Raw genomic sequence first — 57,671 nt, 5'->3', positions numbered from 1 at the left:
CGATCTCGTCGGCGTCCGGGTCGCAGGCGACGATCTCGGCTCTCTTCACCGGCCCGCCCCCGCCGGCATCGTCGCTATCGCGACGACCGAAGCCTGCCTGGCGCAGGGCCGCGGCCAGCGAGCCGCCGATCAGCCCCAGGCCGACGATCAGGATCCGCGCTTCATTGAGCTTCATGCCTGACGTCTGCCGCATGCCTAGAGAACGCCCACCGGGTAGGAGCCGAGCACCTTGAGCTCGGCGGCACGCAGCTGCACCTCCTCCAGCACCGCGGCGACCCGGGGCTCCTCGCAGTGGCCCTTGAAGTCGATGAAGAAGACGTAGTTCCACACGCCGCTGCGCGACGGCCGGGTCTCCAGGCGCGTCAGGTCGATCTGGTGGCGGTGGAAGGGTTCGAGCAGGTCGTGCAGGGCACCGGGCTGGTTGCGCATGGCGACGACGATGGAGGTCTTGTCCTCGCCGGACATGGGCACGTCCTGGTTGCCGATGATCAGGAAGCGGGTGGAGTTGTCCGGGCTGTCCTCGATCTTCTCGGCGAGCCGGGTCAGGCCGTAGAGCTTGGCGGCCATGTCGCCGGCGATGGCCGCACTGTGCCACTCGGTCTTGACCAGGCGCGCGGCCTCGGCATTGGAGGAGACCGGCACCCGCTCGGCATGGGGGAAGTGGGCATCGAGCCACTTGCGGCACTGGGCGAAGGACTGCGGGTGCGAGTAGATCCGCGAGACCTTGTCCCGGCGGGTGGTCTCGGCCACCAGCAGGTGGTGGTGGATGCGCAGCACCACCTCGCCGCAGATGCGCATCGAGGAGTCCATGAAGGAGTCGAGGGTGTGGTTGACCACCCCCTCGGTGGAGTTCTCCACCGGCACCACGCCGTAGTTGACCGCCCCGGCCTCGACCTCGCGGAACACCTCGTCGATGGCGGCCATGGGCATGCTCAGCGCGCTCTCGCCGAAGTGCTTGAGGGCGGCCTGCTGGGTGAAGGTGCCCTCGGGGCCGAGATAGGCCACCTTGATCGGCTGCTCCAGCGCCAGGCAGGCGGACATGATCTCGCGGAACAGCCGCGCCATCTCCTCGCTGTCGAGGGGGCCCTGGTTGAGCGCCATGATCCGGCGCAGCACCTGGGCCTCGCGTTCGGGGCGATAGAAGACCGCCTGGGGGTCCTCGACGGTCTTGATCTCGGCCACCCGCTGGGCGCAGGCCGCGCGCTCGCTGATCAGCCGCAGGATGTCGCCGTCCAGCTCGTCGATGCGCTGTCTCAGCTCATCGAGATCCTTGGGGGTGTCGGTCATGCGTGGTTCCCTTCTTCTCGGTGTCTCATGTTTCAGCGGCCGAACCAGGGCCCAAGTGACAAGCCACCCCTTCGTCTGTGTCGGCGACATGGCCCCTAGGGGGTCAGACCCCAGCCAACTCGCCCTGCCTGTCATGGTGCACCTTAACCAGCCGAACCAACCTCCGCCGGGGTCTGACCCCATAGGGACCGCCAGCGCTGGCTGGGCACTCGGCGCTTCTACCCCCGCCGCTGCTCGAAATCTGCCATGAACTCGATCAGGGCGTCCACGGCCTCCTCGGGCACGGCGTTGTAGAGGCTGGCGCGCATGCCGCCGACGCTGCGGTGGCCCTTGAGGTTGAGCAGGCCGGCCGCCTCGGCCTCGGCCAGGAACGGCTTGTCGAGGCGCTCGTCGGCGAGCACGAAGGGCACGTTCATCCGCGAGCGGTTGCGCAGCACGATCGGGTTGGCGTAGAGGCCGCTGCCGTCGATGGCCGCATAGAGCTTCTCGGCCTTGCGGGCGTTGATGGCGTCCATGGCGGCCAGGCCCCCGATGTCCTCCTTCAGCCACCGGAACACCAGGCCGGCCAGGTACCAGCTGTAGGTGGCCGGGGTGTTGATCATGGAACCGGCCTCGGCCAGGGCCTTGTAGCCGAACAGCGAAGGCATGTCGGGCCGGGCGCGCTCGAGCAGGTCCTCGCGCACAATCACCACCACCAGGCCGGCGGGGCCGATGTTCTTCTGGGCACCGGCGTAGATGACGCCGAACCTCGATACGTCCAGCGGGCCCGAGAGGATCGACGAGGACAGATCGCAGACCAGCGGCACCTCGCTGCCATCGGGCCGCACGGCCTCGGGGATGTAGTCGAACTCCAGCCCGCCGATGGTCTCGTTGGCGGTGTAGTGCAGGTAGGCGGCATCCGCCGAGAGGGCGATGTCCGACGGCCGCGGCACGGCGCTGTGGCCGTTCTCCTCGCTGCTGGCGGCGACATGGGCGGTGCCGAACAGGTGGCGCGCCTCGGCCATGGCCTTCTTGCCCCAGATACCGGTGTAGAGGAAGTTGGCACTGCCGCCGGCACCGAGCAGGTTGTAGGGCACCGCGGCGAACTGCAGGGTGGCCCCGCCCTGGGTGAACAGCACCCGGTAGTTGTCGGGGATGGCCAGCAGCTCGCGCAGGTCGGCCTCGGCCTGCTCGGCAATGGCGACGTACTCCGTGGCCCGGTGGCTCATCTCCATCACCGAGAGCCCGTGCCCCCGGTAGTCGAGCAGCTCCTCGCGGGCCCGCTCCAGCACCGGGGTGGGCAGCGCGGCCGGGCCGGCGCAGAAGTTGTAGTGGCGTGTCATCAGCGTCGTGTTCCTAAGCATCCTGTGGGGTCAGACCCCAAAGTATTCTGTGGGGTCTGACCCCGCGTCATTCTTCGGCATCCACCGCTTCCTCGATGTCCTCCGGCTCGTCGACGCGCACCGTCTTGACCAGCTTCTCGTCGTTGCCCAGGCGGATCAGCATCACGCCCTGGGTGTTGCGCGAGGTGATCGAGACCTCGTCGACCCGGGTGCGCACCAGGGTGCCGCGGTCGGTGATCAGCATCATCTCGTCGCTGGAGTAGACCTGCATGGCGGCGACGAGCGAGCCGTTGCGCTCGCTGGTCTGCATGGCGATGACGCCCTGGCCGCCACGGCCGCGCAGCGGGAACTCCTCGAGCCGGGTGCGCTTGCCGTAGCCGTTCTCGCTGGCGGTGAGGATATAGATCTGCCCGCCGTTGCCATTGCCGTTGCCGGCCGGGAGGGCAGTGCCCTCCTCGTCCTCGGCCTCGACATCGGCCTCGGCGTCGATCTGCTGGCTCTGGGGGATGATCAGGCTGATCACCTCGGCGCCACCCTGCAGGCGCATGCCGCGCACGCCGCGGGCGGTACGCCCCATGGCACGCACGTTGCCCTCCTCGAAGCGGATCGCCTTGCCGTTGGACGACAGCAGCATCACATGGTCGTTGCCCGAGGTGATGGCGGCGCCCACCAGTCGGTCGTCTTCTTCGATATCGATGGCGATCAGGCCGACGCTGCGCGGACGCGAGAACTGCTCGAGGCTGGTGCGCTTGACCGTGCCCTTGGCGGTGGCGAAGAAGATGTAGCTCTCGGGGTCGTAGTCGCGCACCGGCAGGATGGCGTTGATCGCCTCGCCCTCGTCGAGCGGCAGCAGGTTGACCAGCGGCTTGCCGCGGGAGCCGCGGCTGGCGTTGGGCATCTCGTAGACCTTGAGCCAGTAGACCTTGCCCTTGTTGGAGAACAGCAGCACGGTGTCGTGGGTCGAGGCCACCAGCAGGTGCTCGATGACGTCCTCGTCCTTCATCGCCGTGGCGGACTTGCCGCGGCCGCCGCGGCGCTGGGCATGGTAGTCGGAGAGCGGCTGGGTCTTGGCATAGCCCGAGCGCGACACCGTGACCACCATGTCCTCCTCGGCGATCAGGTCCTCGAGGCGCAGGTCGAGGTGGCTGGCCTGGATCTCGGTGCGGCGCGCATCGCCGTACTGGTCGCGCACGGCGATCAGCTCCCCGCGGATCACCTCGAGCAGGCGGTCGGCGGAGGCCAGGATGGCGGTGAGCTCGGCGATCTGCTCGAGGATCTTCAGGTACTCGTCGAGCAGCTTCTCGGTCTCGAGCCCGGTCAGGCGGTGCAGGCGCAGCTCGAGGATGGCCTGGGCCTGGGCCGGCGAGAGGCGGTACTGGCTGCCGGCCTGGTTGAGGCCGAAGCCCTCCTCGAGCTCCTCGGGCTTGCAGGAGGTGGCGCCGGCGCGCTCGAGCATGGCGGTGACCTGCCCCGGCTGCCAGGTCTGGGCGAGCAGCTTCTCCTTGGCCTCGCTGGCGTTCGGCGAGGCCTTGATCAGCTCGATCACCTCGTCGATGTTGGAGATCGCCACGGCCAGGCCTTCGAGGATATGGCCGCGTTCGCGGGCCTTCTTCAGCTCGAACAGGGTGCGGCGGGTGACCACCTCGCGGCGGTGCCGGATGAAGGCCTCGAGCACCTCCTTGAGGTTGAGGATCTTCGGCTGGCCGTCCTCGATGGCGACCATGTTGATGCCGAAGACGTTCTGCAGCTGGGTCTGGGCAAAGAGGTTGTTGACCACCACCTCGCCGCTCTCGCCGCGCTTGACCTCGATGACCACGCGCAGGCCATCCTTGTCGGACTCGTCGCGCAGCTCGGCGATGCCCTCGATCTTCTTGTCCTTGACCAGCTCGGCGATCTTCTCGATCAGCCGCGCCTTGTTCACCTGGTAGGGCAGCTCGCTGACGATGATGTGGTCGCGGCCGGTCTTGTCGTCGTGCTCGATGGTGTGGCAGGCACGCACATAGACCCGCCCCCGGCCGGTGCGGTAGGCCTCGAGGATGCCGGCACGGCCGTTGATGATGCCGCCGGTGGGGAAGTCGGGCCCGGTGATGTATGCCATCAGGTCGTCGACGGACAGGGTGTAGTCGTCGATCAGCGCCAGGCAGCCGTTGATCACCTCGACCATGTTGTGCGGCGGGATGTTGGTCGCCATGCCCACGGCGATGCCCGAGGAGCCGTTGATCAGCAGGTTGGGCACCTTGGTGGGCAGCACGTCGGGAATGCGTTCGGTGCCGTCGTAGTTGTCGACCCAGTCGACGGTATCCTTCTCGAGGTCGGCGAGCAGTTCGTGGGCGAGCCTGGCCATGCGTACCTCGGTGTAACGCATGGCGGCGGCGTTGTCGCCGTCGATGGAGCCGAAGTTGCCCTGGCCGTCGACCAGCACGTGGCGCATGGAGAAGTCCTGGGCCATGCGCACGATGGTGTCGTAGACGGCGCTGTCACCATGGGGGTGATACTTACCGATGACATCGCCCACCACACGGGCCGACTTCTTGTAGGCCTTGTTCCAATCGTTGCCGAGCTCGTGCATGGCGAACAGCACGCGCCGGTGGACCGGCTTGAGGCCATCGCGCACGTCGGGCAGCGCACGGCCGATGATCACGCTCATCGCGTAATCGAGGTACGACTGCTTGAGCTCGTCCTCGATGTTGACTGGCAGAATCTCTCTGGCGATGTCACCCATGGGTCGTCGAATCCTTTGCACTGCAACGGGTTGGCGCGCTCCCCCGCCGCGGCGGGGAGGCACCATAAACAGCGTCACATCATACCACCGTGGGCCGCGCAAAGGCAGCTCGGGTAACGCGGGCTTTCACTGGCACCCCCGCCTCCCTTTGTCCATAATGTGCCTCCTTTTCGCTCGAGAATGCGTCATGTGGTTCAAGCACTTGCACCTATACCGCCTGCACGGTGCGCCGGCGCTCGACGCCGCCACCCTGGAAGCCGCCCTGTCCGAGCAGGCCTTTCGCCCCCTGGGCGGCAGCGAGCCGCGCCGCCTGGGCTGGTGTGCCCCGGCCGGCCGCGCCGGCACCCAGCTGCTCCACGAGCTGCAGGGCCAGCGCCTGATCACCGCCCTGCGCCAGGAGCGCCTGCTGCCCGCCTCGGTGGTGCGCGAGGAGGTCGATGAACGCGCCGCCGAGCTCGAGGCCCGCGAGGGGCGCAAGCTGCGCCGCCAGGAGAAGCTCGGCATCAAGGAGCAGGTCTATGAGGAGTTGCTGCCGCGCGCCTTCGTGCGCACCCAGAAGGTCGACCTGTGGTGGGACGTCCGCCGCGGCCTGATCGGCGTGAACTCGAGTTCACGCAAGCGGGCCGAGGAGGTGCTCGACCTGCTGCGCGAGACCCTGGGCAGCCTCAAGGTCACCCCGCTGGCCAGCCAGACCCTGCCGATGCGGGCGATGACCGGCTGGCTGGTCGACCCGGGCGAGCGGCCGGCCGACCTGGTGCTCGGCGACCAGGTGGAACTCAAGGCCAAGGGCGATGACGGCGTGCTGCGCGCCCGCCAGGTCGACCTCGACAGCGACGAGATCCAGCGGCTGCTGGAGAGCGGCCGCCAGGCGAGCAAGCTGGCACTGGAGATCGAGGGCCGGTTAAGCTTCGTGCTGCATGACGACCTCGCCCTCAAGTCGCTGCGCTTCGGCGATGCCCTGATCGACGAGGCCAACAACAGCGACGACGGCGACGACGCCCTGGTGCGCCTGGAGACCGACTTCCTGCTGATGTCCCAGGCACTCGGCGAGAACCTCGACCGCCTGATCGACTGGCTGGGCGGCGAGGCCGGCACCGCGAGCGACCAGAGCGTCGCATGACCGCTTCCGGCAAGGCTTCCAACGACGGCACGCCCGACCATGTTTCCGACAACAACCATCACAAGCGCATGACCGAACTCCGAACCGACAACCAGCCGGCCGATCCGTGGGCCGACATTCGCCCCTACCACGACGACGAGGTCGCCGAGGTACTGGTGCGACTGGCCCACGACCCCGAGCTGCTGGACGCCCTGACCCGCTTCCGGCTGCCCCGGCTGTCGCGCTTCATGCCGCGGCTGTCACGCACCCTGGCGAGCATCGTGATCCGCCGCGAGGTGCGCGACGTAGCCAGCGTGCGCGACTTCCAGCAGCGCATCGCCGGCTACATGCAGCGCATGATCCGCACCACCACCGATGACTTCCGGGTCGACGGGCTGGAGGCGCTCGACCATGACACCGCCTACCTGTTCATCGGCAACCACCGCGACATCTCGCTCGACCCGGCCTTCGTCAACTACGCGCTCTACCTGGCCGGGCGCGACACGGTGCGCATCGCCATCGGCGACAACCTGCTCAAGAAGCCCTATGTCACCGACCTGATGCGGCTGAACAAGAGCTTCATCGTGCCACGCAGCGCCCGCGGCAAGCGCGCCATGCTGGCCGCCTACCACAACCTCTCGAGCTATATTCGCCACTCCATCCTCGAGGACAACCACTCGATCTGGATGGCCCAGCGGGAGGGCCGTGCCAAGGACGGCATCGATCGCACCGACCCGGCGATCATCAAGATGATGACCATGTCGCGGCGTTCGCTGGACCGCGACCTGGGGGTCGGCGAGGCGATCCGCGAGCTGCGCCTGGTGCCGGTGTCGATCAGCTACGAGTACGACCCCTGCGACGTGCAGAAGGCCCGCGAGTTGCATGCCGTGCACTCCAGCGGCAACTACGAGAAGGCCGAGTTCGAGGATATCATGTCGATCGTGGCCGGTATCACCGGCCACAAGGGCCGCGTTCACCTGCGCTTCGGTACGCCGCTGGCGGCGGACTTCGACAGCGCCGACGAGGTGGCCGCGGAGATCGATCGCCAGGTACTGGAGGGGTATCGCCTCTTCCCCAGCCACTACCTGGCCCTGGAAACGCTGGGCGACGCCCCGGAACTGCTCGACCTCTCCGGGGTCACCGACGCCGACAGGGCGCTCTTCCGGGCCCGCTTGCAGCAGGTGCCCGCCGAGCTGCGCGAGTGGTGGCTGGCCCAGTACGCCAACCCGGTGCGCAACCGGGCGGGCAGGATCGACGGGGCGGGATAGCTTGCCACCATGGGCCACTCCCACGCACCTCACCGCCCCCTGCCCCCGGATATCGGTGCCCAGACCCGCGAGGCCCACAAGGTCACCCTGATCGGGGCGCTGATCGACTTCGTGGTCGGGGTGGCGAAGATGGCCGCCGGCTTCATGGTCGGCTCGGCCGCCCTGGTGGCCGACGGCATCCACTCCTTCTCGGACATCGTCACCGACGTCTTCGTGATCGCGGCGACCCACTTCGGCCGCCAGGCGCCCGACAGCAACCATCCCTACGGTCACGGGCGCATCGAGACCCTGGCCACCCTGTGGCTCGGCAGCGTGCTGATCTTCGTCGCCGGCGGCATCGCCTGGGCCAGCCTGTCCCGGCTGGTCGGCGGCGAGCCGATTCCCGCGCCGGGCATCTGGGCCATCGGCATCGCGGTGATCGCGCTGGCCGCCAAGGAGTGGATCTTCCGCTACACCCTGCGCGTCGCCAGGCGGGTCAACTCGCGCCTGCTCGAGGCCAATGCCTGGCACTCCCGCTCGGATGCCCTCTCCACCGTGGTGGTGCTGATCGGCCTGGTGGCGGCCCAGTTCGGTGTCGGCTGGATGGACGCCGTGGCGGCGACCCTGGTCGGCATCATGGTCGGCCAGGTGGGCGGCCGCCTGCTGTGGGAGTCCAGCCAGGAGCTGATCGACACCGCCCTGCCCGTGGAGGAGCGCGACCGCATGCAGCAGGTCGCCGAGCGGGTCCCGGGGGTCAACGGCGTGCATGACCTGCGCACCCGCACCCTGGGCAGCCAGGCGCTCCTCGACCTGCATATCGTGGTGCCGCCGCGGGTCACGGTCTCCGAGGCCCACGAGATCGGCAACGCGGTCAGCCGCCGCCTGCGCGAGGCCTTCCCCAACCTCACCGACGTGACCTTCCACATCGACCCGGAGGACGACTCCGGCGAGACCGAACACAGCCGACGCCCCGGCATGCCCCTGCGCGGCGATGTCGAGGGGATGCTCGACGATATCTGGAGCGACATTCGGGTCTGGAACGCCCGGGTGGCGCTCGACCTGCACTACCTGGACAACCAGGTGGACGTGTCGATCTATGTCCACGAGCTGCCGAGCGGCCAGAGCCTCGACGAGGCGGCCGACGACCTGCGCCAGGCCGCCCGCGACCTCGAGTGGATCGGCCGACTGCGGATCTGGAAGGGCCCGGGCAAGGGCTGAGCTTCGTTGATGCCAGGCTTCTCATATCGCTCGCATTAGCAAGTTCATGCTCCTAGACTTGAGCAATCGCTCATCCAGTCTCGAGTCATGATGCCTAAGCCTCGCCACCGGACCCTCGCCTCGCCCGGGCGCCGCCGCTTCCTGGCGGGCCTGGGCAGCCTGGTGCTGGCCGCCGGCCTGGGGCTGCAGGCCTCCGCTGTCGGTGCCAGCCTGGATCCGCCGCGGCTGCGCGAGAACATGCAGCGCCTCTACGGCCAGAGCGGCCTCGCCGTGCTCGAGGAGTGGTTCTCGCTGCTCGACCGGCTCGCCGGGGCGGAGCTCCGCACCCAGCTGCGCGAGGTCAACGACTTCTTCAATCGTCGCGTGCTCTGGGTGGATGACGACCTGAACTGGGGCCCCGAGGACTACTGGGCCACGCCGCTGGAGACCATGGGCCAAGGAAAGGGCGACTGCGAGGACTACTCCATCGCCAAGTACGTGACACTCAAGCAACTGGGCGTGCCCGGCGAACGGTTGCGCATGATCTATGTCCGCGCACGCATCGGCCGCAGCCGGATCACCCAGGCCCACATGGTGCTGGGCTACTACGCCACACCCGGTGCCGAACCGCTGCTGCTCGACAACCTGGTGCCAACGATCACCCCGGCCTCGCAGCGCACCGACCTCGACCCCTTGTTCAGCTTCAACAGCAGCGGGCTCTGGGCCGGTGCCTCCACCGAGTCACGGGCCGACCCGCTGGCCCGGCTGTCGCGCTGGCGCCGCGTGATCGACCGCATGCATCGGCAGGGATTCATCTGATTCGGGTCTTGAACCCATGGGGGAAACACCGAGATGTCGCTCATCAAGCAGCTCTGGCTGACCATCGTGGTACTGCTGTTGCTGGCCTTCGTCGGCAGCCTGTTCATCGGCGTGAGCACCAGTCGGCACTACATCGAGCAGGAAGTGCGCATCAAGAACGCCGACAACGCCAATGCCCTGGCTCTGTCGATGAGCCAGCTCGACAAGGACCCGGTCACCACCGAGATGCTGTTGGCGGCCCAGTTCGACACCGGCCACTACCGGCGGGTCGAGTTGCGCGCCCCGGACGGCGAGCTTCTCGAACGCCGCGAAGGCAACGAACACATCGATGATGTGCCCGGCTGGTTCGTCGACCTGGTGCGCTTCGAGGTGCCGCCCGGCCAGGCGGTGGTGCAGGACGGCTGGCGCCAGTTCGGCACCCTGACCCTGCAGAGCCATCACAGCTTCGCCTACCGTTCGCTGTGGCAGAGCGCCCGGAACCTGGCGGGCTGGTTCGCCGTTGCCGGCGCGGTCAGCCTGCTGATGGCCTGGTGGATCGTGCGTACCATCCGGCTCCCGCTGCACTCGGTGGTCGCCCAGGCCCGCGACATCGGCGTGCGGCGCTTCACCACTTCCCGGGAGCCCCGCACCCGGGAGCTTCGCGAGGTGGTGCAGGCCATGAACCAGCTTTCCGGCACGGTGCGGGAGATGCTGGGCCAGGAGAGCGAGAAGCTCGACCTGCTGCGCCGCCGCCTGCAGCACGACCCGGTGACCGGTGTGCTCGACCGCGACGCCTTCCTCAACCAGTTGCGGGCCAGCCTGGGGAGCGATGGCCACCGTGCCAGCGGCAGCCTGGCCATGGTGCGCCTGGCGCGGCTCGCCGAGGTGAACCAGCAGTTGGGGCGCCCGCGCACCGACGCCCTGCTCAAGACCCTGGCCCACAGCCTCGATCAGCTGGGCAAGGTGCGCGGGGGTGGCCTGGTGGGGCGCCTGAACGGCAGCGACTTCGCCCTGCTGCTGCCGGGCAGCAGCGATCTCGAGGAGGTCGGTCACGAGCTCTCGCAGCGACTGTTGACCGTGCAGGAGGAGGAGACGTCGTTGCCCCTCGGCCTGCCCTCGGCGCTGATCGACTACGCCCAGGGGGACCACCGCAACGAACTGCTGGCGAGCCTGGATGGCGCCCTGGCCGGTGCCGAGGCCAAGGGCGACCGCGGCCAGACGATCGCCCAGGGCGCCGCGCGCGACACCCTCTACGCCAGCCATGCCGACTGGCGCTCCGCCCTGCACCAGGCCATGGCACAGGGCGTCTACCTGGGCCACTATCCGGTGCTCGATGCCCAGGGCAGGTTGCTGCACTACGAGTGCCCCTCGCGGCTGCGGCTGAAGGGCGAGTGGCGCCAGGCGGGGGTCTTCCTGCCCTGGATCTCGCGGCTGGAGCTCGACGCCGAACTGGACCTGGCGGTGGCCCGCGCGGCGCTCAAGGACATTGCCCAGCGCGGCAAGCCGGTCGGCATCAACCTGTCGCCGGCCTCGATCCGCGACTCGCGTTTCGTGCTGGACCTGCGCGCCCTGCTCCGCTCCCACGCCGAAGCCGCCGAGAAGCTCTGGCTGGAACTGCCCGAATCGATGGCGATCCATAACCTCGCCAGCTTCCGCAGCCTGTGCCGCGAACTCCAGCCGCTCGGCTGCCGGCTCGGCCTGGAGCACGTGGGCGCCGAATTCACCCGTATCGCCGACCTGCACGACCTGGGGCTCGCCTACCTCAAGATCGACGACTCCCTGGTCAAGGGGGTCGAGGCCAGCGCCGAGCAGCAGACCATCCTGCGCGGCATGGCCACGCTCTGCCATTCGCTGGGGATACTGGCCATCGCCGAGGGCGTCGACAGGCTAGCGGAGTCCAGGGTGCTGTTCGACCTGGGGATCGACGGCGTCACCGGCCCAGGCGTGCGCCAGAACGACAAGCCCGCCTAGCAGGCCTATCGCAGATAGCAGCATTGCTCGGGGCTGGCCCCCGCGCCCCTCGCTACAGTCAACTGCGATAGCCCTGGTGGAGCCTGACGCTGCATTTGAGGCCGGTTAGGAGAGATGGTATCTAGATCACGCCCTCATCATCCACCCCCGACACGAGATCCAGCCCCTGGAAGCGCCGGCGCAGCGACTGGCGCTCCATCACCTTTTGCTGGGCCGCCTCGGGCAGGTCGGTGAAACTGATCACCCCCTTGTCCATCAGCAGCTCGATCACGTCCTCCAGCACGCGGACGAAGGCCAGGTCCGAGGCCTGGAAATGCGCCTCGCCCTGCCGGGCCTCGCCTTCCATCAGGAAGGCCAGCAGATCCGGTGAATCCGACGCCAGGAACTCCTTGCAGTCCGGCGTCGCCTCACGGCTGACCAGCTCGATGTGGCCGTCGTCGTCGCGCTTGATGTACATGGGGTGTCTCCGCAGAAGCCTCTTACCTGCCATCATAGGGCAGACCACCGTGGGGCGCATGGGGCTGGCAGTAAGAAAAGCGCCCGGCCTTGCCGGGCGCTCGTTGCCGTACCATGTCGGCATCAGTCGACCTGAAGCTGACCGCCGTCCATGAGCTGCTGAAGGATATCCGAGCCGTACCCGACACCCTCCAGAACGATCACCTGATCGGCGCCGGAGATATCGGCGCCATCGACGGCAAGGTTGCCCTCCGAGCTGATGTGCAGGACGGTGTTACCGTCCTCCTCGCTGGCATGAAGGTAGCTAGCAATGTCTGCCCCCTCATCCATGCCCTGCAGCAGGTCGGCGATATCCAGGACATTGTGCCCTTCGCTGAAATCCTTGACGATGTCGGTGGCCGCGGCATCCTCCTCGCTCTGGTCACCGAAGTTCCATTTGAAGACGTCGTCGCCGAGTCCACCCGCCAGAATGTCACCGCCAGCACCACCGACAAGGATATCGCTTTCACTCGTTCCGACGATCACATCGTTCCCTTCCGCCCCCTCGAAAACATTATCGGGACTAAAGGTCAGATCGAAAGACCCATCAATGGAGTCACCATCGCCATCCTCGACATCGAACTCCAGCTTGATGTAGTAATCGAGTTCCTTGCTGCCGAATGTTCCGTCAAAGTCCCGAGCCCGATAACTGCCATCCCCCTCGGCGGTCAACCAGATTTCGTCAAAGCCAGAGGAAATTTCAATGACATTGCCTGACTGCCAGACCGGGTTTCCATCATCATCCACAGGTGATACGAGCTCACCGTCGAGGTATGCCTGCCAACGCACATCGTCGGGTTGGTTATTTCCCTCGCCAACCCCGATGGTCAGTTCGGTCATCACCTGTGAGAAAGTCCCGATCAGCACATCATCAGACGTGATCGCCTGCTTACTTCCACCACCGAGACCTTGAGCCGAATGATTAACTCCCTCATCAGGGTTCTGATTGGTAAACCTGATGCCAAGCTCGCTGGCTTCAAAGCTGCCTCCATTGAAAATCAATACGTCATCATCGTTACCACCGCCATCAACCGACAGGCTCTCATTCTCAAATTCGACAGCAATGGCATCAAGCTTCTCATGGAGCTCAATGGCATACTCACCACTATCAACATCTAGCGCTATAGAAAAAACCGGATCGCCATCGCCGTTATAAGCCGTAAAGGTTCCAGCTTCCACATCGAAAGACGAAGTGAGCGCCTGGCCATTCGACAAGAGGATCGACGATTCACCGTCACCATAATAGCCTATGATTTTCCCATCATCATTCGTATCGACTCGAAGATCCGATACAACCGCATCATCGATATCCGCCCCAATACGCAGTCCAGAATCCCCTGTCAGCACCGCACCTGCTTGCGTCGAGAGAATCGCATTCTGGCTTTCTTCCCGCACGGGAACATCGTCGATGATCGTGACATTGACTTGATCGGCAGCCGTGTTGCCATTGCTGTCCGTCACCTTGATATCAATCGGACCCTTGTCCGCTTCATTCCGGCCGTCACCCTCCGGGTGTTCGAAGGCCTCGCTCAACAGGTACTCATAGGTGACCTCATAGCGGCCATCGCCCAGGTCCTCGAAACCGGCCAGGGTCAACAGGCCGTGCTCGGTTTCGATGGCAATCGTCACCCCGTCGTCCGAGAGCCCCTCGAGCGCTGCAAAGGTGAACTCTTCGGCGCCCTCCTTCCCGTAAACCGTCAGGGAGGCAAAGCCACCGGCAGCGCTGATCGTGAAGGTACCGGAACCCCTGGGCTCACCTTGAGTGGCCTGTGTGCCACTCTCGAGGAAGCCCTCATTGACGGTAACGTCGCCGGCATCTAGAAGCCCCTCGATTTTCACCAGAGTAAAGCTGGAGGTATCGGTAGCCGTCGCGGTATTTCCATCGCTGGATGTTGCCGTGGCAGTCGCTTCGTACGTAACGCCCTCTTCGAAGGACAGACCGGAGACATCCACTTCCCAGCTGCCATCGGCATCGGGGGTAACCGTGAAGGTCTCTTCGAGCCCCCCACCGACGATCGAGATCGTGATCGAAACGGCGTCGGTCGAGGTCCCGGTCAGGGATGTCGTAACCGTATTTTCGAACGCGCCAACGTCAAGATCGACACTCACTGCTGGAATAATGGGCTCAGGCTCAACTTCCGGCTCGTCCTCTTCCTCCCCTGGCCCGTCCTCCCCTGGCCCGTCCTCTCCTGGCCCATCCTCTCCCGGCCCGTCCTCTCCCGGCCCGTCCTCTCCTGGTCCGTCCTCTCCTGGCCTGTCCTCCCCTGGCCCGTCCTCTCCTGGTCCGTCCTCCCCAGGTCCTTCCTCCCCAGGTCCTTCCTCTCCAAGTGCTTCCACCCCCGGCTCTTCCGCCTCAGGTGCATCCACAGCCTCCAGGAGAATACCCTCGGCGTCCGTCGGCCCACCTAACTGGCCGACGCTGAAGTCGAAGGCCAGCGAGTCGGGGTTATCCTCGGCAATGCGCGTCAGGCGCACGAAGCTGTGACCCGCGCCACCGCCGCCGCCCGAGCCGGCACCAGCGGCCGTGGCGTCCAGGATATCGAGCAGGTCAACGTCGTCTTCGTCCAGGGCCGACAGCAGCGCCTCGAGATCCTCGTCCAGGGCACTGGCATCCTCCACGGCCACGGGCCGGTCGGCGTCGAGCTCCGGCGTCATGGCGATTTCCTGGCCGCCCTCGACCAGGGTGGGGTCGAGGCCGTCGCCGAAGTCGAGCTCGACCCGGGCGTTGTCGGAAGTGACGAGGGTTTCGCCCTCCTGGAGGGTGTCGCCGACGCGCAGCTCGCGCAGGTGGCCGTCGGCGTCGCGTGCCCAGGCCAGGCCGGAGATGGAAACCACGGTTGCGATGGTCATGGTATGAGTCCCTGCGGGATGTTCGTAATCGGATGCCGCATCAGGCGCCCGTCAGTCTCAAGGCGGACAACTTGGGCAAGTTATACCTTCACATTACGTAACAAAGGATCGATTGAGTATTGGACCGATGGACAGGTAGGCGAAAAACATGACCGGCATCACGCAGTGGTCCGGGGTGGCGCCACCCCTGACGCCGGAGCCACGCCTCCGGGCAGAGCGGGAGATCATCGGCCTGGTTCGGACAGGCTGGCGTCCTGGTGCGAGAGTCGCAGGATCAACTGCATGCGGTCGCGGATGCCGAGCTTGCGGAACACCGCCCCGAGATGGGCCTTGACGGTGCGCTCGGTGATATCGAGCCGGCGGGCGACCTCCTTGTTGCTGTGGCCCTCGGCCACGGCCAGGGCCACCGCCCGCTCCCGCCCGGTAAGCAGTGCCAGGGTCTCCTCCTGCAGCCGTGACTCGCCCCCCAGCGCCTTGAAGGTGCCACCCACCACCCGGGCAAGCAGTTCGGGCCAGACCCAGATCCCCTGGTTGGTGATCACCACCTCCACCTGACGCAGCAGCGCCACCGGGGAGAGCGCATGGGCGTAGCCGCGCGCGCCGGCATTCAGGGCCTGGAAGGCCTCGAGCGAGTTCGGTGCATAGCTGAGCACGGTGAGGATGGCACCCCGCCCGCTGAGACCGGACACCAGGGCGGGCCAGTTCTCGAGGTTGCTCATCACCCAGACCCTATCGCCGCGGCTGGTCCAGGCCCTCGCCTGCTGCGGACTCACCAGGCGAGCCTGCGGGAACGCCTCGCGCCAGCGCGGGATCTCGTCGCGACCCTGACAGACGAAGAGGTGCACCATCATCGCTCCCCCATGGAGTCACTCCAGGCCCGCAGCACGGGCTTGAGCAGGTACTGCATCACGGTACGCTTGCCGGTCATGATGTCGACCTGGGCGGTCATGCCGGGAATCACGGCGAGATCGCTGGCAATGTTCTCGCTCGGCAGGGTCCGCACGCGCACCAGGTAGAAGGTGTTGTCGTTGTCGTCGGTGATGGTGTCGGCGCTGATATGGTCGAGCTCGGCCGACAGCCCGCCATAGATGGCGAAGTCGTAGGCGGTGAGCTTGATGGTGGCCGGCTGGCCGGGGCGCAGGAAGGCGATGTCCTGGGGGGCGATGCGCGCCTCGACCAGCAGCTTGTCGTCGCTGGGCACGATCTCCACCACCTCCTGGCCGGCCTGGGCGACCCCGCCGATGGTGTTGATGGCCAGCCGCTGCACCACGCCGTCCACCGGCGAGCGAACCTCGGCCAGGCGCACCCGGTCCTGCAGCCCGGTGCTGGATTCGTCCAGGGCCTTGAGGTCGCCGAGCGTCTGGGCCAGGTCGTTCTGCCAGTCGCTGCGCCGCTCGGTCCCGACCTCGCTCAGTTGGGTGCGCGCCTCCTCCACGGCGGCCTCGAGGCGCGATACCGCCGCCGCCGCCTGGTCACGCTCGCCGGTGGCCCGCGAGACGTCCCGCTGCAGGCGCAGCACCTCGACCTCGGACACGGCCCCGGACTGCAGCAGCGGCCGCGTCAGGTCGAGTTCCTGACCGGCCATGTTGGCCTCGCGCTGGGCGGTGTCGCGCCTGGCCCGGGCCTCGCGCAGCTCCTCCTCGCGCTGGCGGATACGGTCGGCGAGGATGCTCTCCTGCTCGCGCAGCTCCTCGCGGCGACTCTCGTAGACCTCGCGCTCCTGGGCGACGATGCCGGGCGCCTCGGCGCGCAGGGGCTCCGCGGGAGCGAAGGGGGTGTCGGTGATCAGGGCCCGCAGCCGCTCGGCGCGCGCCTCCAGCGCCAGCGCCTGGGCCCGGTTCTCGCGAAAGCTGGAGACGAAACGGGTCGGGTCGATGCGCATCAGCACCTGGCCGGCCTCGACCCTCTCCCCTTCGCGCACCAGGATCGCCTGCACCACGCCGCCGTCGAAGGTCTGCACGCGCTGCAGCTGGCTGGAGGGGATCACCCGCCCGCTGCCGCGGGTCACCTCGTCGATGGAGGCGAAGTACGACCAGGCGATCAGCGCCGCCACCGCCAGCAGCACCACGTAGAGGAAGGCCCGGGCACGGAGCGGATCCTGCTGCAGCCGTGCCCAGTCGGCATCGCTGGCCCAGTCGCGGTTGAGATGCGCGGCGGTGACGCGCTTGGCGAAGAGCCGGTCGATGAAGGGCCGGAAGGGCTTGCCGCCCACCTCGGAGAAGCGTCCGATCGCCTCGAAGCCCTGCTGTTCGGCGGTCTTGCCCTTGTGCTTGGCCATCAGCCGGCCCTCCCGATCTGGCCCTTGCGCAGGGCCTCGACCACCTTGTCGCGGGGGCCGTCGGCCACCACCTTGCCGGCGTCGATGACCACGATGCGGTCGACCAGCGACAGCAGCGAGGTACGGTGGGTGACGACGATCATGGTCTTGCCGTGGGCGTAGGCCTTGAGGCTGGCCTTGAAGGCCTCCTCGCTGGCGTGGTCCATGGCGCTGGTCGGTTCGTCGAGCAGCAGGATCCGCGGGTCGTGGACCAGCGCCCGGGCGATGCCCACCGCCTGGCGCTGGCCGCCGGAGAGCGACTGGCCACGCTCGCCCACCTGCAGGTCGACACCGTGGGGGTGGGCATTGACCAGGCTCTCCAGGCCGGCGAGCTCGATCGCCCGCAGCAGCGCCTCGTCGTCCACCCCGTCGCTACCGCCACCGGCCTCCACGTTGTCACGCAGCGAGCCGAAGAACAGGTTGACGTCCTGGGGCACATAGCCGATGTGACGACGCAGCTGGATGGGGTCGAACTGGCGGATGTCGACGCCATCGACCAGCACCGCCCCGGCGCTGGGCGCGTAGAGCCCCAGCATCAGCTTGTTGAGGGTCGACTTGCCGCAGCCCACCCGGCCGAGCAGGGCAACCTTCTCGCCGGGCGAGATGGTGAGCGAGATGTCGCGCAGGGCGTCGCGTTCCTCCTCGGGGTAGCGCATGGTCACCCTGTCGAAGCGGATCTCCCCGCGCACCACCGGCCGGTTGATGAACTGCTTGCCCTCGGGACGCTCCACCGGGCGTGCCATCACCGCATCGAGGGACTGGAGTGCCGTGGAGGCCTGGTGGTACTGGGCGAGCAGCGCGGCGGCCTGGCTGACCGGCGCCATGGCCCGCGACGAGAGCAGGTAGGCGGCGATCAACCCGCCCTGGGTGAGGTTGCCCTCGATGATCTGGTAGACGCCGATGAGGATCACCCCGACCGCCACGCTGTGCTGGGCCCAGAGCGCCACGCTGGAGACCGAGGAGCTGACCAGGCGCAGCTGGGCGGCGGTGCGCGACAGGTAGGCGGAGGCCTTCTCCCAGGTGCCCTGGATGCGGCTCTCGGCGCGCAGCGCCTTGACCGTCTCCAGGTGCGAGATCGACTCGACCAGGGTGGCATTGCGCTGGGCACCCACCCGCCAGGTGGTCTCGGAGAGCGCGTGGAGCTTGCCCTGGGCCGCCATGGCGTAGAGCAGCACGAAGACGATGCCCGCCAGCACCGGAATCACCAACGGCGGGCCGATCAGCGCGATGATGCCGGCGAACAGCAGCACGAAGGGCAGGTCGACCAGCGCCACCACCGTGGCCGAGCCGATGAAGCCCCGGACCGACTCGAAGGACTGCAGGGTCGCCGCGAACGATCCGGTGGAGGCCGGCCGCGCCTCCATCTTCAGCCCCAGCACCCGCGCCATGATCGATGACGACAGCTTGACGTCGGCCCGGCTCGCCGCCAGGTCGACGAAGGCGTTGCGCATCAGGCGCAGCGCCAGGTCGAAGCAGAGCACCACGAAGATGCCGGCGGCCAGGACCCAGAGCGTCTCGGTGGCGTGGTTGGGCACCACCCGGTCGTAGACGTTGAGCACGAACAGCGGCATCGCCACGGCGAACAGGTTGATCACCAGCGAGCCGGCGATGACGTCGCGATAGAGCTTGCGGTTCTCGCGTATCACCCCCCAGAACCAGTGTCGCGTACGCTGCTTGCTCACCTCGGGCCCGCGGGCATCGAAATGGAAGCGCGGGCGCACGTAGATCGCCTGGCCACCATAGCTCGACTGCAGGCCGTCGAGGCCGACCTCGGTCTCGGCGTCACCCAGTTCGGGGAAGATCACCCGGGCACGGCGGGCCTTGAGGTCCAGTGCCACCAGCACGCAGGCGCGCCCCGGTTCCAGCAGCAGCACGGCGGGCAACAGGGCCGGGTTGAGCTGCACCAGACGACTCTTGACGATGCGCGCGGTGAGCCCCGCCCGGGAGGCGGCGCGCGGGAAGACCGCCGGCGTGAGCCGCCCCTCCTCGAGGGGCAGGCCGGCGGTGAGGGATTCCGCCGTCGCCGCATGCCCATGGACCTGCGCGATGGTCTGGAGGCATTCGAGGAGCTCGTCCCGAACCACGGGCCGCGATGGACCCGAAGCCGGGTCCAGGTTTTCTCTGAGCGTCACGCCTACCTCTGATGTTGCCCCGCCACGCCGCAGGAGCTGCAAGCGCCCGTGGCATGGCGGCAAGTGTCGATGACTCCCGTCATCGGGGCCGGGCGGACCCGCCCCCGGCGGAGTCAGCCGCTGACGGTATCGGTGTCGCCATCGCCCAGGCCCTCGAGGCGACGCCGCAGTTCACGTCTCGCTTCCGGCCCGTCGGTGGCGCGGAAGCTCATGTCGAGATTCTCGCCGACCCGCTCCAGGGTCACCTCGACCCGCCGATTCCGGCGGCGGCCATCGACGGTGTCGTTGCTCGTCACCGGCCGGCGGGAACCGTAACCGCGGGTCTCGATCAGGTCAGGCTCCACCCCCTGGCTGACCAGGTAGTTGGCCACGCTGTCGGCCCGCGCCTGGGAGAGCGGGTCGTTGATGGCGTCGTTGCCGGTGCTGTCGGCATGGCCGGCGATGAAGACCCGCGCCAGGTCGGTACGGTCACGGATCCGCGAGGCCAGCCCGGCAAGCTCGCTGCGGGCACCGGCGCCCAGCTCGGCACTATTGGTGGCGAACAGGGCATCGGCGGACAGGGTGATGTCCGGCGCCCGGGTCGGTGCCGGGGCCGTGATGCCGCCGGTGAAGTCGGACAGGGTGAAACCGCTCGGCCCCTGGGCCGGGCAGATCACGTCGGGATTGATCTCGATGCCGTCGCCGCCCAGCTCGGCCAGGGTCGGCATGTCGTCACGACGCACCTCGAGGGCCTGCATCAGCCGGCCCATGGCCGCCAGGGTGCGAGCGTCGGCCAGGGCCACGTCATACTGGGCATTGACGTAGGCACGACTGGCCTCGAAGAACTCGTTCTCGCTGTCCAGCACGTCGAGCAGGGTACGCTGGCCGATATCGAACTGCTGCTGGTAGGCACCGCGCACCCCGTCGATGGACTGGCGGTGCTGGTTCAGGTAGCCGAGCTGCTCGCGCAGGCGCTGGGTGTCGTTATAGGCGATCTGGGTGGTCTGGCGCAGATCGACACAGGCCTGCTCGCGCAGGTTGATCGCCTGCTCGACCCGATCGGTGGCGGCACGGAAGGAGGCCAGGTCGCTGCCGCCGCGGTAGAGGTTCATGCTGGCGACCAGCTCGATGCTGTGCTGGTCGCGACGGCCGGTGAAACTGCTCTCGTCGTTGTTGGTGCCGGTGCGGCCACGCAGGTCGAGGCGCGGATGGAAAGCGGACCTGGCCCCCTCGCGCTCGGCCCGCGACGCCTCGATGTTCTCGATGGCGGCATGGAACTCCGGGTTGCCGGCAAAGGCCAGGTCCACCGCCTCGGCCACCGAAGGCGGCAGCCGGTCGTCGAGACCCGGCGCCGGGGCGAGGTTCTCCGCCGGCAGGTTGCCGACGATGCGCTGGTAGCGCGCCGTGACGTCGTGCAGGTTGGAGGCCTCGGTCATCAGGTTGGACTCGGCCAGGGCCAGGCGACCGTTGATCTGCTCCAGGTCGACACCGCGGCCGGCGCCGGAGAGCGCCCGCTCCTCGATCTGGTTGAAGACCCGCAGATGATCGGTGTAGTTGTTCTGGGCCAGGCGCACCAGCTCACGGCGGCGACTGACGTCGAGATAGGCCCGCACGGCCTCCAGGGCGACGTTCTCGCTCGCCCCGAGCAGCTCGTAGTAGCGCACCAGCTTGGCGTGATCGAGCCGTCTCACCTCGCTGCGCGTGGCGAAGCCGTCGTAGAGCATCTGGGTCAGGGTCAGCTGGGCGAAGTCGGTGGTGAAGCTACCGCGCCCGTCACCCTCGAGATCCTCGTAGTCGATCCCGGCGGCCACGTCGATGCTCGGCAGGTAGTTGCCACGCGCCACGCCGACGTCATTGCCGGCGGCACGCAGGCCGTTCCAGGCCGCCTGGACCTCGGGGTTGGTGGCGATGGCTCGCTGCACCACCCGCTGGAGGTCGGTCGAACCGGGGGCGGCCAGGCCGGACGGCAAGGACTGGGCCACGGCGGCCGCGAGCGGCAACAGGGTGAGCGAGGCCCCCATCACGGCGGCCCGCGCGAGTCGACAGGCACCCTGGACGCGCGAAGAGGCGGTTACGAAATGCATTCGAGTTCCTTTCATGTTTGGCAGGCGCGCAGCTCACGACGCTGTCCGGCCCGTCAGGAGGTCGAGTCTATTTTCTTGTTATTACGGGACTCATCCGGCAAGTCCGGACGGCGCTTCCTTTCCCGCTTTCCTAATTCCCGATAGCGACATCTCACCACGGGCCAGCATCAGGAAATTCCGCTGAGGCAAGGTGAGGGCCACAATACTTTCTCATGAACGTTATCCTTTGTAATGTAGCGTAACCAAACCAGCGCCTTTAGCCAATCCCTAAATCGATGCGAAAGGCGAGGAAATCACCGACTCCTGTGTAAGACAAAGCTTACAAAGCCTCCTTCACCGCCACGCTCTCTCCTGCCCGACACCAAACGTGCTATCGTCACGCCATCACCGACACGGCAGCGTCACGACAAGGAGAACGCCATGTCCTCATCGGAAATCCAGAAGACGCGCGTCATCAACGAACTGCGCAGCTTCATCAAGAAACTGCTGCAGGACCCCAGGATCCTCGAGCAGTCGCTGGAGATCGCCCGCCGCCAACTCTCGGAAGGCAGCAAGGACGAGGCGATGGCGCGTATCGCCAACGAGATCTCGGACACCACCAGCGTGCATATCCCGGAGGACCCGACGGAACACTCCGAGGCCGACCGGCTCTTCCTGGAGGTACTGAAGGAGGTGGTCGACGAGGAGCAGGCCCTCTATTGAGCCATGCCCTCGAGCAGCGCTCGCCCCGAGCCCCAGGAACGCCCGGCACTCGCCGGGCGTTCTGCATCGGGGAATCCGCCGGCAGGGCAATCGCAGTTGGCGGTAACGCTCGAGGCTGTTCCGGCGACAGGTCTGCGAGGGGGCGCTGTGAACCCCTCCCTGGGCGCTACCGATTCCATCCATGGAATCGGCCCCCCTCTTCGACCTGTCCCCGGCGCCTCTCGCTTTGGGTAACGGCGATTACCCTGAGCCGGTCGGTCGAGGCCGTGCGCTGCCGCGCCGGCCCTGATATCATGTCAACAGACTGTTTTTGAATCGTTTTTCACGCATGCACTATCTTCTCAAGCTGTTCCCCGAGATCACCATCAAGTCGCGCTCCGTGCGTCGACACATGACGCGCTGCCTGGCCGGCAATGTGCGCATTATCCTGCGTCGGCTCGACGAGAGGGTCAGAGTCAAGGACACCTGGGATGCCCTCCACGTCACCCTGCCGGAGGCGCTGCCCGATTCCCTGGCCCGGGAGATGGGCGAGCGCCTGACACGGATCCCCGGCATTCACGAGGTGCTGGCCATCCGCGAGGTGCCCTTCTCCGACCTGGCCGACATCGCCGACCGGGTGGTGCCGCCGTGGCAGCAGGCCATCGCGGGGCGCCGCTTCCGGGTCAGCGCCAAGCGCCGCGGCGAGCATGCCTTCAGCTCCGAGGACATCGAGCGCCTGGTCGGTCGCCGGCTGCTCGAGGCCTGCCCCGACGCCAGGGTCGACCTGACCCGCCCCGAGGTGGACGTCTCCGTCGAGGTCGTGCACCAGCAACTGAGGCTGATCGAGGCTCGCTGGCCCGGCCTCGGCGGCTATCCGCTCGGCCTCCAGGGACAGGCCCTGTCGTTGATCTCCGGCGGCTTCGACTCGCCGGTGGCGGCCTGGCGCATGATGCGTCGCGGCATCAAGACCCACTTCCTCTTCTTCAACCTGGGGGGGCCGGCCCACGAAGCCGGGGTACGCGAGGTGACTCATCACCTCTGGCAGCGCTACGGCAGCTCCCATCGCGTCAACTTCATCGCGGTGCCCTTCGAGGGGGTGGTCGCCGAGATCCTGCGCAGCGTGCCCGATGGGGTCATGGGGGTAGTGCTCAAGCGCATGATGGTGCGGGCGGCCAGCCGCATCGGCCAGCGCGCCCGGATCCCGGCGCTGGTCACCGGCGATGCCATCGCCCAGGTCTCGAGCCAGACCCTGACCAACCTGGCGCTGATCGACGAGGCGAGCGAGCTGCCGATCCTCCGCCCGCTGCTCACCGAAGACAAGCAGGACATCATCACCCAGGCACGCCGCCTCGATACCGCCCGCTTCGCCGAGACGATGCCCGAATACTGCGGGGTGATCTCCCGTCGCCCCCATACCCGTGCCCGCGCCAGCCAGGTCGAGGAGGCGGAGGCCGGTTTCGACTTCGCCGTGCTCGAGGCCGCCATCGAGGCCGCCGAGACGACCCGCTCCGACCGCCTGCTGGAGCGTCGGTATGCCCCCGGCGAGGTGCCGACCGTGGACTCGCCACAGGCCCTCGAGCAGCTGGGTGATACCTGCGTGATCGACATCCGCGCCCCCCACGAGCGCGAGGCCGCGCCGCTGTGGCTCCCCGACGTGCCACGCCTCGAGATCCCCTTCTACGAGCTCCAGGGCCGGGCGGCGGACCTGCCGGACGACCGCCGCTACCTGCTCTATTGCGACCAGGGGGTGATGAGCCGGATGCAGGCCCTGCACCTGCACGACCGGGGCCTGACGCACTTCGGCGTCTACCGCGCCACCTGACTCGCGCGAACAGCGTTTTTTTTTGCTGTCACTGGCTACATTTTCCCCCTCGCCGAGCTACGCTACAAAAAGGAACAATTTTGTTATCGTAGGTTGCGAGGGGTGGCGTATGGGCGCACGCGGGTCGTCGTCACACCGGAAGTCCTCTTCCTCCATGTCATCGCCAGGAAACGGCACAGCACATCCCGGCGTCTCGCCGCTCCTCATCCAGGAACCGCCGCTGGAGCCGGCTCACCCGCGCGAGGAGCCGCGCCACCGGCTGCGCAACTGGGGGCTGCTGCTGATCGCCCTGCTCGCCGTCACCCTGGCCACCCTGCTGGTGGCCGAGGCCCGCACCTCGCACTTCCAGTCCCAGGAGCTGTCGCGCTATGCCGGCACCCTGACCTACACCCTCGCCCCGGGCCAGAGCGACCGCATCCGCTTTCCCAGCCACGGCCCCTTCGACCTGCGCCTGGGCTATGCCCAGTTGCCGCAGATCGAGGAGCGCCTCCTCGGCCGCGGCTTCGACATCGAACGCCAGGTACGCTTCTCGCCGCCGCTGCTGGAGTACACCCGGCGCGGTTTCTTCCCGCCCTACCCGGAGAAGACCCGAGCCGGCTTGACCCTGGAAGAGTGCCGTGGCGAGACGCTGTACGAGTTCCGACATCCGCAGCGCCACTATCCACACTTCGATGCCATCCCGCCGCTGATGCTGCAGGTGCTGTTGTTCATCGAGAACCGCCAGTTGCTCGATGAGAGTGCGCCCTATGCCAATCCGGCGGTGGACTGGCCACGCTTTACCAAGGCGGCCATATCCCAGGTGGGCCGTGCGCTGGACATGTCCGACCAGGCCTCCGGGGGAAGCACCCTGGCCACCCAGGTCGAGAAGTACCGTCACTCCCCGCACGGGTTGACCGAGTCGCCGATGGAGAAACTGCGCCAGATGATCTCGGCCAGCGTGCGCGGCTACCAGCAAGGGCCGCAGACGCTCGCTGCACGCCAGGAGGTGGCGCTGGAATACCTCAACTCGGTGCCCCTGTCCGCGGCGCCCGGTTACGGCGAGGTGCATGGGATCGGCGACGGGCTCTGGATCTGGTTCGGCGCCGATTTCGACGAGATCAATCGCCTGCTGGTCCCCGACTTCAACTCGAACGCCACCCTCGAGCGCCAGGGCCAGGCCCTGCGCCAGGTGGTGGCACTGATGATCGCCCAGCGCCGCCCCTCCTGGTACCTCTCCACCGGCCGTCAGGCGCTGGAGCAGCTCACCGACAGCCACCTGCGGCTGCTGGCCGACGAGGCGCTGGTCAGCCCCGAGTTGCGCGATGCCGCCCTCGACCAGCGCTTGCCGTTCCGCGACTTTTCCCGTGACCCGGTGCGCCTGCGGGTCGAGCAGGACAAGGGCCTGCAGGTGGCCCGCAGCCGCCTCGGTGGCCTGGTCGGCCTCTCATACTACGACCTCGACCGCCTCGATCTCAGGGCCCGCACCACCCTGCACGGGGACCTGCAACGCCAGGTCACCGACTACCTGTATCGCCTCGCCGACCCGGACTTCGCCAGCGAGATCGGGCTGTTCGGCGAGCGGCTGCTGTCGCCGGAGAAGACCCGCGAGGTCCGCTACAGCTTCACCCTGTTCGAGCGGGGCGACGACGGTTTTCGTGTCCGCGTGCAGACCGACAATACCGGCCAGCCCTTCGACATCAACGAGGGCAGCAAGCTCGAGCTCGGCTCCACCGCCAAGCTGCGGGTCCTGGCGACCTACCTGGAGATGATCGCCGAACTTCATCAGCGCCATGCCGGCCAGCCCGTGGAGGCGCTGCGTCAGGTGGAGGTGGATCGCCAGGACGTACTCAGTCGCTGGGTGCTCGACACCCTGATCGCCCGCCCCGACACCGAGCTCGACGCGATTCTCGCGGCCGCCATGGAGCGACGCTATTCGGCCAGCCCCCACGAGGCCTTCTTCACCGGCGGCGGTCGCCATACCTTCAGCAACTTCAGCCGTGAGGACAACGGCCGCAACCCGACCCTCTCCGAGGCCATCCGCGAATCGCTCAACCTGCCCTTCGTGCGCCTGCTGCGCGACCTGGTGCGCTACAGCACCCACCGCAACGAGCAGCGCAGCCAACTGCTCGCGGACGACGGCGACCCTCGCCGGCTGGAATACCTGCAGCGCTTCGCCGACCGCGAGGGGCGCGTCTTCCTGCGGCGCTTCTGGCGCAAGTACCGTGACCTGGACAGCGACCAGCGCCTCGCTGCCTTCCTCGGCGGCTTGCGCATCACCGCCTCACGCCTGGCCGCAGTGCATCGCTACCTCTTCCCCGAGGCCGACCGCGACACCTTCGCCACCTTCCTTGCCGAGTGGCTACCCGGCGAACCGCTCGACGACCGCCGCATCGACAACCTCTATGATGTCCATGCGCCCGGCAACCATTCGCTGTCGGACCAGGGCTACATCGCCAAGGTGCACCCGCTGGAGCTGTGGCTGCTCGGCTACCTGCTGGACTATCCCGAGGCCTCCTTCTTCGAGGCCGCCGCGGCCAGCCAGCAGGAACGCCAGGAGGTCTATGGCTGGCTGTTCAAGACACGCCACCGCAGCGCCCGCGACGTGCGTATCCGCACCATGCTCGAGGTCGAGGCCTTCCTCGACATCCACCAGCGCTGGCAACGCCTGGGCTATCCCTTCGAGCACCTGGTGCCGTCGCTCGCCACCGCGGTGGGCACCTCGGGCGATCGCCCGGCGGCACTGGCCGAGCTGGTCGGCATCATCCTCAACGACGGCGTGCGCCTGCCAACCCTGCGCATCGACGACCTGCACTTCGCCACCGCCACGCCCTACGAGACCCGCTTCGTGCCGGCCGAGGCCCGCGCCCAACGGGTGATGGCCCCGGAGGTCGCCGCGGTGCTGCGCGAGACCCTCTCGCAGGTGGTGGAGGGCGGCACCGCCCGACGCCTGCAGGGCAGCTTCACCCTGGCGGACGGCACCGCCCTGACGCTGGGCGGCAAGACCGGCACCGGCAACAACCGCATCGAGACGGTGACCCGCGGGGGCCACGTCATCGATTCGCAGGCACGCAATCGCACCGCCACCTTCGTCTTCTATCTCGGCGATGACCACTTCGGCACCCTCACCGCCTACGTGCCCGGAGGCGAATCCGACAACTTCCGCTTTACCTCGGCACTGCCGGTGCAGGTGCTCAAGGGCATGGAGCCGATCCTCTCACCCCACCTCGAGCCCGGTGCCCGCAGCCAGTGCCGGCCGCCGGCGACACAGGAGATGCTGATGGCCAGGCACTAACTAAAAGACCACGAGCGCACACGAAAACGGGAAAGCAGGGGCCACCCCTCCTTTCCCGTTCATGGCAGTCTTTCCCGTTCATGGCAGTGCGGGAATGAGTGCGGGTTCAGCAGATCTCTTCCCAGAGCCGTTGCCGGAAATCCTTGGGAAGCTCGGCTACCTTGCCGAGCCGAGCCATGTGGGCATCGGCCATGTCCTTGGCGGCCTCGTGGTAGCAGTGGCTCAGCGAGGCGGGGCTCCGCAGCGTTTCGGGGTCGGAGAAGCACTTCGATACCTTCTGATTCGAGGCGGCGCAGGCGGCCATGAACTCGGCCTCCACCTGGACGGCCTCGAGGAGAGACTCCATCCAGGCCAGTTGTATCCTGACCATCGGGTGGGTCGCATCCATCCAGTGATGCAGCCACCAGTCGAACACCGGCTTCGTGGCCTCGGCGACACCCTCCGGGAAAGCGACAACGGTAGCGAGGGTCGCTTCGGGGGTCACTTCGGGAGTCGCTTGCCCAGTGGGCACTTGTTTAGCGGTTGACATATTGACTCCTCTCAAGAACGTAGTATTGGTGCGCTCTTGAGTGTAGTGGGAGCGGTCCAGGCCGGTCAGACAATTTTAGTACGACGTTATCTTGTCTTGCTGTAGACCGAGCTCTCGGCGCCCAGGCCGGGATGGGGAGAACACGCGCCAGGTCACCGGATGAAGCAGCTACGCTGTATTCGACCACATCCCGTCATGCCACCCGTTGATTCCCGTACCACTGGCCGGCCAGCCATGGATGAAAACGCCGGCAGCAGTGTGAGATCCTGCCGGTATCCGCTCGACTCCCCGACGAGGACCTCGCCGACATGATCGATCTCTGGACCTGGACCACCCCCAACGGCCGCAAGGTCTCCATCATGCTCGAGGAACTCGGGCTGCCCTACCTCACCCACGCCGTGGATATCACCAACCGCGAGCAGTTCGACGACGCCTTCCTCGCCGTCAGCCCCAACAACAAGATCCCGGCGATTCGCGACGACGACACCGGCCTGGCGCTGATGGAGTCCGGGGCGATCATGCTCTACCTGGCCGAGAAGACCGGCCGCTTCCTGCCCGAGGACGCCGAGGGCCGCTACCGCACCCTGGAGTGGTTGATGTGGCAGATGGGCGGCGTGGGCCCGATGCTCGGCCAGGCCCATCACTTCCTGAAGTTTCACCCCGGCAAGGCACCCTATGCCGAACAGCGCTTCCACGCCGAGGCCCAGCGCCTCTACCGGGTGCTCGACACCCGCCTGGCCGATCGCGCCTTCCTGGTCGACGACTACACCATCGCCGACATGGCCACCTGGCCCTGGATCTCGCGCTACGAGTGGCAGCGCATCGACCTGAACGACTACCCCAACGTCAAGCGCTGGTACCTCGAGATCGCCAGCCGCCCCGCCGTACAGCGCGGCTACCACTGCCCGAAGCGGGTCAACGAGATTCCGCTGCCCTGACGTCGGCGCCCCCCCCTAGAACAGCCCCAGCTGGCGGTCGATCAATGCCGTGAAGTCATCGTCCACGAACGGCAGGATGGCGTCGGCCACCGGCTGCAACTGGCGGGTCAGGTAGTGGTGGTAGTCGATGGCCGAGCGGCGCGTTTCCAGCGGCTCCGGCCCCGCCACCGTGATCACGTAGCTGATCCAGCCGCCGCCCTGGTACTGCCGCGGCCGGCCCAGTTGAGCGTTGTAGTCGTCGGCGAGGCGCGCCGCACGCACATGGGGCGGCACGTTGCGCCGGTAGTCGTCGAGCCGTCGTCGCAGCCGCTTGCGGTAGATCAGCCGGTCGTCGAACTCGCCCGCGAGCGTACGGCGCACATAGTCGCGCACATACTCGCGGTGCGGCTCGCCGGTGAAGATGCGCCGGTAGAGCTCCTGCTGGAACACCTTGGCCAGCGGCGACCAGTCGGCACGCACCGTCTCCAGCCCCCTGAAGACCATCCGCTCGCCGCCATCCGCGTCGCGCACCAGCCCGGCGTAGCGCTTCTTGCTGCCCTCCTCCGCACCGCGGATGGTGGGCATCAGGAAGCGTCGGTAGTGGGTCTCGAACTGCAGCTCCAGGGCGCTTTCCAGGCCGAAGGTCTCGTGCAGGTGCTCGGTCCACCAGGCGTTGACCCGTGCCGCCAGGCGCCGGCCGATAGCGTGGGCCTGCGCTTCACCGTGGGCGCGGCCAAGCCAGACGAAGGTGGAGTCGGTGTCACCGTAGATAACGGTATAACCCTCGGCCTCGATCAGCTCGCGGGTACGGCGCATGATCTCGTGGCCGCGCAGGGTGATGGACGAGGCGAGCCGCGGGTCGAAGAAGCGACAGCCCCGGGAGCCCAGCACGCCGTAGAAGGCGTTCATGATGATCTTCAGCGCCTGGGCGAGCGGCGCATTCCGCTCGCGCTTGGCGGCCTCGCGGCCCTGCCACACCCGGGACACGATCTCGGGCAGCGCATGGCGCGTGCGTGAGAAGCGCGCCCCCTTGAAGCCGGGCACCGAGTCGGCGTCGTCGGGGTGGCGCAGGCCCTCCACCAGCCCCACCGGGTCGATCAGGAAGGTGCGGATGATCGACGGGTACAGGCTCTTGAAGTCGAGCACCAGCACCGAATCGTAGAGGCCGGGACGCGAATCCATCACGAAGCCGCCCGGGCTGTCCTCCCCCGGCCGCTCGCCCTGGCGTTGCACCAGGTTGGGGGCGACGAAGCCGAGCCGGTGCATGCGCGGCAGGTAGAGATGGGAGAAGGCTGCCACCGAGCCGCCCATGCGGTCGGCGGGCAGCCCGGTGACCGTGGCGCGCTCGAGCAGGAAGTCGATCAGCTCGGTCTTCGCGAAGATCCGCGTAACCAGCTCGCAGTCCTTGAGGTTGTAGCGGGCAAGCGCCGGCTTGTCCCCGGCGAACATGCGGTCGATGGCCTCCATGCGCTGGTAGGGGTTGTCGATGGCCTTGCCTTCGCCGAGCAGCGTCTGGGCGACGTTCTCGAGGCTGAACGACGGAAAGCTCCAGGTCGCCTGGCGCAGCGCCTCGATGCCGTCGATGATCAGGCGCCCGGCGGCCGCGGCGAAGAAATGATTCGGGTGGCTGCCGTGGGCGCGCCACTCCAGCGGCTCGCCGCCACGCCCAAGCAAGAGCGGCACGCCGAGACGCTCGGCGTGTTGATGCAGGATACGCAGGTCGAACTGCACCAGGTTCCAGCCGATGATCGCATCCGGGTCATGCCGGGCGATCCAGCCGTTGAGGCGTTCCAGCAGTGCCTGGCGGCTGTCGCAGTAGTCGAGGGAGAAGTCGAGGGCGACATCGCCCTGGCCGCCCTGCCCCAGCATATAGACCTGGCGCTCGCCGCAGCCCTCGAGCGCGATGGAGTAGAGCTCGCCGCGGGCGCTCGTCTCGATATCCAGCGAGGCCAGCCTGAGCCGAGGGCGATAGTCCGGCGCGGCCTTCAGCTGGGCATCGGCCAGCGTGCCGCCGGTGTCCGGGCTGCCCGTGAACCGCACCGGCGCGGTGATGAAGCGCTCCATCAGGTAGCGCTCCGGCGGGCGGACATCCGCCTCGTAGACCTCGACGCCCGCCTGGCGCAACCGCTTGGCGAGGTTCACCAACTGGCGATACTGGCGGCAATAGAGGCCGAGCACGGGGCGCTGGTGAAAGTCGCGAAGGTCCAGCGGGCGCAGCGCGATGTCGCGCTCGCCGCGCAGCAGCGCCTCGGCCTGCTCGCGCTGTTCGGCGGGCACGAAGGCCACCGCGGGCTGAGCCGGCAGGCGGACACGCCGGGGGCCGTCATCGGTGGCCAGCCAGAACGTGACCTCGGTGCCGGCCGGCGACTCCCGCCAGTGCCGGGTCAGCACGAACCCCTGCTGTCGCTCCACCGACACCTCTCGACTGCCTGATCCTGGGGAAAATGTTACCCGGTGTCGGATGGAAAGTCGCCAGCCGGTAGCCATCCATGCCTGGCGAGGCGACGGCGGCCATGTGCCCTGGTGGTACGTCTAGAGCGTCTTGTGGGTGCCGTTACACAGTGGGGGCGTGCCGGTGTGCTTGCAGCCGCAGAAGTAGAGCGTCTCGTCCCGTTCCGCCTTGTAGACCACCGGCCGCAGCTCGGTGGTCTTGTGGGAACCATCGCAGAACGGCTGGGTGGCGCTGCGACCGCAGGCGCACCACATATAGGTCTTGCCGGCGACCACGTCGACGGCATAGGGCCCCTTCTGGGCGATGCGGGCCTCGGTCATGGCGTTTCCCCCCGGTCGGGTGATGAGCCTGCTTCCAGCCTACTGCAGCGGCCGCGAGGCGTCACGCCCCAAGGGCCCCTCACTTCTTTCGCTTGTCATGAACGTAGATGACCTTCGAGCTCTCCCCCCTCGAGGGTCTCTCCTCGATATCGAACAGCTCGGTTGCCGCCACCAGCTCCCCGAGCTTTCGATACCCGTAATTTCGCGAGTCGAAATCCGGAAACTGCTTCACGATATTGCTGCCGACCGCGGCCAGGGGTGCCCAACCGCTGTCATCCGAAGACGACTCGACCGCATTGCGCAGGGAGTTGACGAGCTTGGCATCCGACTTCAGTTCCTTGGTGGAGCGCCGAACCGTCTCCGGCCCCTCCTCTTCGCCTTCGCGCAGCACCTCGGTATAGATGAACTTGTCGCATGCCGAGACAAAGGGGAGAGGCGTCTTCTTCTCGCCGAAGCCGAAGACCGTGAGCCCCGACTCCCGGAGCCTGGACGCCAGGCGCGTGAAGTCGCTGTCGCTCGACACCAGGCAGAATCCGGTGAAATTCCCCGTATACAGCAAGTCCATGGCATCGATGATCAAGGCACTGTCGGTGGCATTCTTGCCGGTGGTGTAGCCGAACTGCTGGACCGGCTGTATGGAGTGCCGCAGCAGGGTCTCCTTCCATCCCTTCAGCTGCGGCCCGGTCCAGTCGCCATAGATTCGCTTCACGTTGGCGACACCATACTTGGCAATTTCCGCCAACAGGCCATCGACGATGCCCGGCTGGGCATTGTCCGCATCGATCAGCACGGCCAGGTTATTGTTCTTCTCCATCATCTCCTCCCCAGGGCACTTTCTTCCCGCCTGGACCCATTCAGCGCCACGGCAATCGTCTCGGCATCCGCAGGCAGGGCAAAGAAGAATCCCTGCCCCTGGCGGCAGCCAAGCCGCAGCACGAACTCCCCCTGCTCCTCGGTCTCGATCCCTTCGGCGAGAACGGTGAACCCCAGGCTAGCCCCCATATCGGCCACCGCGCGGATGATGGCCTGATCCCGGGGATCGTTGAGGACGCCATGAACGAAGCTGCGATCGATCTTCAGCTTGTCGATCGGCAGGTTCTTGAGATAGCTCAGCGCGGAATAGCCTATCCCGAAATCATCGATCGCCAGGGTTACCCCCATGCGCCGGATCTCGTGCAGCCTCTCGATGGTTCCCTGGTCCGAGTGCATCAGGGATGACTCCGTGATCTCCAGCTCCAGGTATCTGGCGGGAAAATCGGCTGACTCCAGGATACGGCGAAGCTGCATGACGAACCCCGGGCGCGCCAGCTGGGGGGCCGTGACATTGACGGCGATGCGCCCGAACTCCAGGCCGGCAGCCAGCCAGACCCGCCCCTGTTGGCAGGCCCGCCGCAGGGCCCATTCGCCGAGCGGCAAAGCCAGGCCGGTGCGCTCCGCCAGGGGCACGAAAGTGGTCGGCGGGATATTGCCTTCCCGGGGATGCTGCCAGCGTGCCAGGGCTTCCACCCCTGTCCACTTCCCGGTTCTAAGGTTGACCTGGGGCTGGTACTGGAGGAACAGTCGATCCTGCTTCAGGGCATCCCGCAGGTCGTTTCCCAGTCGTACCCGCAGCATCGCCCGGTCGGTCATGGCCTTGTCGAAGAAGTGATAGCCGCAGTCATGGCGCTTCGCCCGGTACATGGCGGTATCGGCCTGCTGGATGAGCTCGTCGGCCTGCTCACTGTCATCCGGATAGATACTGATGCCGATGCTGGCCTGGGCATGCAGTTTCCAGTCATCGAACTCGATCGGCGCATCCATGGCCCGCAGCAATCGCTCCGCGGTCTGGACCGCGTCCTCCGGCGCGTTCAGGTCCTGGATAAGAATGATGAATTCGTCGCCACCGAAGCGTGCCACCGTGTCTTCTCCGCGAACGGGGCCGGTGAGCCGCCGCGCGAACTCCTTGAGCACCCTGTCTCCCGTGGCATGGCCGAGACTATCATTGATCGTCTTGAAATCGTTCAGGTCCATGAACAACACCGCCAGGCGCGTGCCATGCCGCTGGCTGTGGGACAGCGCCAACCCAAGGCGTTGCCGGAAATGCACCCGGTTCGGCAGGCCGGTCAGTGCATCGGTATTGGCGAGATGCGCCAGCATCCGCTGGATCGCCTTCTGGCGTTCTACCCAGGTCACCGACAGGCTCAGACCCAGGACCAGACCGGCGAAGCCGCCGATGGTCGCAGCCATGCCGCCATGGGATAGCAGGGAGTCATGCGCAGCGGCAACGGGGGGCTCATAAAAGCGGGACGCCCCCATCGCCGTATAGTGCATGCCGGCCATCGCAAAGCCCATGAAGACCCCTGCCACCAGCGTCATGCCACTCTCCGAGAACGCCGGCAGGCGGCGAACTCGGAAGTGGAGGTAGAGGGCCGCCAGGGCCAGCAGAAAGGCCACCACGATGGAGAGGACGAAGAAGGGGAAATGATAGCGCAGCCCCTCCATGCGCATGGCTTCCATGCCGGTATAGTGCATGCTGCCGATGCCGACGGCCATCAGCAGTGCCCCCACGAAAAGCTGGTGCCACCTGAGGTTCGGGTGAGCCATGAAGTGCAGGGCCGCGCCGCTGCCGAGCATCGCCGGCACCAACGACAGCACCGTCAGGCTAAGGCTGTACTCCATGTTCTCGTGCCCTGCCACGGAGAAGGCAAGCATGGCACTGAAGTGCATCGCCCATATGCCGAAGCCCATGGCCACCGCACCGCCGATATGCCACCAGGTCTTGCTCCTGGCCGTCGGCGAGGCAACCATGCGGTCAGCCAACATCAATGCCGTGAGCCCCGCAAAGCAGGCGATGGCAATGGACAGGGTGACGAGCAAGGGATCGTAGGCGCCTTCCAGCAACGGGCCCAGCGAGGGGGCGGAGGTATCGAAACGCCAGAATTCCATCTTGACTCCTGTCGGCCATCTGAGCCCTTCGATCGCGCAGCAAACCTGTGCCCTTGCGATCAGCCGTGGTTCTGCCCACGGAAAGCCGAAACTGCCCCGCCATCCGCTTCCGTCATCGCTCCAGGCAGCATGCGATGACCGCACCCGTCCTGGATTCCCGACCCGAGTGTTCCTCCTGCCCTCCTGTCAGCCATGTCATGAAGCCTGGGCGGTGGCTGTGGCGACCGTATCGGGCCCCACGGCAACCGCCATTGCATCGAGCCTACTAAAGAACGTGTCGGCATGACCAGCAGGAACTCGAGGAAAAGGTCGCAGATGCGGGAGCCACCAGCAACGGGGAGGTTGCCGAGGGTCACAGCAGTTCCCGCGACACCTCGAGCACCCGTCCATCGACCGTGCGCTGCAACTTGTCTTCGATCTGGCTGCAGATCGACTCCACCTTCTGGGGCGATGCCGCGGCCACGACGAAGGACCACTCGCTGGTGTCTAGCCGGTCATGATTGGCGCTCTCGCAGACCGCGATCGCCGGGTTGCGACCGAAGCGCTCGTGCAGGCCGCCCATGCGCTGGCGCTTCTCCTTGAGGGAACGGCATCCCGGCAGGGAAATCCTCACGGTCAGTACGCCGATGTGCATGGGCCCTCCGTCTCGGCATTCGTTCGGGCTCGCCAATGTCGCCGCCGACCCCCGGGGGCCATCACGGGGACCTTCGGGCCCTCTGTAGCGGCCCCCGGGGGGCTCATGCCCTGCCCGGTCGCCGCTTCTCCTGCACGGCGAGCACCAGCAGGGTCAGCGCGGTGAGCGGCAGCACGAAGTAGAGCATGGTCGCGCCGAAGCCCGGCAGGGCGTCGTGCCGGGCGGCGGCCAGGATCAGGTAGAGGGTATAGGCCAGGTAGTAGCCGAGCAGGACCCCGCCTTCCCAGCGGCTGATCGCCCCGCGGGTAAAGCAGATCGGCAGGCAGGCCAGAGCGACCGCGATCATCACCGGGATGTCGAAGCCGACCATGGCCGGGGACGCGGCGATCCCCGAGGGCGCCAGCAGGCCGGTCAGGCCCAGCACGCCCAGGATATTGAAGACGTTGCTGCCCACCACGTTGCCGACGGCGATGTCGCGTTCGCCGCGCAGGGCCGCGATGATCGAGGTCACCACCTCGGGCAGCGAGGTGCCGGCGGCAATGATGGTCAGGCCGATGACCTGCTCGCTCACTCCCAGGTAGGCGGCGAAGGCCACGGCCCCCTCGACGAACCAGCGCGAGCCCAGCACCAGCACCACCAGGCCCCCCGCCACCAGGCCCAGGTGGATCCCCCAGTGCCGGTGATCGCTGGCCGCGCCGGCGTCGGATGGGGTGTCTACCGTCGACCGCTGGTTCTGGACGAACAGCAACGCCAGGTAGACCAGCAGGCCGGTGACCAGCAGCAGGCCATCGAGGCGCCCGATGCCGCCATCCAGGGCCATCAACAGCACCACCACGGAGAGCCCGATCATCAGCGGAATGTCGAAGCGCACCAGTTGCTGGGCCACCACCAGCGGCACGATCAGCGCCGAGACCCCCAGGATGAACAGCACGTTGAAGATGTTGCTGCCCACCACGTTGCCCATGGCGATCCCGGCCTGGTCGTCGATGGCGGCCTTGAGGCTCACGGCCAGCTCCGGCGAACTGGTGCCGAAGGCCACCACCGTCAGCCCGATGATCAGTGGCGAGATGCCCATGCGGGCGGCCAGGCGCGAGGCCCCGCGCACCAGGGCCTCGGCCCCCACGATCAGCAGCACCAGTCCGGCCACGAATGCGACGATGGTCATGCTTGAGACTCCTGAAAGCGACGCCCCGCGGCCACCATGGCCGCGGCATGGGCAAGCGTCGGGCCTGGCCGCGGCTGCTGAAAAGTTATCGCGAGGCGCGAGGCGCGAGGCGCGAGGCGCGAGGCAATCAGGTTTCCAGGCGGCGGATCACACGGCACGGGGTGCCGGCGGCGAATACGTCCGGGGGAATGTCCCTCGTCACCACGCTGCCGGCACCGATCACGCTGCGCGCCCCGATGTTGACGCCAGGGTTGACCACCACACCGCCGCCGATCCAGCAATCATCGCCGATGGTAATGGGCTTGCCGGCTTCCAGGCCGCTGCGGCGCGCTTCGGCCGCCAGGGGGTGGGTGGCGGTGTAGAGCTGCACGGCCGGGCCGAACAGCACGTTGCTGCCGATGGTTACCGGTGCCACGTCCAGCACCACACAGTCGAAATTGAAGAAGACGTTGTCGCCCAGGGTGAGATGACAACCATAGTCGCAATAGAATGGCGGCTCGATCCACAGCCCCTGCCCCGCCCCGGGCAGCAACTCGCGCAGCAAGGCCGCGCGCTCCTCCTCGGCATCGTCACGGCAGGCATTGAGCGCCTGGATCAGCCGCCGGGCGCGGCGGCGCATGGCCTGCAGCTCCGGGTCGCGGGCATCGTAGAGCTCACCCGCCAGCATCTTCTCGCGTTCGGTCACGGGGTTCTCCGGCGTTGCGGTTCGCCCTTTTATACCATCCATGATGGCATCAGCAGAGCATGCAAGAATCGGGGAACCTGCTTGGGTCTCCAGGGGCATATCGTGTGTTTGGCGACTTGCAAGATGCCGGCCCGGAAACGGCACAGATGGGTGAGGAGACCTTCGAGCCCGATGCGTCGGAATCCACCGAACCGGGTCAACTTCAACACCCCGATAAAGCCCAGGCCGGTAACACTCCTTGATGAGGCAATACGACCGCTCACAGCCGTTGGTGTCGGATAAGCGAGTTCAGTGGGTTGTCTCGGCCCCATACGGTTTGCGTGCGGCGATACAATGACACTCGAAATCAAGATGAACACGGCCGTCTGACGCCTGGTATGGTTGCACCGCCTCGGCGACGGCCTGCCAGATCGCGTGTTGTCGCTCAAGCGGCTGCCCCTCAAGGAGCCTCACGATGTCTCGGGCAACGTCCTGCAGGAAGCGGGTGTAGGCCTCGGGCGAATCGTGGATATATGTGCCCGCGACCTGCTCGAGCACGACTTCCCGGAAACCTGCCGCACGGAACCGCCGCTCAAGATCCACGGAGTCGGCGAGCCGGAAAATATTCGGCTCGTCGGGATCCGGCGGCCCCGCACCGACTGCCCGGCGCACTGTCGCACCCGCAATTGCGAGCCATGGCGACTTCGCGGGCTCGCTGAAGACAGCCATGGCGATGCGCCCTCCCGGCTTCAACAAGCCGTGAACCCGCCTTAGACAGGCGTCGGGGTCGGCCATCAGCATCAGCCCCCAGCGGCACAGTGCGGCGTCGAAGTCGGTTTCAGGAATCTCCAGCGTCTCGCCGTTGCATGCGTAGAAGGTGACGTTTGTCAGCCCGAGTTCCGTGACCCGCTCGCGGGCGAGTGCGATCATCTCCGGCGAGAGGTCCGTTGCCACGGCACTTCCCGTGGAGCCAACACGTTCAAGGGCATTTACCAAAGGTTCACCGTAACCCGTGGCGATGTCGAGGACCTTGTGCCCGGCTTTGAGCCGTGCCAGTTCGATGAGCCGATCGTTGACCACCTGGGCCCCCGCCTCAATGGTCGGCGCCCATTTCTTCCAGCCCGTGGCCACTGAATCCCAGCCACGGCGGGCCGCCTGCGCCCCCTGTGTCGGATCTAACGGACGTTCGGTCATGACCCTTTACTCCACCAAGCATCCTCACGCGCGCCAAGGCACGAAGGCGCCTTGTATTTATACCAGGAATAGTAGGAAAGGTAGGGAATGTCGAGATTCGCGTATTTGACGTGGAGCCCGACGATCGATCGAATGACCGCTGCTGTTCGGGCCCGAACGGTCAGCGGCTCCAGCCTGCACGACAGCTATGCATCGTTTCGCACCCGCCAGCATTTTCTCGTGTTCGATCACGTGATTCTTCCAGCGTTGCGGTTCGTTATACCATCGACCGCATGATGACGAAGTTCAGCGACAGTGCGGGTGTGCCACACGCGTGTCGTCTGCTGAAAAATCGTGATGCGGGCCATTGGCCGTGGAAGCGGTGCGACCGCCGGCCTTGCCTCTGCACAAGGTCGGCGGTCGAGGTGACATTCAAGGGCTCCCGGGCGCCGCTGGCACTGGGTCACACGGGCGTGCCGGATACCCGGTAGATATAGCCGTCGTTCATGCTCTCGAAGAGAGCATTCTTCAGCTTGCGGGTGGCATAGACATGCTGTGCCTGGGTATTGGCCTGGCCCACGCTGGGCGCCACCAGAATGGCGGCCACCGTGCTGTTGCCGTTGACCCCGTTGATCTGAGCCTGCAGATTCAGATCGCCGGCGCCGGTGTAGCCCTGCACGTCGATACGTACGGTGCCCTGGTTCATGATGGTGCCAGCCCCGCGCCAGATCGCAGTATCGGCCAGGCTGTTGATGTCGGCCACCGCATCACTGTGCTGGCTCTGGTTCATATTGCCGAAGGCATTGCGTATCGGCCCCTGCCGTTGTACCTGTAACATGGCTGTCTCCTCGGCGAGGGGTTATCGCGGGTTGACGATCCAGTTGGTGCCCAGCCCGACGATGGTGCCCCAGTTGCTTTTGGAGGTGCAGGTAATGGTCTGCCCGTCCACCTTGATGGTCCCCTTGTCAGAGTCGGAGCCTCCGGCACCGCCGAACTCGAACGGTCCGATGAAGAAGCCGCCCTCGCCACTGGCTTTCTGTTTTACCTCCTCGGCGAAATCCGAGCCGGCGTTGATGGTGATGGTGGGCCGGTAACCGACGATCATCTGCGAAACGATGCGCGCCAGGTTGCCGCCCTTGCCGAAGTAGTACACATCATTGCCATCCTTGAAGCCGGAATGTTTGGGCATGAACGGCCCATTCACGTAGTTGCTCGGCATGGACGAATCAAACCAGTTTTCCGGGGTCACGTTCACCACCGACACATCCTGGAAGGCGAAGGTGATATCGTATTCACTGGAGAAGTGCTCGGTGGACACTTTCTCTACCTTGCCGCCGGCCTCGAAGCCGAAGAAATCAAACAACCCACCCATTTCGCCTTCGGCATAGACGGTGCTATCGGACCACTGCTTGGTGGACGAGCTGAAGGAGAAGGTGCGGGCGGACCCGGCGCTGGCATCGCTGCCGAAGCTGTCATTGGTGATACGCTTGATGTAGTCCCAGGGTGTTTCGCTGATCTGGAACACCGGCTGATCCTTCAGGGTGGTGCCCGCCTGCCCAACCACCGAGGACAGGTTGTCATTATATTGTTTCACGGCATCGGTGATGGGCCCCTTCAACTTCTTCATATACTCATCATAGGTCGACTGGGCTGTCTTGTACGCCGTTGTCGCCTGTTGAAGTTGCGCGGCCACGGCGATGCCTTCATTTTCCAACCAGTCCGCGAAGGATTCGGTGCTACCGGTCTGTTCCTGAAAATTCTGGTAGGCCACATTCACATTGGCCTGCACCTTCCCCATATTCTGCATCGCGTTGATGACATTCTGCTGCAGCTTCTGTCCTTCATCTCCGCCGTCTGTCACCATCAGGGAATTCAGGAACGCCTTGTACTGCTGTCCGAAATTCAGCTTCATGCCATAGGTATTGGGATCCACCAGCGGACTGGCCGGTACGATATTGAGGAACTGCACCTGTTGGTAGGGAATGGAACCGATCGGAGGGTTCTTGCCGCCCCAGTTCCAGGGCTGCGGCCCGGTCAGCATTTGCGGAACGCCTTCGATCTTCATCTGATCATTGAAGGCGGTCATGAATTGGCCCCAAAGCGTTTTTGTCAAGTCGCTCATTGTCTTGCTCCTGATAAAGGTTAAGGGGCATTGTCATGCCCTTGTGGGTCACCGATCCGTGAATCGGCGATATCAGTGTTGAGCAAGAAAATGATCCAGTGAAATTATCACTGCTGTTGGTTGCCATCATGAAACATGAATCATCTACTGTGATGATCACCATTACCATCCATAATGGTTAATCCCTTTTCCGCATGAAAAAACCCACTAGTATGAAAGAGGGCCTAAGCCAGATTGCGCACCTCGCCTTGAGGGAACTGTCGTATCTCCATAATCATTAAAAAGGATGCCATCATGATCACGCCGGAGTTATCCGCAGCGGCGCCGGACACCCTGCTTAACGCCCAACGCCTGGCCGCCCTGCCCGTTACCAGCGAGCACGCCTTGCCGCCAGTGGACTGGCCGACACTGGGCGTGGCGGCCAATCGTATCCCCACCGTGATTCCCCTCACCGACTGGCAGGCCAATTCGCCCTTTCCCGTAGCGGATGTGGCGGTGATCACCTGGACCAGCGCCGAATGGGCGGCCATGAACCAGGTGCTCACCAATCGTCGCGAACCGCTCACCCCGGAGCAGGCCAAGGGTCACGACTGGCGCCAGGGCTGGGAAAAGTACCAGCGTGATTACTGCCAGATTCATCAGTACATGGTGGATGTGTCGAAGACCTACCAGGGCGGCGCCCCCTCGCTGTATGACCAGGCGTGGGGCAGCGTGCGGATGGTGACCATCGGCGAGCTGAAGGTGTTGCTGGTGAAATCCGGTATGCACCTGGCCCAGGACGGCACCGACCTGCCCCTGATCCAACTGGTCGACCAGCTTTGCCGGGAAGCCCGGCCGCGGTTGGTGCTCTCCATCGGCACCGCCGGCGGCGTGCGCGAGGAGGATGCCCTGGGCTCGGCGCTGATTACCAACCAGGCCTACTTCCATTGCCTGAAAAATTTCGCCAACGCCGCCTTCAACCACAGCACCGTGCAATCGCACTGGCAACCCGGTGAGCATTACCTGCCCCAGGCCCAGGAAGGCGTGATCCAGGTCCCTGGCCCGGAAATCCTGCCGGTGAGCCCGCAGTATCCCGCCGGCGCCCACATCAGCCCGGATGCGCCGAACAGTCGCATCAAGGTGGTCACCGGCCAGCCCATCATTACCACCGACACCTTCCTGTTCGGCACCACCACCAACGGCCTGCAAGAGTACGGCTGCATCGTGGAGATGGACGACGCCGTGGTCGGCATGGCCTGCGAAAAGCATCGGGTGGCCTACGGTTTCGTACGCAACGTGTCCGACCCGGTCATCAATGGCCAGCTACCGGATTCCCTGCAGGACAGCTGGGCCGGCTACATCTATCAGGAGCAGGGGCTGTACACCAGCTACAACGGCGCCCTGGCCACCTGGGCCCTGCTGGCCGCCGAGGCGGACCGCCTGGAGGCGCACCATGACTAAGCCCAGCTGGTACCAGCTCAGCCCCGAGACACTCCGCAACGAGTATCGGCTGGCCCCGGTCAGCCCCGCCGGGGCCGGCTTTCTCGATCAGGCCAGCGCCCTGGCCAGCCACGGCTGCGAGCTGTTCGTCAGCAGCCCCCAGGGCCGTCTGGCCGCGCTGGAGCTGAATCCGGATACCCTGAGCTTTACCCCGGGGGCGGAAATCAACGCGAGCCTGGCCTACCAGGCCCTCAGCCCCTTCTTGCTGGGTGGGCAGCTGCACCTGCTGGCCTACACCCGGGAAGACGGCATCCTCGATTTCTTCCGGGTCACCGCCACTGATTTCCAACACCTGTACCGCTATCAACGCACCTATGGCGCCACCATGGGCTTCACCACCGTGCATGCCTTCGGCTACCGCGATCGCTGCCTGTTCATGGGCTACAACGCAGACACCGGCGCCAGCCGGATCTATGGCATTCAAGTGCCCCCCCAGGCCCCGCTGAGCATCAGCCAGCTATGGCAAAGTGACTGGGCAAAGGGCTGGCAGGATTTCTGTTTTTTCCAACTCGGCGGCGAGAATTTCTTCTTCAAGCACAACCCCACCTACAAGGCGGTCAATATCGACCACTATATGGATGACCCTGCCCAGGGTTCCCACCCGGTCGGCACCGGCCTGCCGCTGCCCCAGGAAACCAGCGCGGCAGCAACGCTCGCCTTGCAGGAAGGCCCCGGCTTTGCCGGGTATCGGGCGGACAACGGCCAGCTGACCATCAATCGCTTCCACACTGATTGCCAGGGCTGGCAACAGCAAGCCCAGGTGCAGGCCGGGCGGGAGCACTCGCATCTGCTCGCCATTCCCTGCGGTGACGGCAAATCACTGCTGGCACTGTACGGCTGATTCATTTATCGGCCACCATATCGAAGAACCAGTCGATCACCTGCTCCACCCGGCGCGGGTAATCGTGGTCCTTGATGGTAATGATATGGATATCATTGAGCAGCGGCTGACTGGCCTGGTGGCGGTACAGCCGCCCCTGCTCCAGCAGGGATGCTACGCAATGACAGGGAATCACCGCCATCCCCAGCCCACCGGCCACCATGTCGATGGCACCGTTGATGGAATTGATCTCCCCGGCAAAGGTCAGCGAATAGGTGTTGAGATTGCAGCGCTCGGGAAATACATGCTTTAGCCAGCGATCATAGTAATAACTGGAACCGGGATACCAGATGAAGCGCTGCTCCAGAATGGAGCTGTCGGTCAGGTCCTGCAGCGACGCCGGATTGCTGGACACCAGCACATACTCTTCCTGACAGAACAGCCGGTAACGCAGCAGCGGATGATTGTTGTTTTCCGTGACGAAGCCGAAATCCGCTTGATTCTCCAGCAGCATGCGCACCACCTCCTGGGTGGAGGTAAGGGTGATGTTCAGCTCGATATCCGGGTGTGCCCGGCGTCGCTCCAGCAGCATGGGAAAGTGCGGCGACATCAGGCAACTGGGCGGCATGGCATAGGACACCAGCCCCGCCACCCGCGTCTCCATGGCGTGCACCCGATCCATGAACTGCTGGGTGCTATGCATCTGCTGGCGCACGTAATGCATCAAGGCGTTACCGGCATCGGTGAGCACCACCTTCTTGCCGATACGCTTGAACAGGGTGACGCCGATCTGCTCTTCCAGCTTGGCGATATGCTGGCTGACCCCGGACTGGGTCATGTGGGCACGGGTGGCCGCATGGGTAAAACTCTGGGTCTGCGCCGCCGCCATGAAGGCCTTGAACAGGCGCTGATCCAGAAGCATGAAATCCCGGTTGGAAAAGCTCATCAGCGTCACCCCTCACTGGCCGCCGGTGACAGCGAAAATTGCAGATTGAAGGCCTGCCCCGGCCCCACCGGCAGGCCGGCATAGTCGGCAAAGGGAGACGACGGCACCGCCACCGCTGCGGCGGCGTCGGCCCACACCAATTCGCCAATGGTGTCAGCCTGTAACACCTGGCCCTGCTGTTGCCAGTGGGACCAGACCACCAACAGGTCGTCATCCAGATAGAAATAAACGCCCAGCAGCCCCTGCCGCGGCCGGGCACGCAAGGTTCCCATCGCCTCGCACACCCCCTGCCGGAATGCCGCCACGCCTTGCCCGCTACGCAGCCAGACCTCGCTGAACACCGCCCCTTGCTGCCAGTTGCCCCCGCAATCGAATAACTGCACCGGGCCCGACTGCTTCGGCTGATCATCAAAGGGCGCCGGGAAATCACTGTGGCTGGCGGGCCGGCCCTGCCGGGCCTGAAAACTGAACACGGTACCGTGCAAGGCCCCGTAGGCACGCCCTGCCACGGTGGCATGGCTGGCCTGCTGGTAACACTGCCGGCTGGGGTAAAACACCAGCGCGATTTCATCCGGTACCTTGGGATGGCCGCTGGGCGGCAGTACCGATGGCACATAGGCCTGCAGGCCCTGCGGGGCCATCAACTCGACGGTGGCGGGGATAAAAATCTCCCCCAGTTGCTGGTAAAAACGCTCCCGGCCGGCACCACTGGCCAATTCCGGCAGGGCATAGCCCAGCCACACCCGTACCGCCCGCGCTTCCCTTGCCATCACACTCTCCTTGCTCACAACCACTGGAACACCATTATCCGTACCGCCTGATCGCACCGGCCGGCTGGTCCCCTTACCCCTGCGCCTCCCGGTGGCTATTATCTTCATAGCCCACGATGCCTAAGCTTTGTCTGAAAAGTCGGCGAGCGATGGCCAGACAAGGCAAAAATCGGCGAAAAGACGGAGTTTACGCGGTGTAAATGAGTACTTTGAGCCGATTTTTAACGCCGTATGGGCGAGCGCAGGCAGTTTTCAGACAAAGCGTAGAAACTGTTTGACTGGTTTGACTGGCTTGACTGTCAACCCCAATGAATACCAAAGAGGGGGCCGGGGTGAATGCCTAGGACGCACCTCTTGTACCAATCGGGCATCTCCTTTCCTGATATACCTTCGCCGCGGAGCGGTGGGGACGCCTGGCACCTATCCTCCTTGATGTTCCGCCCCGATGCCCTGGAACATCTCGCGAAGATCGACGGTTGAACGCTCGCCGATGGCAGCGAAGTTCTCATCCAGCCAGCGTGTGGCGGTGTCGCGGCCCATATCGCGCAGCTTGATGAGAAACCCCCATTCGACGTTCATCTTCGACGAGGCGCCCAGCGGTTTCAGCTCCGCCTGGTTCTCGATGATATGCACCCGCACCTGACGGTATTCGTCCTCCGAGAGCTTGCCTTGGCGGATCAGCCGGTCGACGAAGTCGATGCCGCGCAGCTCCTTCAGCAGGCTGGCATTGAAGCTGATCTCGTGCATCCGGTCCTGGATCTCCTGGGGCGTCTTCGGCGTGCCCTTGCGCTCGATCGGGTTGACCTGGATCACCACGATGTCGTCGGTGCCGGTCTTGCCGTGAAAGGGGAACAGCGACGGATTGCCCATGTAGCCACCGTCCCAGTAGGGCACGCCGTCGATCTCCACCGCCTGGTAGAGCTGCGGCAGGGTGGCCGAGGCCATGACCATGTCGGCCGTGAGCCGCTCGCGCGGGAAGACCTTGACCTTGCCGGTCTCCACATTGGTAGCGGAGATGAAGAGTTCGAAAGCGGTGCATCTGCGCACCATCTCGAAGTCGATGCTCTGCTCCAGCAGATCGAGCAGCGGATTGATATTCATCGGGTTGAGCTGATAGGGCGAGGCCACGCGCGTGAGCGCATCCATGGCGTGATACATGGGGTTGTTCTCCAGCCCCCAATTGCCCATCAGCACGTCGATCGGCATCCGTTTCAGCGGGCTGTTCTTCGCGCCGTCGCTCATGCATCGCCAGAAGCGTTCGAGCGCCGCGCGCGCGCCTTCGGGGCCGTCGCGGGTGAAGCCATCGGCCAGCGCCACCGCGTTCATCGCCCCCGCCGAGGTGCCCGAGACCCCGGCGATGCGCAGCCGGCCGTCCTCGAGAATTCGATCCAGAACCCCCCAGGTAAAGGCCCCATGCGCGCCTCCGCCCTGCAGGGCGAGGTTAACGAGCTTGGGTTTCTGCGTCATGTGTTCGCCCTCTTCCGGTTGTGGTTCCGCCTGCTGCGCCGGGGCGCGACCATCTCGGCGCCGAGATGGCGATGTCGACGTTGCGCATGGCTCAGTCCATCCGCCAGCCATGGCTGACCACGATGCTCTGGCCGGTCAGCGCATTGCTCGGGAAAGTGGCGAGGAACAGCGCGGTATGCGCCACGTCCTCGACCGTGGTGAATTCCTTGTCCACGGTCTCGCCCAGCATCACCTCGTTGACGACATCCTCCTCGGAGATGCCGAGGTCCCTGGCCTGTTCGGGAATCTGCTTCTCCACCAGCGGCGTCTTGACGAAGCCGGGGCAGATCACGTTGGTGCGCACACCCTTTTCGCCGCCTTCCTTGGCGATGGTCCGGGCGAGGCCGAGGAGGCCGTGTTTCGCCGCCACGTAAGGCGCCTTGAGCGCCGAGGCCTCCTGCGAGTGGACCGATCCCATGTAGAGGATCGTGCCCGCCCCCTGCCTGTACATCTGCGGCAGCACGGCCTTCGAAGTCAGGAAGGCGCCGTCGAGATGGATCGACACGACCTTGCGCCATTCGTCGAAGGTGAAGTCCTCGACCCGCTTGACCATCTGTATGCCGGCGTTCGAGAGAAGGACGTCCACCCGTCCGTGGGCCTCGAGCACCCTGTCGATGCCGCGCTGCACGGCGTCCGGGTCGGTGACGTCCATGTCGACGCCCATATGCCCCTCGCCGAGCGACGCCGCAGCCGTCTTCGCCGCGTCGAGGTCGATATCGGCGAGCACCACCTTGCCACCCGCGGCGGCAAAGCATTTGGCGATTTCGAGGCCGATGCCGCTGGCGCCACCGGTGATGACGCAGATCTTGTCGTTAAGTTTCATGGTCGTTTCGCCTTTTCGGAATCTGAAAGCATGAACCGGCCATTCGCACGCGCAAAGGGCCGGTAACAGGATTGGCCCTATCACACCCGCCTCAGGTGCGCATGGGAACCATTAACCACCTTTAGCCGCCTTTAACCACCTTTTTCGGAATTCAAGCAAGTATCGGTAACCAAACCTTATCCCATAATGGATTGCCCACGTCCGCCAAATCAGGCGGAGAGTTGGTTGGAACCACTTCAATGGATCAGCATCGTCCCTACCAAGCCCAGCAAAAACCCGCATATGGCGCCTACGGCAGGAAAACTGTTGCTCTCGCTATGTGCGCGGGGCGCGATATCCTCGAAGATCAGATAGAGAATACCGCCACTGCAGAACAACAGGATCATCGCGAGCATAAACTCGCTTGACGAAAACCACACGAATCCCAGCCAAGCCGCCAAGGGCCCCACCATTGAAACAGCGAGGAAGATCATTAGCAAGCAGGATCGCGAGCTCATGTTTTCCCGCATTTCGTGGTAGGCGGAAAACCCTTCAGGCATGTTTTGTAGCGCTATCAGGCCAGCGAGAAGATAGACCATATTCGAGCCGCTTGCTGCCAACACGCCGAGTAGAATGGCCTCCGGAAAAAAGTCCAGCAGCATGCCCATGAACTGCGATACCGAATTCTGCGTACGTTTCGCCCAGGCACTGAACTGCCAGAACACGAGTCCTCCCGTTCCAAAAGCCAGGCCCACAGAAAGTACCGATGTATGCTCAATACCGCGTGGAATCAAGACGAGCGCTATCGCTGCCAACAATGCGCCGCCTCCGAAATACGACACGAAACTGTCCAGCTTCATTCTCAGGCAGGCATTCCTCAACACAACATTTGAGGAGACCAAGGCCCCGGCCGGAATAGACAAGCCGGCCATCCACGCCAGCCCCAGAGCCCACGCCACAGGAAGCACCGTCATTACCTTATATTCCTGTCTGGATTGTTCCAATTCACGTCCATGATTGCTTAGTAATTCAAGCTGATCGTCATATCCAGGTTTTGCCCATCGTACCGAAAGCTCGCGGCATTGAACGAAGGTGCACTCATCGAGGCTTTTGCGTCGTTTGAAAAACCGTAGCCTTCCTTGGGGACCCCCAGCCAGTTGACGTCAAGCTTGCCGTCCATATTTTCATCATGAATGACGGCCATTGCATACGTTCCCGGCGGGATGTCCAAAAAGTCGCATCGCGCCTGCGTATCCTGAATTTTCATTATCATGACATTGGTTGCGGAGCGCAGAAATTCCGTAGGGAAACCCACTGGCGATTCGAAGAGCGCGCAAGCTACGGTTCCAGTGCTGTTTCTAATATCCAGAATATTAACGTGAATTCCGGGGCATGATGGTTGGGCAAAGACGATGGCGGGAAGATTCGCAAACGCAAGCAGTGCACACAATGCTGAACACCGAACTCCCATGGGGAGTCGCGTCTTCGGATGCCTGTCCGTGGAGGCCAACGCGGACCTCCGATGAGTTGACTCACTCATGATGTTCCTCATGGCTCCGATCTGTGTAGCCTGGTTGAATCTGTTATTAGACAGTGACGGCTCCCCACGAGTTCTGTGCTGTTCGTCGCACAAAGCCTGCTCGGGGGTGCGGACAACCTTCATTGGCGTTGACAACTGAGCGTTTGGCCGGCTAGGTACCATAGGGGTTCGCCCAGTGGCCATTTGATCAGCAAGTAAGTGAGTGTCCTTTTCTTCCTACTCCTGCGCCCTTTTTCGCGTTCACTTTTCGCGATTCGCCGCCTATAGCAAAGGGATGTCCTACGACCCTGCAGGGTGAAGAGCATGATTCCGTCAATTTGTCAATGGCAAGCGAAGCTATTTCGAACTACGATTAAGCCACTGGGGGGTTCGCAAGAAAACCGGGCTCCCGCCCCGTTCAGCGACAGAGGGGTTCGCCGACGACGTCCCTGCGTCAACGACAACATAAGCCCGTCTACCTGTGGTATCTATCCATACCGGAGGTTCGACCATGACTCCAACACAAGCCATTGAATTCGCCAAGGACAAGCGCTGCGAAATCGTAGACCTGAAATTTTCCGATATTCTGGGCCTGTGGCAGCATTTCTCCATCCCCGCCAGCGAGCTGGACGAGGACGTGTTCGACGCAGGCGTGGGGTTCGACGGTTCCTCGATTCGCGGCTGGCAGGCCATCCACGCCTCAGATATGCTGGTAATTCCCGACCCGTCTACCGCAGTGCTCGACCCCTTCACCAGCGCTCCGACACTGTCATTAATCTGCAACATCATCGACCCCTTTACCCGCGCAGAGTACAGCCGGGATCCCCGCACTATCGCGCGCAAGGCGACGCAGTACCTGCAGTCGACCGGCATCGGCGATGTCGCCTATTTTGGCCCGGAAGCCGAGTTCTTCATCCTGGACGATGTCCGTTACGAGCAGAACCAGCACTGCGGCTACTACTTCATCGACTCGGTCGAAGGCCAGTGGAACACAGGCCGGGAGGAGTTTCCCAACCTCGGCTACAAGCCCCGTTACAAGGAAGGATATTTCCCGGTGCCGCCCACCGACTCGATGCAGGACATACGCTCCGAAATGGTGCTCATCATGGCAGAGCTGGGGTACCGGATAGAGGCCCACCACCATGAAGTGGCCACGGCTGGACAGGCGGAAATCGATATGCGCTACCTGCCCCTGGACAAGATGGGCGATGCCCTGATGTGGTACAAGTACACGGTCAAGAACGTGGCACATCGCCACGGCAAGACCGCCACCTTCATGCCCAAGCCCGTGTTCCAGGACAACGGCAGCGGCATGCACGTGCACCAGAGCCTCTGGAAAGCCGGCAAGCCCCTATTCGCGGGGGAAGGCTATGCGGGTCTGAGCCAGCTGGCGATGCACTATATCGCCGGCATCATCAAGCACGCTCCGTCCCTGGCGGCCTTCACCAATCCCACCACCAACAGCTACCGTCGGCTGGTGCCGGGCTTCGAGGCGCCGATCAACCTCGCTTATTCCAGACGCAACCGCTCGGCGGCGGTACGCATTCCCATGTATCAGGGCAATCCCGAGGCCAAACGCATCGAGGTGCGCTTCCCGGACCCCACGTGCAACGGCTACCTGGCATTCTCCGCCATGCTGATGGCGGGACTGGATGGCATCGACAACAAGCTGGAAGCCGGCGACCCCCTGGACAAGGATATCTACGCGATGAGCCCAGAGGAGTTGGCGGATGTGCCGTCGACACCGGCGTCCCTGGAAGAAGCCTTGGTGGCCCTGCGAGAAGACCACGAGTTCCTGCTCAAGGGCAATGTCTTCACCGAAGATGTGATCGATACCTGGATCGACTACAAGATGCAGAACGAGGTATTGGCCCTGCAGCTTCGCCCACACCCGTACGAGTTTGCCCTGTATTTCGACGCCTAAAAATGAAAAAAGGAAAAGCAAAGGACAACCACTTTCTTGATCGCCCGAATTATAAGGCCCCCTGTCGCAGATGAAGGGCCTCGCGGTGACGCCCTTGCCCTTCTCCTAGCCTTCCCCCGGTGTCTGGATGAAGGGCAATTGGCTGACAACAGCAAGACGGGCGGCATGAATGATTTCGATGCCCAGGCGGCCCGACCGGCCTCACAGGTCGTCGCCTTTCAAAAATAGACCTGGCCGCTACCGCTCAGCGACGATGTCGATAATGGTCCGCTGCGTCGCGTCGATGGTGAAACGGACCTGATCGCCGGGCGCCACGTCTTGCAGCAGACTCGCGGGCTGGACCTGGTAGCTCATCACCATCGGCGCCATGAACCCCGGTATCTCCTCGTGGTCAATGGCGAATCGGCCCGCGCGCTTGTCCACGGACACCACGATGCCGATCCCTTCATGCAGCCGCTTCTCTTCACCCTCTTCGTCATCCTGTTCCTCGTGAGCATGCGCTTCGCCGCCCTCGCCGACGATGAGCCGGCCGTGCATCCCCATCTCGTCATGCGTCGCCACGTGGCAGTGAAACTCGAGGGTGGTGTCACGGTCGGGAGTCACGAACCGGGCAACCTGCGTGTCGGGGCCCGTGAACTCGAGCGTGAACATGGGGTTCAAGCCCGGCAGCATCAGGGCGTGGCGGACCGCATCCTTGTTCTCGAAGACGATCTCCACTTCCTCGCACGGCTCCGCCCGCAGCACCCTGGGTTCGAAGGCGAATACCTCGCCGGCACGCGCGAACTGGATGCCGCCCTGGACGTGAATCCGCCGGAAGCGCCGGGGCTCCTCGCACGCGTCGGCGACGATCCGATGGCCCTCGATGGCGCTGCGTTGCGGCAGGGGGGCCACCGTCGTGTCCCGGGCCGTATAGTCGAATTCGCCGCCCACGGGCTCTTGCTCTGACCACCCGTAGGCATACTCGTCGCGAGTCGTATGGAAGATCTCCGGATCGAAGACGGGGACCTCGCCGCGGTAGTAGGCCGGATCGAAGAATCGATCCAGGCTGGTCGCGACTTCCGGCAGCCCGTCGGGCCCGATGAACTCCTCGTAAGTAATGGCCGTTATATCGCCGCCGGGGGAGATCCCTTTGTTGGTGACGGTGGACTCCACGTGATCGTGCATGAACCACACCCCCGGCCCCGAGGTGTAGGTGTCGTCGCGGCCCGTTCGGAGCTCGAGATCAACGCGCTGCGCCGCCCCGATCGTGAACACGTCCCGTGTGACGCGCGCCTCCGGTGATAGGGGGTAACCGTCCGCGTGTGTGAGCACCGGGTGATGGCCGTGGGTATGGAGGTGCATGGTGCGGGCGCCGGCGTTCAGCACCCGCAGCTTGACCCGCTCGTCGGCGTCCACCTCGATCAAGGAATCCCGCAACGTGAAGGGAAAAGCGCGACCATTCAGGAGAAAGATGTTGGGGCGACGCTGCGTGGAGTCGTATTCCCGGTGCATGCGCTGCTCGATCTCGCGGGGATCGTGATAAGCGGCCGGAATGCGGTTCAAGCGTGCGTCGATGTCCATGTAGACGAGCGAGTACTCTCGCTGGTAGTGCTCCAGCGCCGCTCGGGTCAGGTCGGTGATGCGACCCGCCCCCGGAATCAGGCGCGCAAACTCGTTGTCGGGCCGATTCGGCTCGATAATGAGCATCCCCACGAGCCCCATGAGCACATGCACGTCCGGCTGCACGTGACAGTGGTAGAAATGCGTGCCGGGGTTCTTCGCGGTGAATTCATAAGTGAATGCCTCGCCCGGCTTGACTGGCGGCTGGGTGAAGTCGGGCACGCCGTCCATCTCGTTGGGATGAATGGCGCCGTGCAGATGGATCGTATGCGGGAAATAGTGCGTGTTGCGCAGCGTGATGCGGACGCGGTCGCCCTGCTCCACGCGGATTGTCGGGCTCGGGGCGCGCGCCGGGGAGACCATGCCCCGACCTTCAGGGGCGAACACCCAGAAGGTCACGAACTCGCCGGGGTAAACTTCCTCCTGGACTTCGATGACTTCCAGGCTGATGTCCACCTCATCGGCATCACCGTCCCCGTCCAGATCCCGCCCGAGCTGCACGGCCTCGGGGGCGACCCCGGGCGGCGCCGCCCCCGCCCCGCGGCCCTCGGCCCACGCGCCGCCGAAAACAAGCAGGGCCACCAGCGCAAGCAGCGAGCGCATGACCATGAGAACCACCTCTGTACCGCAGGCTGGGGGCACCCGCACACGGGCTCCGCCCGCGCGCTTTTACAAGCCGGTTTATTGCTGCTCCATATAATGAAAGTGTAGGACATCGGCCGCGGTGGCATAGCCCTGCGCGCTGTCGGCCTTGGCGATGGCGCGGGCGTGATCATAAGGTCCCTGCGGCCTCTCGTGGTTATGACGAGCCGCCGTGAGCAACGCCTTGGCGTCGTCAAGCAGCGCGTGCACGAGGGCCATATCCTGCCGATCCATCATCTCTCCCATCCCTTGCATGTCCGCGGACACCTTGTCGATAGCCGCCTGGGCCGCTGCGAAATGCTGGGGGCATTCAAAGGCTTTTGCCGGACCGGACAACAGTATGACAAAGGGTGTCGCGAAAACGACTGTCAGCGTTGACTTATTCATCTTTCCTCCTCCCGGCGAAATCCAGCCCGAAGCGGTCCAAACGTTTTCATACAGTCTGGACCAGAAGCAGTCTTTCGATGTCAGCCGGGATAAGGTTAGCGTGGCGCCAACGGCGAGGCCGCAAGCCGCTCTCTTTCGCACAATAAGATCAGATTGACTGCATTCATGCTATACGCTTTACACGCTCAGCGCTTCGCGTTATCCGCTATGTCGTACGCCTGTGGTTGGCCGACCGGCAGTTCGTCTTTCGGGCTATCCCAAACCAAAAAGATTTTACCGTAGGTTTCTTCTATGCTCTTCACGAATTCCGCTGCTTCTTCCTCCGTCATATCTGGCAAGGAAGGATCTAACTGCCCTATCTCCTCTTTGTGATAATGCCAAAGTGCTTGTTCGGCCTCTGGCAAGGCCGCGTAGGCATCTGCACTGATAATGAACTCCACACCAATCAAGCGTGCATTCTCTTCATCGCTGTCATATAGCTGGCATGCCGTCACGCCGCCAGGAAGTCCACCCTTACAATAGTGATGCGCAACGGCCTCAAGGTCGCCGGCGATATGGCGTTTCGCATCAATGTGGATCGTCCAGCCTGCCGTAGGGGGCTCGTGAGCGACGGCCGCTCCTGTGCCGGCTAAACATGCGATACCGAAAGCAATTGATGAGATCTTGCACATGACGACCTCCCTACGAGGCTTCTTGGAAGCACAACCGCGCTCACTCTACAGTGATAGCTACATTATCATAGGGCACGACGCCAAGGCTCACCAATATGAATTTTTTCATACTGCGTGTCAGTTTGAGTCATACGATGTTGCGCAAGCGAAGCCAACTGACTCCAAGACATGGCGTGCCTCACGGCTACCGACACGGGCTTTAAAGAACTAGAGCAAAGCATCGACGGCGGAGCCTGCACACTGGATCGAACTTCCGTTTCGGATCGAAAGCGACCATCCCCGTTTCGGCTCCGGAATCCCCTCGATGCCGCATAACGCCAATATTAAGCGACGCCCGTGGAGCGCAGCGTAATGGCGTCACCAACCACGATATGGTTTAGCGCCCCCAACAGAGAACCCAAAAAGGCACCTCGATCTTCGGCAAGCGCTGTTCCATCAAGGTTGCTGGAAGCCTTATGAACTTTTGCGTTCATCCACTGATTGTAAGCCGCCATCAGTTCAAAATTTTGCCTCAGACTCATCTGAGTTCCTTCACATGTATAACGACAAGCTAAGCGGCGCGCTTTAGCGCGTCCTTGCTTGAGCGCCTTGTTGAACTTCGTTATGCGCCGCCGTGGTGATGAGTTCCATCCAAAGCGAATGCAGCCAGCGTTTCGCCGCGGACTGCTAACCCTCCCGCTGCATCTTCTCACGCCGTGCGACTTCCGCCGGCGTGGGAGGGTCCATGGCATAGTCGCCGGTTTTCACCGCACCGTCGCGCACATACTGTGCGATCACAATACCGTTAGGCGACACTCGATTGGCGGTCAGTTTGAATGCCGCTGCCGTCGCGCCATCGTTAAATAGCTTCTTGCCTTCCCCGAGCACGACCGGGAATGTGAACATATTGATCTCGTCGACGAGGTCGCTCGCAAGCAGCGTTCGGATCAAGTCGGTGCTGCCTTGTGTGACTAGCGCTGGCCCGTCTTCCTGCTTCAGCTTGGCGACATCGGTCGCCGCGTCACGGAGGGCCACCGATCCCTTCCAGGTCAGATCCAGGCCCTTTCGGGTCGCAACATACTTTGTGATCGAATTGAAGGCCTTGGCCAAAGAATCGTCGGGTCCCCCTTCGGCGTACGGCCAGTGCGCCGCGAAGATCTCGTAGGTCTTTCGTCCGAGCAGCAGGTCGAACGGCTGACTGAACATCTTGCCGATCTCTTCGCCGAACACCTCGTCCGCCAGCGGCGCAACCCAGCCACCGTAGCTGAATCCGCCGGTCGGATCTTCCTGGGGCCCGCCGGGCGCCTGCATGACGCCGTCTAGCGAAATCATGGCGCCGACAATCACTTTCCGCATGAGCCCATCCTCCTGGTTTGCTTTCTCACACCCAGTAGTCGAACGAGACACCGCGTAATCGACAGCTCGGTGCGTTCTGGGTGTGAGTGGCGCCTAACGGTGAAGCTGAGCCGTGCGGCTTTGCCGGGGCGTCTCCCCTGGCTCGGAAAACGACCTTCCCATGGCGCTATGTTTCAACACCGCGGAAGGAGGCTTGTCATGTCTAGCCTCCCACTCAGCCCCAAAGCTGCCGTTCCCCGCCGCCGTTGCCAGAAGGTCGCCTGGCCGAAGCGCCTTGGCCCCTGGTAGCTGGCCTTGAGGTGCCGGAGATAACGCTGGGGACCGCCTGCATCTCCTGCTGCTAGGCGCCGAGCGATTGGAGCAGGCCGGACTCGATGGCGTTGGTCGCGCTGGTGGCCGACCGTGTCGGTGCGCAGTTCCCCCAGGGGCACCTCGATGTCCCTCGATGTCCATGAACGCGCCGCCGCTGAACTGGAACTCGGGCCCCAGGCTGGAAGGGGTGTCGATGCGACGGGCGCCGGGGGTGGTGGCCAGCTTGTGCCTGTCCGGCAGCGCCACCTCGGCGTTGCGACGCTGGAAAGTCCTGTTCGTCGACAATCCTCTCCGCTCTGACATCGAGTCATCCGTCAACTCGTCACCGTTTGATCGCTTACGCTTGGCCGGTCACTTCCTGGCGTGCCCATGGCTTGACAACCCTTGACAACCTGCCTGGGGAAGGCATATACCATCCATGTGGATGGTATATGGATGCTTGGCTGCCGAGGATACGCTGATGAGTGTGCATGAACTTCGACGAAAGGCAGGCGACACCACCGAGAAGATCACCATCAACCTGGGGGTGGTTGATCTGGGACAGATCGATCTGCTGGTGCAGGAAGGGTTCTACTCCAACCGTACCGACCTTATTCGTACGGCGATCCGCAACCAGCTGGCGTCGCATGCGGAAGTGGTCAGGGAGACAGCGGCACGCAAGACCTTTGTCCTGGGCCTGCAACATTACAGCCGCAGTGATCTCGAGGCGGTACAGGCAGCCGGGCAGGTACTCAAGATTCAGGTGCTGGGGCTGGCCAGTATTGCCGATGATGTCTCTCCTGAGCTCGCCCTCGCCACCATCGATTCGGTTGTCGTGCTGGGTGCCTTGCATGCCAGTGCCGCGGTCAAGGCCGCCTTGGCGGATCGAATTCATTGATGGCGCGACAGCGCCAAGGATACTTCCGATGATGAGCGAAACGATGAGGGCGGGATTACAGGAAGCGACCCGGTTGACCCGCGCGGGCCAGTTGCAGGAGGCGACCGCAATGATTCAGCGCACGCTGCGTGGCGGTCCGAGCCAGGATGTCGCGACTAAGCCCACTTCAGCCCCGGGCGCCACGATAGAAGGGAGCTGCCGCGTGATCGACGACGAGCTCGCCTCGGCAGCGACGTCAGCCCCCGATGAGTCGCCATGGCGTGCATCACTTGAAACTGAGACCAGCCATGGGGATGCGTGGGCCTGCCCGGAAGACCTTCAGTTTGATCATGCGCACGCCTCGGCGGCACAGCGACCATTTGCCGCCGATCGGCTGGCGGCCGATCTGCATGACGTGTGGCGCGAAAAGTGGTTTCGCTTCCGTGGGCCCGAGTCCTGGTTACCGCCGCTCTCGGACCGGGTACCCGACAGCGTGCCCGACGCCGGGACGTTCACGACCGGGGCTTTCACCAACCATGCCGGCACGCGCGACTACAAGCTGTACATCCCCAGCGGCCATCATGGCCAGTCGCTGCCGCTTGTCGTCATGCTTCACGGATGCACCCAGGATCCCGATGATTTCGCCGCCGGCACTGGCATGAATACGCTCGCCGAAGAACAGCTGTGTTTCGTGCTCTACCCCGCCCAATCCGCTGCCGCAAACAGCTCCAGGTGCTGGAACTGGTTCATGGAGACTGACCAGCAGCGCGACCGCGGTGAACCGTCCATCATTGCGGATCTGACCCGCCAGGTCCTCGTCGAGCATCGCCTGGACGAGCGGCGGGTCTATGTGGCGGGGTTGTCGGCCGGTGGTGCCATGGCCATGACCCTGGCAATGACCTACCCGGATCTTTATGCAGCGGTCGGTGTCCATTCCGGGCTTCCCCATGCGGTCGCCCAGGATCTTCCGTCCGCATTCACCGCAATGCACCGCGGCGAAGGGGCCTCGGCCGGCTGGCCCACTGGCGCGCCCGGCACGCAGTCGTACGCGGCACCCATTCCCGCCATCGTGTTCCACGGCGACCGGGATACTACGGTGCATCCATGCAACGGCGACCAGGTGATCGCCCAATGCGCGCCTTCCCATGCCAAGCGGGGAGCACCGCCCGAGGGCGGCCCCGCTCCGCGCCTGAGCGTGGAGCGGGGCCAGGTCCCCCACGGCCATGCCTATACGCGCACCACCTACCACGACGCGAACGGGCAGCCCATCATGGAACAGTGGCTGGTGCATGGTGCCGGTCATGCCTGGTCGGGCGGGTGTTCCCGCGGCTCTTACACCGATCCCAGAGGGCCCGATGCCACGCAGCAGATGCTCCGCTTTTTCTACGACCATCCGCAGGGCGAGGCTTCGGTATGATCTTGCCCAGCAGCAGTGGACACCTCGCTAAGACAGTACACTGAGACGAGGCGATCCATGGCGAGCGTTTCGAGACCTGGGACGCGATGCGGCGGCAAGTGTTCGAGTACATCGAGATGGACGACAACCGGCAGCGCCGGCACAGTGCGATTGGGATGATCAGCCCTGAGGCCTTCGAGGCCCGAATGATCTCTTAGATCGGTGTCCACGATTGCTGGGTAAGATCATACATCCAATTTCCTGCAGGGACGCTTCGTTGCCCCTTGGCCGTTTTTACATACTGGCTGGTTCTGGAGCCCAGCCCGTGGCCGACATAATTTCCCCCACGGAGAGAGGCCCCGACTCCGATATAGAGCACTTGACCACCTTCCCCCTACACGTATCAACCCGCCTCTTTCATCAGGCCCTTTGCTGAGCGGCACTTCCGGCATCTCAGCAACGCTCAGCCAGTTCCTCCACCATCTCGCTACCGAGCAGCGAGATTCTGATAGTGCGAGGCTTTTGAATCCCT

Annotated in this window: 46 protein-coding genes and 1 pseudogene (1 of these 47 running past the window's edge); 15 read left to right on the top strand and 32 right to left on the bottom strand. The window is 64.7% G+C overall.

Annotation, left to right across the window (positions count from 1 at the left end; genetic code table 11):
• The 4 genes from MKP05_RS10945 to gyrA form a co-directional block, all read right to left on the bottom strand.
• On the bottom strand, positions 1–175 hold the start of the coding sequence (locus MKP05_RS10945) for a bifunctional prephenate dehydrogenase/3-phosphoshikimate 1-carboxyvinyltransferase (RefSeq protein WP_240568306.1). 2,144 nt of this gene lie to the left of the window's left edge; the window shows 175 of its 2,319 coding nt (coding positions 1–175); the start codon lies at positions 173–175; the stop codon falls past the left edge of the window.
• Between the two features lie 20 nt (positions 176–195).
• Positions 196–1,287 (bottom strand): prephenate dehydratase, encoded by a 1,092-nt coding sequence (pheA, locus tag MKP05_RS10940; RefSeq protein WP_110281533.1) that lies wholly within the window; start codon positions 1,285–1,287, stop codon positions 196–198.
• A gap of 218 nt (positions 1,288–1,505) precedes the next feature.
• Entirely contained in the window at positions 1,506–2,609 is a 1,104-nt protein-coding gene (serC, locus tag MKP05_RS10935) for a 3-phosphoserine/phosphohydroxythreonine transaminase (protein WP_240568305.1), read from the bottom strand.
• 67 nt (positions 2,610–2,676) lie between these two features.
• Positions 2,677–5,331 (bottom strand): DNA gyrase subunit A, encoded by a 2,655-nt coding sequence (gene gyrA / locus MKP05_RS10930; protein WP_240568304.1) that lies wholly within the window; start codon positions 5,329–5,331, stop codon positions 2,677–2,679.
• 187 nt (positions 5,332–5,518) lie between these two features.
• Between gyrA and MKP05_RS10925 the strand changes: the two genes are divergently transcribed.
• The 5 genes from MKP05_RS10925 (at position 5,519) to MKP05_RS10905 (ending at position 11,643) form a co-directional block, all read left to right on the top strand.
• The gene (locus MKP05_RS10925; RefSeq protein WP_240568303.1) at positions 5,519–6,451 is read left to right on the top strand and encodes a recombination-associated protein RdgC; all 933 of its coding nucleotides are present in this window, start codon (positions 5,519–5,521) and stop codon (positions 6,449–6,451) included.
• A 68-nt stretch (positions 6,452–6,519) separates the two neighbouring features.
• A complete protein-coding gene (locus MKP05_RS10920) occupies positions 6,520–7,698 on the top strand; it encodes a 1-acyl-sn-glycerol-3-phosphate acyltransferase (protein ID WP_240568369.1) in 1,179 nt (392 codons plus the stop codon).
• A gap of 9 nt (positions 7,699–7,707) precedes the next feature.
• Positions 7,708–8,895, top strand: coding sequence for a cation diffusion facilitator family transporter (locus MKP05_RS10915; RefSeq protein ID WP_240568302.1), 1,188 nt, complete (start codon positions 7,708–7,710; stop codon positions 8,893–8,895).
• A gap of 90 nt (positions 8,896–8,985) precedes the next feature.
• Positions 8,986–9,693: a transglutaminase-like cysteine peptidase gene (locus MKP05_RS10910; protein WP_240568301.1), complete on the top strand. Its 708-nt coding sequence runs from the start codon at positions 8,986–8,988 to the stop codon at positions 9,691–9,693.
• 33 nt (positions 9,694–9,726) lie between these two features.
• Positions 9,727–11,643: an EAL domain-containing protein gene (locus MKP05_RS10905; RefSeq protein WP_240568300.1), complete on the top strand. Its 1,917-nt coding sequence runs from the start codon at positions 9,727–9,729 to the stop codon at positions 11,641–11,643.
• 121 nt (positions 11,644–11,764) lie between these two features.
• On the opposite strand, the gene MKP05_RS10900 is transcribed toward MKP05_RS10905, so the two are convergent.
• From MKP05_RS10900 to MKP05_RS10875, 6 genes are all read right to left on the bottom strand, one after another.
• Positions 11,765–12,100, bottom strand: coding sequence for a tryptophan synthase subunit beta like protein (locus tag MKP05_RS10900; RefSeq protein WP_240568299.1), 336 nt, complete (start codon positions 12,098–12,100; stop codon positions 11,765–11,767).
• A gap of 122 nt (positions 12,101–12,222) precedes the next feature.
• Positions 12,223–14,988, bottom strand: a complete 2,766-nt coding sequence (locus tag MKP05_RS10895) for a retention module-containing protein (protein WP_240568298.1) — start codon at positions 14,986–14,988, stop codon at positions 12,223–12,225.
• 224 nt (positions 14,989–15,212) lie between these two features.
• Positions 15,213–15,836 carry a response regulator transcription factor gene (locus MKP05_RS10890; RefSeq protein WP_240568297.1) on the bottom strand — a complete coding sequence of 208 codons (624 nt, stop codon included), beginning with the start codon at positions 15,834–15,836 and terminating at the stop codon, positions 15,213–15,215.
• Entirely contained in the window at positions 15,836–17,266 is a 1,431-nt protein-coding gene (locus MKP05_RS10885; protein WP_240568296.1) for an HlyD family type I secretion periplasmic adaptor subunit, read from the bottom strand. The genes MKP05_RS10890 and MKP05_RS10885 overlap by 1 nt, the downstream gene beginning before the upstream one ends.
• Positions 17,266–19,437: a type I secretion system permease/ATPase gene (locus tag MKP05_RS10880; protein WP_240568295.1), complete on the bottom strand. Its 2,172-nt coding sequence runs from the start codon at positions 19,435–19,437 to the stop codon at positions 17,266–17,268. The genes MKP05_RS10885 and MKP05_RS10880 overlap by 1 nt, the downstream gene beginning before the upstream one ends.
• 113 nt (positions 19,438–19,550) lie before the next feature.
• Positions 19,551–21,500, bottom strand: a complete 1,950-nt coding sequence (locus MKP05_RS10875; protein WP_240568294.1) for a TolC family outer membrane protein — start codon at positions 21,498–21,500, stop codon at positions 19,551–19,553.
• A gap of 420 nt (positions 21,501–21,920) precedes the next feature.
• Between MKP05_RS10875 and MKP05_RS10870 the strand changes: the two genes are divergently transcribed.
• From MKP05_RS10870 to MKP05_RS10860, 3 genes are all read left to right on the top strand, one after another.
• A complete protein-coding gene (locus tag MKP05_RS10870) occupies positions 21,921–22,202 on the top strand; it encodes a hypothetical protein (protein ID WP_110281545.1) in 282 nt (93 codons plus the stop codon).
• A gap of 328 nt (positions 22,203–22,530) precedes the next feature.
• Positions 22,531–24,003, top strand: a complete 1,473-nt coding sequence (gene thiI / locus MKP05_RS10865; RefSeq protein WP_240568293.1) for a tRNA uracil 4-sulfurtransferase ThiI — start codon at positions 22,531–22,533, stop codon at positions 24,001–24,003.
• 154 nt (positions 24,004–24,157) lie between these two features.
• Positions 24,158–27,274: a transglycosylase domain-containing protein gene (locus MKP05_RS10860; protein ID WP_240568292.1), complete on the top strand. Its 3,117-nt coding sequence runs from the start codon at positions 24,158–24,160 to the stop codon at positions 27,272–27,274.
• A gap of 106 nt (positions 27,275–27,380) precedes the next feature.
• Here MKP05_RS10860 and MKP05_RS10855 read toward each other — a convergent pair whose 3' ends face one another.
• Positions 27,381–27,803: a hypothetical protein gene (locus MKP05_RS10855; protein WP_240568291.1), complete on the bottom strand. Its 423-nt coding sequence runs from the start codon at positions 27,801–27,803 to the stop codon at positions 27,381–27,383.
• A gap of 308 nt (positions 27,804–28,111) precedes the next feature.
• Here MKP05_RS10855 and MKP05_RS10850 point away from each other — a divergent pair, with 308 nt between their 5' ends.
• Positions 28,112–28,741, top strand: a complete 630-nt coding sequence (locus MKP05_RS10850) for a glutathione S-transferase family protein (RefSeq protein WP_240568290.1) — start codon at positions 28,112–28,114, stop codon at positions 28,739–28,741.
• A 15-nt stretch (positions 28,742–28,756) separates the two neighbouring features.
• Here MKP05_RS10850 and MKP05_RS10845 read toward each other — a convergent pair whose 3' ends face one another.
• From MKP05_RS10845 to MKP05_RS10800, 10 genes are all read right to left on the bottom strand, one after another.
• The gene (locus MKP05_RS10845) at positions 28,757–31,132 is read right to left on the bottom strand and encodes a DNA polymerase II (protein ID WP_338072354.1); all 2,376 of its coding nucleotides are present in this window, start codon (positions 31,130–31,132) and stop codon (positions 28,757–28,759) included.
• Positions 31,133–31,252: 120 nt separating this feature from the next.
• Positions 31,253–31,492: a CDGSH iron-sulfur domain-containing protein gene (locus MKP05_RS10840; protein WP_240568288.1), complete on the bottom strand. Its 240-nt coding sequence runs from the start codon at positions 31,490–31,492 to the stop codon at positions 31,253–31,255.
• Positions 31,493–31,571: 79 nt separating this feature from the next.
• Positions 31,572–32,306, bottom strand: a complete 735-nt coding sequence (locus tag MKP05_RS10835; RefSeq protein ID WP_110281551.1) for an NYN domain-containing protein — start codon at positions 32,304–32,306, stop codon at positions 31,572–31,574.
• Positions 32,306–34,417 (bottom strand): putative bifunctional diguanylate cyclase/phosphodiesterase, encoded by a 2,112-nt coding sequence (locus tag MKP05_RS10830; RefSeq protein ID WP_240568287.1) that lies wholly within the window; start codon positions 34,415–34,417, stop codon positions 32,306–32,308. Before MKP05_RS10830 ends, MKP05_RS10835 begins: the two co-directional genes overlap by 1 nt.
• 352 nt (positions 34,418–34,769) lie before the next feature.
• A complete protein-coding gene (locus MKP05_RS10825) occupies positions 34,770–35,051 on the bottom strand; it encodes a DUF503 domain-containing protein (RefSeq protein WP_240568286.1) in 282 nt (93 codons plus the stop codon).
• Positions 35,052–35,154: 103 nt separating this feature from the next.
• A complete protein-coding gene (locus MKP05_RS10820; protein WP_240568285.1) occupies positions 35,155–36,216 on the bottom strand; it encodes a calcium/sodium antiporter in 1,062 nt (353 codons plus the stop codon).
• Between the two features lie 127 nt (positions 36,217–36,343).
• Positions 36,344–36,901, bottom strand: a complete 558-nt coding sequence (locus MKP05_RS10815; RefSeq protein ID WP_338072353.1) for a sugar O-acetyltransferase — start codon at positions 36,899–36,901, stop codon at positions 36,344–36,346.
• 288 nt (positions 36,902–37,189) lie between these two features.
• On the bottom strand, positions 37,190–38,074 hold the full coding sequence (locus tag MKP05_RS10810; protein WP_240568284.1) for a class I SAM-dependent methyltransferase: 885 nt from the start codon (positions 38,072–38,074) through the stop codon (positions 37,190–37,192).
• A gap of 442 nt (positions 38,075–38,516) precedes the next feature.
• Positions 38,517–38,891 (bottom strand): hypothetical protein, encoded by a 375-nt coding sequence (locus tag MKP05_RS10805; RefSeq protein ID WP_240568283.1) that lies wholly within the window; start codon positions 38,889–38,891, stop codon positions 38,517–38,519.
• 21 nt (positions 38,892–38,912) lie between these two features.
• Complete coding sequence (locus MKP05_RS10800; protein WP_240568282.1) at positions 38,913–40,175, bottom strand: hypothetical protein; 1,263 nt, start codon at positions 40,173–40,175, stop codon at positions 38,913–38,915.
• Between the two features lie 294 nt (positions 40,176–40,469).
• On the opposite strand from MKP05_RS10800, the gene MKP05_RS10795 reads away from it, so the two are divergent.
• Complete coding sequence (locus tag MKP05_RS10795) at positions 40,470–41,615, top strand: phosphorylase family protein (RefSeq protein ID WP_240568281.1); 1,146 nt, start codon at positions 40,470–40,472, stop codon at positions 41,613–41,615.
• On the top strand, positions 41,608–42,495 hold the full coding sequence (locus MKP05_RS10790) for a hypothetical protein (protein WP_240568280.1): 888 nt from the start codon (positions 41,608–41,610) through the stop codon (positions 42,493–42,495). Before MKP05_RS10795 ends, MKP05_RS10790 begins: the two co-directional genes overlap by 8 nt.
• Position 42,496: 1 nt before the next feature.
• Here the strand turns inward: MKP05_RS10790 and MKP05_RS10785 are convergent, their stop codons facing one another.
• The 6 genes from MKP05_RS10785 to MKP05_RS10760 all read right to left on the bottom strand — a co-directional run bounded on the left by MKP05_RS10785 (position 42,497) and on the right by MKP05_RS10760 (position 47,948).
• Complete coding sequence (locus MKP05_RS10785) at positions 42,497–43,420, bottom strand: LysR family transcriptional regulator (protein ID WP_240568279.1); 924 nt, start codon at positions 43,418–43,420, stop codon at positions 42,497–42,499.
• 5 nt (positions 43,421–43,425) lie between these two features.
• Complete coding sequence (locus MKP05_RS10780) at positions 43,426–44,190, bottom strand: hypothetical protein (protein WP_240568278.1); 765 nt, start codon at positions 44,188–44,190, stop codon at positions 43,426–43,428.
• A gap of 420 nt (positions 44,191–44,610) precedes the next feature.
• Positions 44,611–45,768 carry a patatin-like phospholipase family protein gene (locus MKP05_RS10775; RefSeq protein ID WP_306766757.1) on the bottom strand — a complete coding sequence of 386 codons (1,158 nt, stop codon included), beginning with the start codon at positions 45,766–45,768 and terminating at the stop codon, positions 44,611–44,613.
• The gene (locus tag MKP05_RS10770) at positions 45,749–46,519 is read right to left on the bottom strand and encodes a 3-hydroxybutyrate dehydrogenase (protein ID WP_110281562.1); all 771 of its coding nucleotides are present in this window, start codon (positions 46,517–46,519) and stop codon (positions 45,749–45,751) included. The genes MKP05_RS10775 and MKP05_RS10770 overlap by 20 nt, the downstream gene beginning before the upstream one ends.
• A gap of 236 nt (positions 46,520–46,755) precedes the next feature.
• A complete protein-coding gene (locus MKP05_RS10765; protein ID WP_240568277.1) occupies positions 46,756–47,472 on the bottom strand; it encodes a ZIP family metal transporter in 717 nt (238 codons plus the stop codon).
• Positions 47,473–47,519: 47 nt separating this feature from the next.
• Complete coding sequence (locus MKP05_RS10760; RefSeq protein ID WP_240568276.1) at positions 47,520–47,948, bottom strand: DUF2141 domain-containing protein; 429 nt, start codon at positions 47,946–47,948, stop codon at positions 47,520–47,522.
• A gap of 580 nt (positions 47,949–48,528) precedes the next feature.
• Here MKP05_RS10760 and glnA point away from each other — a divergent pair.
• On the top strand, positions 48,529–49,941 hold the full coding sequence (gene glnA / locus MKP05_RS10755; protein WP_240568275.1) for a type I glutamate--ammonia ligase: 1,413 nt from the start codon (positions 48,529–48,531) through the stop codon (positions 49,939–49,941).
• 237 nt (positions 49,942–50,178) lie between these two features.
• On the opposite strand, the gene MKP05_RS10750 is transcribed toward glnA, so the two are convergent.
• The 5 genes from MKP05_RS10750 to MKP05_RS10730 form a co-directional block, all read right to left on the bottom strand.
• Positions 50,179–52,149 (bottom strand): multicopper oxidase domain-containing protein, encoded by a 1,971-nt coding sequence (locus MKP05_RS10750; protein WP_240568274.1) that lies wholly within the window; start codon positions 52,147–52,149, stop codon positions 50,179–50,181.
• Positions 52,150–52,221: 72 nt separating this feature from the next.
• On the bottom strand, positions 52,222–52,569 hold the full coding sequence (locus MKP05_RS10745; protein ID WP_240568273.1) for a hypothetical protein: 348 nt from the start codon (positions 52,567–52,569) through the stop codon (positions 52,222–52,224).
• A 185-nt stretch (positions 52,570–52,754) separates the two neighbouring features.
• Entirely contained in the window at positions 52,755–53,240 is a 486-nt protein-coding gene (locus tag MKP05_RS10740; protein ID WP_240568272.1) for a DUF1264 domain-containing protein, read from the bottom strand.
• A 323-nt stretch (positions 53,241–53,563) separates the two neighbouring features.
• Positions 53,564–53,761 carry a DinB family protein gene (locus MKP05_RS10735; RefSeq protein ID WP_240568271.1) on the bottom strand — a complete coding sequence of 66 codons (198 nt, stop codon included), beginning with the start codon at positions 53,759–53,761 and terminating at the stop codon, positions 53,564–53,566.
• A gap of 145 nt (positions 53,762–53,906) precedes the next feature.
• Positions 53,907–54,575: a dihydrofolate reductase family protein gene (locus MKP05_RS10730; protein WP_110281570.1), complete on the bottom strand. Its 669-nt coding sequence runs from the start codon at positions 54,573–54,575 to the stop codon at positions 53,907–53,909.
• Positions 54,576–55,347: 772 nt separating this feature from the next.
• Between MKP05_RS10730 and MKP05_RS10725 the strand changes: the two genes are divergently transcribed.
• The 3 genes and pseudogenes from MKP05_RS10725 to MKP05_RS10715 all read left to right on the top strand — a co-directional run.
• Complete coding sequence (locus MKP05_RS10725; RefSeq protein WP_240568270.1) at positions 55,348–55,764, top strand: ribbon-helix-helix domain-containing protein; 417 nt, start codon at positions 55,348–55,350, stop codon at positions 55,762–55,764.
• Positions 55,765–55,792: 28 nt separating this feature from the next.
• Entirely contained in the window at positions 55,793–57,160 is a 1,368-nt protein-coding gene (locus MKP05_RS10720; protein WP_240568269.1) for an extracellular catalytic domain type 1 short-chain-length polyhydroxyalkanoate depolymerase, read from the top strand.
• A gap of 47 nt (positions 57,161–57,207) precedes the next feature.
• A pseudogene (locus MKP05_RS10715) lies at positions 57,208–57,357 on the top strand (IS3 family transposase); the annotation flags it as partial.
• Positions 57,358–57,671 lie beyond the last annotated feature (314 nt).

Source organism: Halomonas flagellata (assembly GCF_022487945.1).
Lineage (GTDB): Bacteria > Pseudomonadota > Gammaproteobacteria > Pseudomonadales > Halomonadaceae > Halomonas > Halomonas flagellata.
Note: the sequence above shows the minus strand (reverse complement) of the source record. Positions and strands in the feature narration are given on the sequence as shown.

Bases quoted from the DNA above. Each gene is read 5' to 3' on its own strand.
- pheA (WP_110281533.1), bottom strand. From the start codon at position 1,287: ATGACCGACACCCCCAAGGATCTCGATGAGCTGAGACAGCGCATCGAC.
- serC (WP_240568305.1), bottom strand. From the start codon at position 2,609: ATGACACGCCACTACAACTTCTGCGCCGGCCCGGCCGCGCTGCCCACC.
- gyrA (WP_240568304.1), bottom strand. From the start codon at position 5,331: ATGGGTGACATCGCCAGAGAGATTCTGCCAGTCAACATCGAGGACGAG.
- MKP05_RS10925 (WP_240568303.1), top strand. From the start codon at position 5,519: ATGTGGTTCAAGCACTTGCACCTATACCGCCTGCACGGTGCGCCGGCG.
- MKP05_RS10920 (WP_240568369.1), top strand. From the start codon at position 6,520: ATGACCGAACTCCGAACCGACAACCAGCCGGCCGATCCGTGGGCCGAC.
- MKP05_RS10915 (WP_240568302.1), top strand. From the start codon at position 7,708: ATGGGCCACTCCCACGCACCTCACCGCCCCCTGCCCCCGGATATCGGT.
- MKP05_RS10910 (WP_240568301.1), top strand. From the start codon at position 8,986: ATGCCTAAGCCTCGCCACCGGACCCTCGCCTCGCCCGGGCGCCGCCGC.
- MKP05_RS10905 (WP_240568300.1), top strand. From the start codon at position 9,727: ATGTCGCTCATCAAGCAGCTCTGGCTGACCATCGTGGTACTGCTGTTG.
- MKP05_RS10900 (WP_240568299.1), bottom strand. From the start codon at position 12,100: ATGTACATCAAGCGCGACGACGACGGCCACATCGAGCTGGTCAGCCGT.
- MKP05_RS10895 (WP_240568298.1), bottom strand. From the start codon at position 14,988: ATGACCATCGCAACCGTGGTTTCCATCTCCGGCCTGGCCTGGGCACGC.
- MKP05_RS10890 (WP_240568297.1), bottom strand. From the start codon at position 15,836: ATGGTGCACCTCTTCGTCTGTCAGGGTCGCGACGAGATCCCGCGCTGG.
- MKP05_RS10885 (WP_240568296.1), bottom strand. From the start codon at position 17,266: ATGGCCAAGCACAAGGGCAAGACCGCCGAACAGCAGGGCTTCGAGGCG.
- MKP05_RS10875 (WP_240568294.1), bottom strand. From the start codon at position 21,500: ATGCATTTCGTAACCGCCTCTTCGCGCGTCCAGGGTGCCTGTCGACTC.
- MKP05_RS10870 (WP_110281545.1), top strand. From the start codon at position 21,921: ATGTCCTCATCGGAAATCCAGAAGACGCGCGTCATCAACGAACTGCGC.
- thiI (WP_240568293.1), top strand. From the start codon at position 22,531: ATGCACTATCTTCTCAAGCTGTTCCCCGAGATCACCATCAAGTCGCGC.
- MKP05_RS10860 (WP_240568292.1), top strand. From the start codon at position 24,158: ATGTCATCGCCAGGAAACGGCACAGCACATCCCGGCGTCTCGCCGCTC.
- MKP05_RS10855 (WP_240568291.1), bottom strand. From the start codon at position 27,803: ATGTCAACCGCTAAACAAGTGCCCACTGGGCAAGCGACTCCCGAAGTG.
- MKP05_RS10850 (WP_240568290.1), top strand. From the start codon at position 28,112: ATGATCGATCTCTGGACCTGGACCACCCCCAACGGCCGCAAGGTCTCC.
- MKP05_RS10840 (WP_240568288.1), bottom strand. From the start codon at position 31,492: ATGACCGAGGCCCGCATCGCCCAGAAGGGGCCCTATGCCGTCGACGTG.
- MKP05_RS10835 (WP_110281551.1), bottom strand. From the start codon at position 32,306: ATGGAGAAGAACAATAACCTGGCCGTGCTGATCGATGCGGACAATGCC.
- MKP05_RS10830 (WP_240568287.1), bottom strand. From the start codon at position 34,417: ATGGAATTCTGGCGTTTCGATACCTCCGCCCCCTCGCTGGGCCCGTTG.
- MKP05_RS10825 (WP_240568286.1), bottom strand. From the start codon at position 35,051: ATGCACATCGGCGTACTGACCGTGAGGATTTCCCTGCCGGGATGCCGT.
- MKP05_RS10820 (WP_240568285.1), bottom strand. From the start codon at position 36,216: ATGACCATCGTCGCATTCGTGGCCGGACTGGTGCTGCTGATCGTGGGG.
- MKP05_RS10810 (WP_240568284.1), bottom strand. From the start codon at position 38,074: ATGACCGAACGTCCGTTAGATCCGACACAGGGGGCGCAGGCGGCCCGC.
- MKP05_RS10805 (WP_240568283.1), bottom strand. From the start codon at position 38,891: ATGTTACAGGTACAACGGCAGGGGCCGATACGCAATGCCTTCGGCAAT.
- MKP05_RS10800 (WP_240568282.1), bottom strand. From the start codon at position 40,175: ATGAGCGACTTGACAAAAACGCTTTGGGGCCAATTCATGACCGCCTTC.
- MKP05_RS10795 (WP_240568281.1), top strand. From the start codon at position 40,470: ATGATCACGCCGGAGTTATCCGCAGCGGCGCCGGACACCCTGCTTAAC.
- MKP05_RS10790 (WP_240568280.1), top strand. From the start codon at position 41,608: ATGACTAAGCCCAGCTGGTACCAGCTCAGCCCCGAGACACTCCGCAAC.
- MKP05_RS10785 (WP_240568279.1), bottom strand. From the start codon at position 43,420: ATGAGCTTTTCCAACCGGGATTTCATGCTTCTGGATCAGCGCCTGTTC.
- MKP05_RS10780 (WP_240568278.1), bottom strand. From the start codon at position 44,190: ATGGCAAGGGAAGCGCGGGCGGTACGGGTGTGGCTGGGCTATGCCCTG.
- MKP05_RS10775 (WP_306766757.1), bottom strand. From the start codon at position 45,768: ATGGCTGGCGGATGGACTGAGCCATGCGCAACGTCGACATCGCCATCT.
- MKP05_RS10770 (WP_110281562.1), bottom strand. From the start codon at position 46,519: ATGAAACTTAACGACAAGATCTGCGTCATCACCGGTGGCGCCAGCGGC.
- MKP05_RS10765 (WP_240568277.1), bottom strand. From the start codon at position 47,472: ATGACGGTGCTTCCTGTGGCGTGGGCTCTGGGGCTGGCGTGGATGGCC.
- glnA (WP_240568275.1), top strand. From the start codon at position 48,529: ATGACTCCAACACAAGCCATTGAATTCGCCAAGGACAAGCGCTGCGAA.
- MKP05_RS10750 (WP_240568274.1), bottom strand. From the start codon at position 52,149: ATGGTCATGCGCTCGCTGCTTGCGCTGGTGGCCCTGCTTGTTTTCGGC.
- MKP05_RS10745 (WP_240568273.1), bottom strand. From the start codon at position 52,569: ATGAATAAGTCAACGCTGACAGTCGTTTTCGCGACACCCTTTGTCATA.
- MKP05_RS10740 (WP_240568272.1), bottom strand. From the start codon at position 53,240: ATGTGCAAGATCTCATCAATTGCTTTCGGTATCGCATGTTTAGCCGGC.
- MKP05_RS10735 (WP_240568271.1), bottom strand. From the start codon at position 53,761: ATGAGTCTGAGGCAAAATTTTGAACTGATGGCGGCTTACAATCAGTGG.
- MKP05_RS10730 (WP_110281570.1), bottom strand. From the start codon at position 54,575: ATGCGGAAAGTGATTGTCGGCGCCATGATTTCGCTAGACGGCGTCATG.
- MKP05_RS10725 (WP_240568270.1), top strand. From the start codon at position 55,348: ATGAGTGTGCATGAACTTCGACGAAAGGCAGGCGACACCACCGAGAAG.
- MKP05_RS10720 (WP_240568269.1), top strand. From the start codon at position 55,793: ATGATGAGCGAAACGATGAGGGCGGGATTACAGGAAGCGACCCGGTTG.